Origin of the sequence: Vibrio sp. PID17_43, assembly GCF_002608565.1 — a bacterium.
Taxonomy (GTDB): Bacteria; Pseudomonadota; Gammaproteobacteria; order Enterobacterales; family Vibrionaceae; genus Vibrio.
The window spans coordinates 57,672-115,342 of sequence record NZ_LIXM01000001.1 but is presented as its reverse complement, the minus strand read 5'-3'; the positions used below and the strand labels follow the sequence as shown (position 1 = coordinate 115,342).

The 57,671-nt window shown below is 43.5% G+C and carries 52 protein-coding genes (2 of these 52 cut by a window edge); 27 read left to right on the top strand and 25 right to left on the bottom strand.

Annotated features, from left to right (window positions below):
* Window positions 1-310, bottom strand: the start of a protein-coding gene (locus AK965_RS00540; RefSeq protein ID WP_099077767.1) for a GGDEF domain-containing protein. 935 nt of this gene lie to the left of the window's left edge; only the first 310 of its 1,245 coding nucleotides appear in the window; it begins with the start codon at window positions 308-310; its stop codon lies off the left edge, out of view.
* A gap of 226 nt (window positions 311-536) precedes the next feature.
* On the opposite strand from AK965_RS00540, the gene AK965_RS00535 reads away from it, so the two are divergent.
* From AK965_RS00535 to AK965_RS00490, 10 genes are all read left to right on the top strand, one after another.
* Entirely contained in the window at window positions 537-905 is a 369-nt protein-coding gene (locus AK965_RS00535) for a late competence development ComFB family protein (RefSeq protein ID WP_099077766.1), read from the top strand.
* A 51-nt stretch (window positions 906-956) separates the two neighbouring features.
* Window positions 957-1,238: an HlyU family transcriptional regulator gene (locus AK965_RS00530; protein ID WP_099077765.1), complete on the top strand. Its 282-nt coding sequence runs from the start codon at window positions 957-959 to the stop codon at window positions 1,236-1,238.
* A 424-nt stretch (window positions 1,239-1,662) separates the two neighbouring features.
* Entirely contained in the window at window positions 1,663-3,219 is a 1,557-nt protein-coding gene (locus AK965_RS00525; protein WP_099077764.1) for a Re/Si-specific NAD(P)(+) transhydrogenase subunit alpha, read from the top strand.
* A gap of 12 nt (window positions 3,220-3,231) precedes the next feature.
* A complete protein-coding gene (gene pntB, locus AK965_RS00520; RefSeq protein ID WP_099077763.1) occupies window positions 3,232-4,626 on the top strand; it encodes a Re/Si-specific NAD(P)(+) transhydrogenase subunit beta in 1,395 nt (464 codons plus the stop codon).
* A gap of 184 nt (window positions 4,627-4,810) precedes the next feature.
* Window positions 4,811-6,232, top strand: coding sequence for a sensor histidine kinase VxrA (gene vxrA, locus AK965_RS00515; protein ID WP_301182215.1), 1,422 nt, complete (start codon window positions 4,811-4,813; stop codon window positions 6,230-6,232).
* Window positions 6,207-6,869 carry a response regulator transcription factor VxrB gene (gene vxrB / locus AK965_RS00510; RefSeq protein ID WP_099077761.1) on the top strand — a complete coding sequence of 221 codons (663 nt, stop codon included), beginning with the start codon at window positions 6,207-6,209 and terminating at the stop codon, window positions 6,867-6,869. The genes vxrA and vxrB overlap by 26 nt, the downstream gene beginning before the upstream one ends.
* 7 nt (window positions 6,870-6,876) lie before the next feature.
* Window positions 6,877-7,755 carry a DUF2861 family protein gene (locus AK965_RS00505; protein ID WP_099077760.1) on the top strand — a complete coding sequence of 293 codons (879 nt, stop codon included), beginning with the start codon at window positions 6,877-6,879 and terminating at the stop codon, window positions 7,753-7,755.
* 62 nt (window positions 7,756-7,817) lie between these two features.
* Window positions 7,818-8,948, top strand: coding sequence for a conjugal transfer protein TraF (locus AK965_RS00500; protein ID WP_099077759.1), 1,131 nt, complete (start codon window positions 7,818-7,820; stop codon window positions 8,946-8,948).
* A gap of 43 nt (window positions 8,949-8,991) precedes the next feature.
* The gene (locus AK965_RS00495) at window positions 8,992-9,156 is read left to right on the top strand and encodes a YoaH family protein (RefSeq protein ID WP_099077758.1); all 165 of its coding nucleotides are present in this window, start codon (window positions 8,992-8,994) and stop codon (window positions 9,154-9,156) included.
* 835 nt (window positions 9,157-9,991) lie between these two features.
* Window positions 9,992-10,366 carry an STAS/SEC14 domain-containing protein gene (locus AK965_RS00490; protein WP_099077757.1) on the top strand — a complete coding sequence of 125 codons (375 nt, stop codon included), beginning with the start codon at window positions 9,992-9,994 and terminating at the stop codon, window positions 10,364-10,366.
* A gap of 57 nt (window positions 10,367-10,423) precedes the next feature.
* Here the strand turns inward: AK965_RS00490 and AK965_RS00485 are convergent, their stop codons facing one another.
* The 5 genes from AK965_RS00485 to AK965_RS00465 form a co-directional block, all read right to left on the bottom strand.
* Complete coding sequence (locus AK965_RS00485; RefSeq protein ID WP_099077756.1) at window positions 10,424-10,756, bottom strand: PBPRA1643 family SWIM/SEC-C metal-binding motif protein; 333 nt, start codon at window positions 10,754-10,756, stop codon at window positions 10,424-10,426.
* A 594-nt stretch (window positions 10,757-11,350) separates the two neighbouring features.
* Window positions 11,351-11,662 carry a stress response translation initiation inhibitor YciH gene (gene yciH / locus AK965_RS00480; RefSeq protein WP_099077755.1) on the bottom strand — a complete coding sequence of 104 codons (312 nt, stop codon included), beginning with the start codon at window positions 11,660-11,662 and terminating at the stop codon, window positions 11,351-11,353.
* A gap of 4 nt (window positions 11,663-11,666) precedes the next feature.
* Window positions 11,667-12,050 carry a DUF3319 domain-containing protein gene (locus AK965_RS00475; protein WP_099077754.1) on the bottom strand — a complete coding sequence of 128 codons (384 nt, stop codon included), beginning with the start codon at window positions 12,048-12,050 and terminating at the stop codon, window positions 11,667-11,669.
* A 140-nt stretch (window positions 12,051-12,190) separates the two neighbouring features.
* Window positions 12,191-13,180, bottom strand: a complete 990-nt coding sequence (locus AK965_RS00470; RefSeq protein WP_099077753.1) for a D-alanine--D-alanine ligase — start codon at window positions 13,178-13,180, stop codon at window positions 12,191-12,193.
* Between the two features lie 174 nt (window positions 13,181-13,354).
* A complete protein-coding gene (locus AK965_RS00465; protein ID WP_099077752.1) occupies window positions 13,355-13,924 on the bottom strand; it encodes an SPOR domain-containing protein in 570 nt (189 codons plus the stop codon).
* A 226-nt stretch (window positions 13,925-14,150) separates the two neighbouring features.
* Between AK965_RS00465 and AK965_RS00460 the strand changes: the two genes are divergently transcribed.
* Window positions 14,151-16,784, top strand: a complete 2,634-nt coding sequence (locus AK965_RS00460) for an acetate--CoA ligase family protein (RefSeq protein ID WP_099077751.1) — start codon at window positions 14,151-14,153, stop codon at window positions 16,782-16,784.
* Between the two features lie 65 nt (window positions 16,785-16,849).
* Here AK965_RS00460 and AK965_RS00455 read toward each other — a convergent pair whose 3' ends face one another.
* The 3 genes from AK965_RS00455 to AK965_RS00440 all read right to left on the bottom strand — a co-directional run bounded on the left by AK965_RS00455 (window position 16,850) and on the right by AK965_RS00440 (window position 21,211).
* On the bottom strand, window positions 16,850-17,737 hold the full coding sequence (locus AK965_RS00455) for a LysR family transcriptional regulator (protein WP_099077750.1): 888 nt from the start codon (window positions 17,735-17,737) through the stop codon (window positions 16,850-16,852).
* Window positions 17,738-18,181: 444 nt separating this feature from the next.
* Window positions 18,182-19,198: a UDP-glucose 4-epimerase GalE gene (galE, locus tag AK965_RS00445; protein WP_099077748.1), complete on the bottom strand. Its 1,017-nt coding sequence runs from the start codon at window positions 19,196-19,198 to the stop codon at window positions 18,182-18,184.
* Between the two features lie 66 nt (window positions 19,199-19,264).
* Complete coding sequence (locus AK965_RS00440; protein ID WP_099077747.1) at window positions 19,265-21,211, bottom strand: diguanylate cyclase; 1,947 nt, start codon at window positions 21,209-21,211, stop codon at window positions 19,265-19,267.
* 261 nt (window positions 21,212-21,472) lie between these two features.
* On the opposite strand from AK965_RS00440, the gene AK965_RS00435 reads away from it, so the two are divergent.
* Genes AK965_RS00435 through AK965_RS00425 form a run of 3 tightly spaced genes read left to right on the top strand, consistent with a single transcriptional unit; the run spans window position 21,473 to window position 23,843 of the window.
* Entirely contained in the window at window positions 21,473-22,228 is a 756-nt protein-coding gene (locus AK965_RS00435) for a 5-oxoprolinase subunit PxpA (protein WP_099077746.1), read from the top strand.
* On the top strand, window positions 22,228-22,911 hold the full coding sequence (locus AK965_RS00430) for an allophanate hydrolase subunit 1 (protein ID WP_099077745.1): 684 nt from the start codon (window positions 22,228-22,230) through the stop codon (window positions 22,909-22,911). Before AK965_RS00435 ends, AK965_RS00430 begins: the two co-directional genes overlap by 1 nt.
* Window positions 22,908-23,843 (top strand): biotin-dependent carboxyltransferase family protein, encoded by a 936-nt coding sequence (locus AK965_RS00425; RefSeq protein WP_099077744.1) that lies wholly within the window; start codon window positions 22,908-22,910, stop codon window positions 23,841-23,843. The genes AK965_RS00430 and AK965_RS00425 overlap by 4 nt, the downstream gene beginning before the upstream one ends.
* Before the next feature lie 23 nt (window positions 23,844-23,866).
* Here the strand turns inward: AK965_RS00425 and AK965_RS00420 are convergent, their stop codons facing one another.
* The 3 genes from AK965_RS00420 to AK965_RS00410 all read right to left on the bottom strand — a co-directional run bounded on the left by AK965_RS00420 (window position 23,867) and on the right by AK965_RS00410 (window position 28,847).
* A complete protein-coding gene (locus AK965_RS00420; RefSeq protein WP_099077743.1) occupies window positions 23,867-25,300 on the bottom strand; it encodes an FAD-dependent oxidoreductase in 1,434 nt (477 codons plus the stop codon).
* A 398-nt stretch (window positions 25,301-25,698) separates the two neighbouring features.
* Window positions 25,699-28,155: an ABC transporter permease gene (locus AK965_RS00415; protein ID WP_099077742.1), complete on the bottom strand. Its 2,457-nt coding sequence runs from the start codon at window positions 28,153-28,155 to the stop codon at window positions 25,699-25,701.
* Entirely contained in the window at window positions 28,146-28,847 is a 702-nt protein-coding gene (locus AK965_RS00410) for an ABC transporter ATP-binding protein (RefSeq protein ID WP_099077741.1), read from the bottom strand. Before AK965_RS00410 ends, AK965_RS00415 begins: the two co-directional genes overlap by 10 nt.
* On the opposite strand from AK965_RS00410, the gene AK965_RS00405 reads away from it, so the two are divergent.
* The 4 genes from AK965_RS00405 (at window position 28,846) to AK965_RS00390 (ending at window position 34,566) form a co-directional block, all read left to right on the top strand.
* Complete coding sequence (locus AK965_RS00405) at window positions 28,846-29,448, top strand: arylesterase (protein ID WP_099077740.1); 603 nt, start codon at window positions 28,846-28,848, stop codon at window positions 29,446-29,448. The genes AK965_RS00410 and AK965_RS00405 overlap by 2 nt on opposite strands.
* An 82-nt stretch (window positions 29,449-29,530) precedes the next feature.
* Window positions 29,531-30,730: an enoyl-ACP reductase FabV gene (gene fabV / locus AK965_RS00400; protein ID WP_099077739.1), complete on the top strand. Its 1,200-nt coding sequence runs from the start codon at window positions 29,531-29,533 to the stop codon at window positions 30,728-30,730.
* A 197-nt stretch (window positions 30,731-30,927) separates the two neighbouring features.
* A complete protein-coding gene (locus tag AK965_RS00395) occupies window positions 30,928-32,838 on the top strand; it encodes an EAL domain-containing protein (RefSeq protein ID WP_099077738.1) in 1,911 nt (636 codons plus the stop codon).
* Window positions 32,839-32,910: 72 nt separating this feature from the next.
* Entirely contained in the window at window positions 32,911-34,566 is a 1,656-nt protein-coding gene (locus tag AK965_RS00390) for an ABC-ATPase domain-containing protein (RefSeq protein WP_099077737.1), read from the top strand.
* A 65-nt stretch (window positions 34,567-34,631) separates the two neighbouring features.
* On the opposite strand, the gene AK965_RS00385 is transcribed toward AK965_RS00390, so the two are convergent.
* Complete coding sequence (locus AK965_RS00385) at window positions 34,632-35,252, bottom strand: DNA-J related domain-containing protein (RefSeq protein ID WP_099077923.1); 621 nt, start codon at window positions 35,250-35,252, stop codon at window positions 34,632-34,634.
* Window positions 35,253-35,352: 100 nt separating this feature from the next.
* Window positions 35,353-36,192 carry an isopenicillin N synthase family oxygenase gene (locus AK965_RS00380; RefSeq protein ID WP_099077736.1) on the bottom strand — a complete coding sequence of 280 codons (840 nt, stop codon included), beginning with the start codon at window positions 36,190-36,192 and terminating at the stop codon, window positions 35,353-35,355.
* Between the two features lie 221 nt (window positions 36,193-36,413).
* On the opposite strand from AK965_RS00380, the gene AK965_RS00375 reads away from it, so the two are divergent.
* Window positions 36,414-37,010 (top strand): DUF2238 domain-containing protein, encoded by a 597-nt coding sequence (locus AK965_RS00375; protein WP_099077735.1) that lies wholly within the window; start codon window positions 36,414-36,416, stop codon window positions 37,008-37,010.
* On the opposite strand, the gene cutA is transcribed toward AK965_RS00375, so the two are convergent.
* The 5 genes from cutA to AK965_RS00350 all read right to left on the bottom strand — a co-directional run bounded on the left by cutA (window position 36,972) and on the right by AK965_RS00350 (window position 40,007).
* Window positions 36,972-37,304 (bottom strand): divalent-cation tolerance protein CutA, encoded by a 333-nt coding sequence (cutA, locus tag AK965_RS00370; protein WP_099077734.1) that lies wholly within the window; start codon window positions 37,302-37,304, stop codon window positions 36,972-36,974. The genes AK965_RS00375 and cutA overlap by 39 nt on opposite strands.
* 8 nt (window positions 37,305-37,312) lie before the next feature.
* The gene (locus AK965_RS00365; RefSeq protein ID WP_099077733.1) at window positions 37,313-37,564 is read right to left on the bottom strand and encodes a hypothetical protein; all 252 of its coding nucleotides are present in this window, start codon (window positions 37,562-37,564) and stop codon (window positions 37,313-37,315) included.
* On the bottom strand, window positions 37,548-39,254 hold the full coding sequence (locus AK965_RS00360) for an SgrR family transcriptional regulator (RefSeq protein ID WP_099077732.1): 1,707 nt from the start codon (window positions 39,252-39,254) through the stop codon (window positions 37,548-37,550). The genes AK965_RS00365 and AK965_RS00360 overlap by 17 nt, the downstream gene beginning before the upstream one ends.
* A 78-nt stretch (window positions 39,255-39,332) precedes the next feature.
* A complete protein-coding gene (locus AK965_RS00355; RefSeq protein WP_099077731.1) occupies window positions 39,333-39,566 on the bottom strand; it encodes a DUF3389 domain-containing protein in 234 nt (77 codons plus the stop codon).
* Window positions 39,567-39,572: 6 nt separating this feature from the next.
* Complete coding sequence (locus AK965_RS00350; protein WP_099077730.1) at window positions 39,573-40,007, bottom strand: hotdog fold thioesterase; 435 nt, start codon at window positions 40,005-40,007, stop codon at window positions 39,573-39,575.
* Between the two features lie 193 nt (window positions 40,008-40,200).
* Between AK965_RS00350 and AK965_RS00345 the strand changes: the two genes are divergently transcribed.
* Window positions 40,201-40,989: a M48 family metallopeptidase gene (locus AK965_RS00345; protein WP_099077729.1), complete on the top strand. Its 789-nt coding sequence runs from the start codon at window positions 40,201-40,203 to the stop codon at window positions 40,987-40,989.
* A 78-nt stretch (window positions 40,990-41,067) separates the two neighbouring features.
* Here AK965_RS00345 and AK965_RS00340 read toward each other — a convergent pair whose 3' ends face one another.
* Window positions 41,068-42,096: a site-2 protease family protein gene (locus AK965_RS00340; RefSeq protein WP_172438025.1), complete on the bottom strand. Its 1,029-nt coding sequence runs from the start codon at window positions 42,094-42,096 to the stop codon at window positions 41,068-41,070.
* Between the two features lie 411 nt (window positions 42,097-42,507).
* Between AK965_RS00340 and AK965_RS00335 the strand changes: the two genes are divergently transcribed.
* The 5 genes from AK965_RS00335 to AK965_RS00315 all read left to right on the top strand — a co-directional run bounded on the left by AK965_RS00335 (window position 42,508) and on the right by AK965_RS00315 (window position 48,540).
* The gene (locus AK965_RS00335) at window positions 42,508-43,743 is read left to right on the top strand and encodes an outer membrane protein transport protein (protein WP_099077728.1); all 1,236 of its coding nucleotides are present in this window, start codon (window positions 42,508-42,510) and stop codon (window positions 43,741-43,743) included.
* Window positions 43,744-43,764: 21 nt separating this feature from the next.
* Window positions 43,765-46,245 carry a VolA/Pla-1 family phospholipase gene (locus tag AK965_RS00330; protein WP_099077727.1) on the top strand — a complete coding sequence of 827 codons (2,481 nt, stop codon included), beginning with the start codon at window positions 43,765-43,767 and terminating at the stop codon, window positions 46,243-46,245.
* A 139-nt stretch (window positions 46,246-46,384) separates the two neighbouring features.
* On the top strand, window positions 46,385-46,594 hold the full coding sequence (locus tag AK965_RS00325) for a YgdI/YgdR family lipoprotein (RefSeq protein WP_099077726.1): 210 nt from the start codon (window positions 46,385-46,387) through the stop codon (window positions 46,592-46,594).
* Between the two features lie 316 nt (window positions 46,595-46,910).
* On the top strand, window positions 46,911-47,468 hold the full coding sequence (locus AK965_RS00320; protein WP_099077725.1) for a PhnA domain-containing protein: 558 nt from the start codon (window positions 46,911-46,913) through the stop codon (window positions 47,466-47,468).
* A 166-nt stretch (window positions 47,469-47,634) separates the two neighbouring features.
* Window positions 47,635-48,540, top strand: coding sequence for a homocysteine S-methyltransferase family protein (locus AK965_RS00315; protein ID WP_099077921.1), 906 nt, complete (start codon window positions 47,635-47,637; stop codon window positions 48,538-48,540).
* 100 nt (window positions 48,541-48,640) lie between these two features.
* Here AK965_RS00315 and AK965_RS00310 read toward each other — a convergent pair whose 3' ends face one another.
* The 3 genes from AK965_RS00310 to AK965_RS00300 all read right to left on the bottom strand — a co-directional run bounded on the left by AK965_RS00310 (window position 48,641) and on the right by AK965_RS00300 (window position 52,404).
* Window positions 48,641-48,832: a hypothetical protein gene (locus AK965_RS00310; protein WP_099077724.1), complete on the bottom strand. Its 192-nt coding sequence runs from the start codon at window positions 48,830-48,832 to the stop codon at window positions 48,641-48,643.
* Between the two features lie 277 nt (window positions 48,833-49,109).
* Entirely contained in the window at window positions 49,110-50,129 is a 1,020-nt protein-coding gene (locus tag AK965_RS00305) for a TerC/Alx family metal homeostasis membrane protein (protein WP_099077723.1), read from the bottom strand.
* A 535-nt stretch (window positions 50,130-50,664) separates the two neighbouring features.
* Window positions 50,665-52,404: a bifunctional UDP-sugar hydrolase/5'-nucleotidase gene (locus tag AK965_RS00300; protein ID WP_099077722.1), complete on the bottom strand. Its 1,740-nt coding sequence runs from the start codon at window positions 52,402-52,404 to the stop codon at window positions 50,665-50,667.
* A gap of 508 nt (window positions 52,405-52,912) precedes the next feature.
* On the opposite strand from AK965_RS00300, the gene AK965_RS00295 reads away from it, so the two are divergent.
* Window positions 52,913-54,547 carry an ATP-dependent endonuclease gene (locus AK965_RS00295; protein WP_099077721.1) on the top strand — a complete coding sequence of 545 codons (1,635 nt, stop codon included), beginning with the start codon at window positions 52,913-52,915 and terminating at the stop codon, window positions 54,545-54,547.
* Window positions 54,548-54,660: 113 nt separating this feature from the next.
* Here the strand turns inward: AK965_RS00295 and AK965_RS00290 are convergent, their stop codons facing one another.
* Both AK965_RS00290 and AK965_RS00285 read right to left on the bottom strand, forming a co-directional pair.
* Window positions 54,661-54,927, bottom strand: coding sequence for a DUF1097 domain-containing protein (locus AK965_RS00290; protein ID WP_099077720.1), 267 nt, complete (start codon window positions 54,925-54,927; stop codon window positions 54,661-54,663).
* A gap of 302 nt (window positions 54,928-55,229) precedes the next feature.
* Complete coding sequence (locus AK965_RS00285; RefSeq protein ID WP_099077719.1) at window positions 55,230-56,135, bottom strand: LysR substrate-binding domain-containing protein; 906 nt, start codon at window positions 56,133-56,135, stop codon at window positions 55,230-55,232.
* A gap of 286 nt (window positions 56,136-56,421) precedes the next feature.
* Here AK965_RS00285 and focA point away from each other — a divergent pair, with 286 nt between their 5' ends.
* Window positions 56,422-57,671 carry the 5' portion of a formate transporter FocA gene (gene focA, locus AK965_RS00275; protein WP_099077718.1) on the top strand. 202 nt of this gene lie beyond the right edge of the window, so 1,250 of the gene's 1,452 nt are visible here — the first part of the coding sequence; the start codon lies at window positions 56,422-56,424; its stop codon lies beyond the right edge, outside the window.

The window sequence follows — 57,671 nt, the reverse complement described above, 5'->3', positions numbered from 1 at the left end:
CAGGAAGGAGAGTCGCTAAAATGGCCAGTTCAAGAAGGGTTGTCCCGGTTCTCAGCGGAACTTGAAGCCGATTTTGTATTACGAAGTATGCAAGCAACAATGCGATGCATAGCATTGATTCACGACCTTGCTTAAATGAATAGCACATGATTAATGCACAAATTAGCAAAATATATGGCATATTTGCAGCAATGCCCCAGTTAGATTGAGTCATCAATATGATGCTTTCCATACTAAGGCAGACCACTCCAAGCAATAACAGCGGGAATAGAAATCTAAAGCCTGATGATGTCATTAAAGATGATGCCATCTACTATATTTTACCTAGAAGTCGTGTATGTCTGTATTTTCAAATCATCATTATATCAACTGACACTATGAAAATTAACAACAATACGTGTGTTTGTTCATTTTCCAAGTAATTTGAGGCTTACCACGGGTAAATAAACATAAAGTTGATTAAATTAAGAGCAATCAACAAGTTGTCTCGAGGACCCAGTGCTATACTTAGTTTGTTGAACCATGGAGGACCGTCGATGCAAATCAGTTCTGATGTACACAATTATATGGAAACCTTGGTTGGTCAAGTGCTCAGTTCGAATAAATATGCGGAACATTATGACAATGAACAGTTAGCTGATATTGCCTGTCTCGCATTAATTCAACTAAAACCCGTATATATCCGACACGACATTGATTTTTTATCAGCATTGCCAGAGGTTAAACTTGTGCAGTTCAAGACAAGCGTCGATGTCGCTGTAGAGAATGCCGTTGTGATGATTCAACAAGATAGACGAATGAATCGTAACAATAATATGCCTGTAATTTTCTCGCATACCCGTTATGATGAGGACAAAGAACTGGATTGGTTCGAAAAACCGATCCTCAACGTCAATATAAAATAATCAATGCTTGTTCCTTGTGAAGTCAAGGATAAGTATTCCCAAGGAGGAGTCGTGGGATTTTTTTCGCGCTTGTTTGGTCGCAACGAGAAGGCGGCAGTAGTTAACGAGGTTGAACCAGTCGAATACAAAGGCTTTTTGATTTACCAGCAAAGCATCGCAGAGGGCGGCCAATATCGCATCGCTGGTCGCATTGAAAAGGACATTGAAGGTGAGGTGAAAACTCATCGATTTATTCGGTCCGATGTTCTGGGTTCAGAGCAAGATGCAAACGAATTAATGCTAAAAAAGGCCCAGATGTTTATTGACCAAATGGGTGAAAAAATATTCGATTAAGAACTCACTTCAACTTGATTCGAATCATCTAAAAGAGAGCCATTAGTGTATATGCTAATGGCTCTTTTTCTTTTTAAGCTTTAAGCGGTTGTAAAATATGTATTTAACTCCAGCCTGGTTGGACCTCTAACTAGTCCGTTTGGTTGTGGTTATTTTTCAAAAGCAAATGGAATATTATTGATTACGAGTCGTTATATGTAATGAAATTTTGAATTTTTGTTACAAAATGCTTGAAGTCGTATTGGACGTTAGATACAACAGAATGACAACAGGGCCATTAACCAAGTCATTGCTGTTCAACTTGGTGTTTAGATGTATTTGTTTACCTATATTATTGGCGTGGTAACAATACAGAATTAAAAAGAATAAGTAAGGCTCTGTTTATAGGATTTATTTATAAATATGTATACAAGGAGTATGCGTTTTGCAAATCGGTGTACCTAGAGAAATACTCGCGGGTGAATCGCGAGTAGCTGCATCACCTAAATCGGTTGAGCAGTTAATTAAGCTGGGGTTCGATGTCGTAATCGAGTCTCGTGCAGGGGTGCTAGCAAGTTTCGATGATGCCGCTTATGAAGCTGCAGGGGCGAAAGTTGTATCTAGTGAAGAAGTATGGAAATCAGGTTTGATCCTAAAGGTAAATGCGCCAATCGTAGATGAAGAAAAAGGCATCGACGAAATCGCTTTACTGCCAGATAGCGCGACATTGGTCAGCTTTATCTGGCCAGCTCAAAATTCAGAGTTAATGGAACAACTGTCAAGTAAAAACATCAATGTTCTCGCAATGGACGCGGTTCCTCGTATCTCTCGTGCGCAAGCATTAGACGCACTTTCTTCTATGGCAAACATTGCCGGTTACCGCGCAGTGGTTGAAGCCGCTCATGAATTCGGTCGATTCTTCACAGGTCAAATTACCGCGGCAGGTAAAGTGCCGCCAGCGAAAGTACTGGTTGCGGGTGCAGGTGTAGCAGGTCTTGCTGCAATCGGCGCGGCAGGTAGTCTTGGCGCGATCGTTCGTTCTTTCGATGTACGTCCAGAAGTAAAAGAGCAAGTGGAATCGATGGGCGCAGAGTTCCTAACCGTAGACTTTAAAGAAGACTCAGGTTCAGGTGATGGCTACGCGAAAGAGATGTCTGATGAATTCAACAAGAAAGCGGCTGAGCTATACGCTGAACAAGCGAAAGATGTTGATATCATCATTACGACGGCGTTGATTCCTGGTCGTCCGGCACCGACGTTAATCACCAAAGAGATGGTCGATAGTATGAAAGCGGGCAGCGTGATCGTTGACCTTGCTGCTGCAAACGGTGGTAACTGTGAATACACAGTAAAAGACCAAGTCATCACAACGGAAAATGGCGTAAAAATCGTTGGCTATACCGATATGGTCGGCCGCCTGCCAACACAATCTTCTCAGCTATATGCGACCAACCTTGTAAACCTTCTCAAACTGCTGTGTAAAGAGAAAGATGGCAACATCAATATTGATTTTGAAGATGTTGTACTACGCGGTGTAACTGTCGTTAAAGAAGGCGAAATTACATGGCCTGCACCACCTATTCAGGTCTCAGCGCAGCCTCAAGCAAAACCACAAGACCCAGTTAAACCACAACCAAAAGTTGAAGAACCAACGTCACCAGTGAAGAAATTAGGTGCATTAGCCGTTGGTGTTGGTGCATTTGCATGGGTTGCTTCTGTTGCTCCGGCGGCGTTTCTATCTCACTTCACCGTATTTGTATTGGCATGTGTGGTGGGTTACTACGTGGTTTGGAATGTAACACACGCACTGCACACGCCTTTAATGTCGGTAACCAATGCAATTTCTGGGATTATCGTAGTAGGCGCACTGCTGCAAATTGGTCAAGGCAATGGTGTTGTTACCTTCCTATCAGTCATTGCTGTTCTTATTGCAAGCATAAACATCTTTGGTGGCTTTACCGTGACCAAACGTATGCTTGAAATGTTCCGCAAAGATAAATAATAGGAGTAACCAATGTCTGCAGGATTAGTACAAGCAGCTTATATAATTGCTGCGCTATTTTTCATCTTAAGTCTCGCGGGACTTTCAAAACAAGAATCGGCAAGAAACGGTAACTACTACGGTATTGCGGGTATGGCGATTGCGCTTATTGCGACAATCTTTAGCCCAAATGCGGAAGGGTTCGTGTGGGTCATCATTGCGATGGTTATTGGTGGTAGCATCGGTATCCACTACGCGAAGAAAGTAGAAATGACACAAATGCCAGAACTGGTTGCAATCTTACACAGTTTTGTAGGTATGGCTGCGGTATTGGTAGGTTACAACAGCTACCTAGAGCCACCAGTCGCGGTATCAACTGACCTTGCTGGTATGCACGCTGAGCATGTGATCCACCTTGTGGAAGTATTTCTTGGTGTGTTCATTGGTGCGGTAACCTTCACTGGTTCAGTGGTTGCGTTTGGCAAACTACGCGGCACCATTTCTTCTTCGCCACTGAACTTACCTCATAAACACAAAATGAACCTGGCGGCCATCGTCGTTTCTACGCTTCTTATGATTTACTTCGTAAAAGCGGACGGCAGCATGTTCGCTCTTATCTTAATGACGCTGATAGCTTTTGCATTCGGTTACCACTTGGTCGCGTCCATCGGTGGTGCAGATATGCCAGTTGTAGTTTCAATGCTGAACTCATACTCAGGTTGGGCAGCGGCGGCGGCGGGCTTCATGCTTGCAAACGATCTATTGATCGTAACAGGTGCACTCGTTGGTTCTTCAGGTGCGATCCTTTCTTACATCATGTGTAAAGCAATGAACCGTTCATTCATCAGCGTTATTGCTGGCGGGTTCGGACAAGAAGTTGTGATTTCAAGTGATGAGGAGCACGGCGATTACACTGAGATAAGTACGGAAGAAGTGGCTGAGATTCTGAAGAATTCAAAGTCAGTGATCATCACTCCAGGATACGGTATGGCAGTAGCGCAAGCTCAGTACCCAGTACAGAAAATTACCGAGATACTGCGTTCACAAGGCATTGATGTACGCTTTGGCATTCACCCAGTTGCGGGGCGTCTACCTGGCCACATGAACGTGCTATTGGCAGAAGCGAAAGTACCGTACGATATCGTGCTAGAAATGGACGAGATCAATGACGATTTTCCTCAAACCGATACTGTACTGGTCATTGGTGCAAACGACACAGTAAACCCAGCAGCGCTGGAAGATCCAAACAGCCCAATCGCAGGCATGCCAGTACTGGAAGTTTGGAACGCACAAAACGTTATCGTATTCAAGCGTTCAATGAATACGGGTTACGCAGGGGTTCAGAACCCATTGTTCTTTAAAGAAAACACCTCAATGTTGTTTGGTGATGCAAAAGAAAGTGTTGAAGCTATTTTTAAAGCACTATAAACCAACCGTATAGACCAACCAGGGTCAGCAATCGCTGGCCCTTCTTTGTTCAGCTCATTGTTATAGTATTGCAAATCCTTAGCCCACCTCATGTCTTTTACATATAGATTAATGTATAGTTCCCACTAATTTAAAAAGTAACGGTAACAGTTTGATTAAACAGTTTTTGCTTCGTTCTGTGTTAATGCTGCCACTTATTTCGGCTCCCGCTTTTGCAGATTCATTACCAGAACGGATTGATACATTTACAGAGCTATTTGATTATCAAACGGCCATTAAATCGTATGACATACGCATACTGCAGTCTAATTATCCAACAAAGTTACTTTCTCCAGATTCTATGCTACCGCAGACGGCTGACTACCCACTAAAAGACGTTCAGGAATTATATCGTTTAGCGAATACATGCCGTGGAAAGCTGCCTTTAAGCCCATTAATTACTGAACCTTTAGTGTTTACACGTGCCTTATGTAAAGGGACACAACTTACACCTAGATGGTTTTCCCGCAGTGGACTGATCCACCCGGGAGGCGGTAGTTATGCGGCGCGTTATGTAAACAAATATCCTGAGCTTCATTCCGAGCTTGCGCAGTACATGCACATAAAAGAACGAGAAAATAAAGAAGGGGACGAGTTACTAGCAAGCCTAAAACATATGAACGATGAAGCCATCAACGCACTCATCGCCGGCGCAAGTATGTTTATCGAAGATAAAGAGCTATGGTTACGTCGTGGTGATCATTATTTTGTGTTTTCCCAAGATATATGGCAGGAAAACGTCGAGAAAGCGGGTCTCGCATATAGGTTAGCGTCTGAAAGTCGCAGTTGCTTTGTAAAACGCGGAAACATCTGTTGGGATGTGGAAGATCAATCGCAATTGCTTCAGATCAGTATGATCGTTCTTGTCATTGCCAATATTTTGCTGGTGATTGGTTGGACAGTATATCGATGGAATAGCAAGCGAGAAGAGCTCCGTAGCCGAATGCTTGTGCTTCAGATCTTGACCCATGAGTTGAGAACCCCAATTGCATCGCTGTCATTGACTGTGGAAGGCTTTCGTCGAGAATTTGAACATCTTCCCGAGAGCGTTTACGATGAATTCCGTCGATTGTGCGAAGATACACGTCGATTACGTCAGCTAGCAGAGGCCAGTAAAGATTATTTGCAATCAGATAATCAAATGCTTGCAACAGACTGGGTGCCGTCTGTCGCTGAATGGTTAGAATATAAGATAGAAGAAGAATTTGATAACGCTGTACAGTTCAATCTAAATGAAGACGTTGCAGCAAAACTTAACGTATATTGGCTCGGAACCTGTATCGATAACTTGTTGCGCAATGCGCTCAAATATGGTGTTGCACCAGTTGAACTGAATGTCGTTACCAGTGCAGAAAAAATCGTAATTCAAGTCCAAGATGCCGGCAATTTAACTGCCAAAGACTGGGCAAACCTAAGAAAGCCGTTTGTGAGTAAGAGCGGGTTAGGACTTGGCTTAACAATTGTTGAATCTATGGTAGGCCGCATGGGCGGAAAAATGTCCTTAATAGGCCCCCCTACAACCTTTATATTGGAGATACCTTGTGAAACAGACACTGCTTCTCGTTGAGGATGATAAAAACTTAGCTGATGGCCTGTTAGTGAGCCTAGAACAAGCAGGATACGAGTGTTTACATGTGGAACGTATTTCAGACGTTGAACCACAATGGAAAAAGGCGGATCTCGTCATTTTGGATCGCCAACTTCCAGATGGTGACTCAGTGCAGCATCTTCCTGAATGGAAGAAAACCAAAGATATCCCAGTTATTTTATTAACAGCGCTAGTGACCGTTAAAGATAAAGTGGCAGGGCTGGACTCTGGTGCAAACGACTATTTAACGAAACCTTTTGCTGAAGCGGAACTGTTTGCGCGAATTCGTGCTCAACTACGTGCTCCAGATGCGACAGACCAAGCGAACGAAGATAAAGTGATGGCAAAAGATCTTGAAATTGATCGTGCGACCCGTGAAGTTGTTTTTAGAGGGGAGATGATCACACTCACTCGTACTGAATTTGATTTGCTGCTTTTTTTAGCGTCAAACCTTGGCCGAGTGTTTACTCGAGATGAATTGCTTGATCATGTTTGGGGTTACAACCACTTCCCAACAACGCGTACGGTAGACACGCACGTACTTCAATTGCGTCAGAAATTACCTGGGTTAGAAATCGAAACATTACGTGGCGTTGGCTACAAAATGAAAGCATAAGTTAGTAATGAAATCACTACTTCCTGTAGTTCTATCATTGATGATTACGAAACCAGTTCTTGCTATGGACTGGTTTCAATCAAACACACCGTTAACTCAGGCTCACCAGCATCTACTCGAAGATGATCTTGGTGGACTGTTTAACTCCCTTGTCGAACTTTGGCAAAGTGAGCCTAATAAACAAATTATTCCACACCTTAACGATTTATTAGGGCAGTCTTTAGCTAAAGATTGTGGTAAGTCGTTAACAAGTGTCACTCTCCCTGAATGGATTAGTGGTGTTAACGTCATTCGTCAGACTATTCAGAGCCCTGGACGTGATACCTATCGGTTAGTGGTCAAGCTTAGAGCGACCACCGATATTGAAGATATATCATTTCGACGCTGGGTTGATACCTCGATTTCCGGAGACAGCTCTTTCAGTTATGAAACGCAGAGCCAAGGCATTGAAATTGCGAACGAGCGAAACTACCTTAAGCGCTATAACTTAACCGGTAAAATGGACGCTGGACTGTATCATCTAACAGTACATGCTAAAGATAAGCGCACCTATCGTAGCTGGGTTATTTTGGGGGATTCCGGTTCTTCACAGTATGTACGCTGGACATCAAAAGAGAATTGGAAGGTAGAAAAGAGCGCGTTAAGAAACCCGCATTGCCCCTTACCACAACTGGAAGTTGGCCTATATGATTACGTTGATGGGCAATATAATCAGGTGTGGAACAAAACTTACGAATCAAACTACCCAAATGCGTTAGAGTTAAGTGGCGTTCCTAATGATCGATATGTGTTAGCGGTAAGCATTGATAGTCGTCGTTGGCAGGGCGAAATAATTGTTGAACAAGCGCAAACTATCAGCAGAACCTATGATGTTTCCCTCGAATAATCATTAAAGAAATAACACTTGTGCCGATATAAGATCAGGAAGAACTAAACCACAAGTGTAGTATGAAAACACAATTCAAAATTTTGGCCACGACGGTTCCCGCAGCACTATTTTCAAACGTGGCCTCAGCCGCGACCTATGCAATAGAAGCACGCAGTGACGCAATGGGTGGCGTTGGCACCGTTTCTGCCTCCTACCTTACCGCGCCATTTTTCAACCCAGCGCTTACCGCGATTTACCGCCGCAATGATGATGCAGGTATGATCGTACCAAGCTTTGGTATCAACTATAACGATCAAAACGGGATCATTGATTCGATTGATCGAATCGGAAAAATGGCACCAACTGACCCAAATTTAATATCAGAACTTGACGCTTTGAACAACAAAACGATGGACTTTGATATTGGTGGCGTTGTCGCTGTTGGTATACCAAACCAGTTTTTGTCTGCAACGGCTTACGGTAAGCTATACACAGAATCCTTTGTTCAGCCTGTTGTTGATACCAACGATCCAGTGAACGCATTAAACAACAGTTATGTAAAAGGCGTCTCGATAGGGGTTGCTGAAGCGGGCATTTCCCTTGCTAAGTACACTAATTTCATGAATCAACACATGTCGTTCGGTATTACGCCTAAGCTACAGCGCATTTACACTTATTCTTATGCAACGAGCTTTGCGGCATTCGACACCAAAGATCTGCGTGAGAACGAAACGGCCGACACCATATTCAACTTAGACGCTGGTGCACTTTGGTTCTTTGGCCCGTATCGCTTAGGCATCTCGGCAAAAAACCTAATGGGCAGCGACATTCACACTAAAGCGTTTACGTACAATGGTACAACGCCAATTGCATCAGAAAAATACAGTATGCGTCCGGTCTACACGGTAGGGGCAGGCTTTGTTGCAGACTATTTTTCTGCAAGTATCGATTATGACTTGAATGAAGAGAAAAAGTTTTCAACGTTTGATGACAACACGCAAATGCTCCGTTCTGGTTTTGAAATTGATGTGCTTCGTCAACTTGCGTTACGTGGTGGTTACATGAAGAATTTAGCACGAACAAACGATGAAGGGACAATCACCGCTGGTATTGGTTTATCTCCATTGAATCTCATCGAACTTGATATCGCCGCGCAATACACCAACGAAAACGCAATGGGTGCATCGATTAATTTCCTTGCGACCTACTAAGCGAATCGTTATAGTCAGCTCCTCAATATGAGGAGCTTTTTTTATGTTTGACGATTTACCACCTCTGTCACATCAAGAACAACAACAAGCTGTAGAACGCATTCAAGAGTTAATGACAAAAGGTACCAGTACCGCAGAAGCCATTAAAATTGTTGCTCAGCAAATTCGAGCTGATTACGCAGCAAAACAACAAGACGAAGCAAATTAAAAAGAGCAGGGCACAGACCCTGCTTTTTCATACCTATCACACTTCTACTGGCGACACCAACCATACTCCGCTTCAATTACTGTTACCGCGTCACCTCAGTTCTGATAAAAAACACTGTCACTTGTGCTGGTTGTTAGTAAAATTTTACCAACTTAAGTTAACCACCACTACGTTAACGATAATCAATGCGGGGCACACTGCCACAAATTATTGATAACACCTTAAATTACAATAGCTTACCGAAGTGTTTTTGTCTAAAGCAATCGCTTCACCAGTCTAGTGTTGTAATTTTATTACGGTGGTGGTCTTTTGCTTTTATTAGCCAGCGTTTTATCCTGTAAAAATCAAAATTTGACGTTGTCACTTATTAATTTTCCTCAATCAGGTAATGATGTATGGCGTGATAAAGACAGTGAGCGCTTGCAGACACCTACAGACATGGAAACAATTAATCAGCAGCTTTAGGTTAATGAGTGTATCGGCGGCATATATTGCATGAGCTTATTTGCCCAAGATAGGCGAGCAATGATCAATAATTTTCACTTCTCGCTCGTTAGTGCGTAGGTTTATGTTTACCTAATTCATGACCGCGTAACGTGATTAAGGGATATTGTTTATCTGTCGATTGGCCCCGACAGGTTTGGCGAAATTACTTCGTATTCTTTATGTGTATCTTGATTGTTTATCCATGTTACCCCAAACCTTAAAAGCCGAAACTTAGCGATGGTTTCGGCTTTTTATACCCGTCCTCTCAACTGATTACTTATCTATGCAGCTATGTTTATTTACAACGCTATACTGTAGAAGCAATGTTACTTTTACAAAGGGGGGAGTTATGATCACACACGGTATTACGATTGGCCTTGAACGAACCGACAATGAAGTGTTTGTTTCTATCAAAGCAATAGGAAAACTCACGCACGATGATTACAAGCGACTCGTACCAATGCTCGATTCAGTGCTAGAAAAAGTGGAAGATCCAAAAGTAAGAGTATTGTTTGATGCGACGGATTTCCAGGGCTGGGAACTTCGAGCTGCGTGGGATGATTTAAAAATTGGAATCAGTCATGGCTCAGTGTTTGATAAGGTTGCGCTTCTGGGCTCACACAAATGGCAAGACGTTGCGGCAAAAGTATCGAATTGGTTTATGAATGGCGAAGTGCGCTCTTTTCACGAGCAGGATGAAGCGCTTAAATGGCTGTTGTCTTAAAGCCCAACTTAAAACGAATAAACGCAAAATACCGCCGCTTGACGGCGGTAATTCAGATTAAGCACAGCATTTTTTGTACTTTTTACCACTGCCGCAGCTACATGGGTCATTACGATTTGGTTTTTTATCAAATACCGTTGTCGTTGGTTTGTTTAGCAGCGTATCTAGCTCGATTGTATTTTCGTCTTTCATTGGATCAACGACAATATTGGCAACGATAGCATGCTTTTCAACAATCATCTCAAGTTCTAATTTTCGTTCTTGCGACATTACCGTGATTGAAATTGGTGCTTCGTCCGTGCCAGCTTTAACTTCGCGGTTAACGTTATACCCTGAAAGTACGTGGTTTTGCCTTGTTTCGATTCTGCCTTTGAAAAACAATTTTGACATTTTATGACTCTTAAGTGATTTGTATGAAGCAACAAGAAGAGCGGATTATACTCGTCATTATGAAATGATAAAGAACAATTCACAGCCCTACGTGAGAAACGTTTTGGTGCTTAGAACTCTCTGGCAAAACGGTGTCGATTTGCGCAGTACCTTAAATCATTCTCAGTATTACGAACATAAAGCTCATTTAAAGCTCGTATCAACCAAATAGATACGAATTAAGATAGGTAAAAACGGGTCATTTTAGTTTTGCACAAAAGAGACATTCTAACTTTGGGCCATCACCCAAAGTGCGCATTATGTATATTATGTTAAATATGATATACACGTATGCGTATTTATTACCTGGTTAGGCTCCTATCCCTCTCAGATTTAAAAATTAAGGGGGTTCTGTGTATACCATTAAACATAATCGCTATTTACCATAAAATAGCTAATATGGATCTATCAATCTGCGATTGCTTGCTCTGCTATTAGCTTTTATCAGTTGTTGTGGTTGTCATCATTGTTTGAACGACTTGTTCTGGGTTTAGTGACCGGCATAAAAAAACGCTCACTATGAGCGCTTTTTTCAATTCTGTTGGTGAATGTAATTCAGCCGCCAGCTAACTTAACCGTCATGCCTTTCTTTTCAAGATGAGCTTTGATCTTATCTCGAGCGTCACCTTGGATTTCGATGTTGCCATCTTTCACTGCGCCACCGCAGCCACAAACTTTCTTAAGTTCTGCTGCAAGTAACTTTAAAGGAGCATCATCCAGATCCAAGCCTGATACAATGCAAACGCCTTTGCCTTTACGGCCTTTAGTTTGGCGTTGAATTCGAACAATGCCGTCGCCCTTAGGACGCTCGACTTTATCTTCTTCTGGTTTGATTCGACCAGTTTCTGTTGAATATACGAGAGTCATACTTCTATTTCTTTAGTTGTTGAGCTTGCATTGCTTTTTGCTTTGCAACCAAATAAGCCTCAATATGGCGTTGAATCGCGGTTTTACCACCTTTAATCAACTTGCCATTGAACATACAGTACCAAGCATTGGGTTCTCCTGTATCATTCTTTATTGTATAGCCGTTAAATACATCAGTTTGTGTGTTGCCATTACTTTGCAGGCGCTGACCAAGAGTCGAAAACTCTTTGGGGTCAATAATTGATGCCGTGTCACACCACCAATCAATGCTTTTTTTTACCGCCGTTAAACTACCTTGTAAAACGTGGTTTTTGATTTTGACTTTCCAAATGCTGCCATCAGGGCCTCCAGATTGGAGAGTAAAACCTCTGTAGTTTGAAATTGCCATGACACTGAATTGTCTTTTCTATTTGTTTATCCAATCATAATAACAACTGAACAATATCTAAATAATAACGAATATTTGTTCGGTAGAATAAAGTTCTGTTGCTATTATTTTTAACACAAAACGTATGACGGTAACGTTAGCTAGATTGCACTATTGATACAATCTTCTAAGAATTCATGGAACTTATGGCCATTATTTTGCAGCATTTTGGGGAACATAGAGATCGGCGTCATCCCTGGGAAGGTGTTGACTTCATTAAGGAAAATTTCACCTTCTTCGGTTAAGAAGAAATCAATACGTGATAAATGACGTAAATTCATTTGTTTAAATACCGTCTCCGATGCCTTGCGAATGTTTTCGATCTGTTCGTCGGTTAAGTTTTTCGCTTCCACTTCGGTTAATGAATGGCTAGTACTGCTGTACTTCTCATCATAGGAGTAGAATGCACCATCAGGGGCAATAACCTCTCCCGGTTTGGTAATATTCAATTGGCCATTCATTTCATAAGCTGCGATTTCTAATTCTCGCGGCTTAACTGACTTTTCAACCAGTACTTGATCGGAATATCCAAACGCATCATTCACCGCTTGAGACACTGCCTCTCTTTGGGTGACACTGTAACAACCAACGGATGACCCTTGTCGTGCCGCTTTGACAAATACTTTACCCCATTTATCAAATGCTTGCAGCGCTTGCTCGTGCGCTGCTTCGTCATTACGAGTAAGGAATAAGTAAGGCGTATTTGCAATGCCGATCGCGTCATACCAAAGCTTCGACGTGATTTTATTGAAACTGTTGCTGCTTGCTTCAGGCCCACACCCTAGGTAAGGAATGCCTGCAATTTCAAACATGGATTGAATATCGCCTGTTTCACCAGGGAAGCCATGGATGCAAGGTACAATGAAGTCGACACTTAGGCTTGTATCATTGGAGCACAGTTGTTTGGTATTGAGGTCTAGATATACCAATTCATCTTGGTTGGTAACCCAACCTTCCGTTTTGATTTCTACGCGTGTGACTTTTACGTTTTCAATTAAATTTAACTGCTGCTCAACAAAGTTCGCAGATAATAGTGAAATCTCATGCTCAGATGAGCCGCCGCCGCATAGTAAGAGAATATTTTTAGTCATGAATCAATCTTTCCGTGATCTACAAAAGATACTATCCAATATGATAAACCTTTAAGTAGTTACGTACAGTTATTTTACTGTGAGGAATACTGTTCGAGCAGGATTTGAGCAAAGTAAAAAGGGAGCGATTTGCTCCCTTGTTATACTCAAGTAACCGCGAGATGCTTGGGTGTATTAGTTCAATTTGTTTAGTGTTGGATAAGCCGAATTTTTAATAGAATCGATGGTCTTAACAAAAGGTTTTAGCTGTTTAAACTGGGCTGGTAGTGTCGAAATTGCCTGTTTTGCTTCAGCACTGGTGGCGTAATCACCATAAAGTACCGAGAACCACTTGGTTCCATTTACCACTTTGTAGTTTTCCCAAATTGGTTGTTTACCTTGTGGCAGTTTACTTGCCAATTGGTCCACTTTCGCTTGCCTACCTACAGCACCAACTTGAATTGTATATCCAAAGCGTTGAACTGCCGCTTGTTGTTCGTTCGGTGGAATGATCTTAACCGGCTTTGCCTGCTCTTGAGGGCTAAGCTTTACGACCTTTTTCTCTTCAGGTTTCGCTGTTATTTTATCGACAGTTGGCTCAACGTCTTGTTCTACTACAGCGTTTTCAGATGACATTACTGGTTTAGGTATTGTCTGAGATTGGTAATCTTCTCGGTAGGATTCTGAAGTAACTTCTGTAATATAGGTTTCAGATGCACAAGCAGAAAGTAGTGTTGCCAAACCAATGATTGCGATTTTTTTCATGAAGTAACAAACGCTCTGAATAAATATGACGTCGAATCATGCCGATAGCAGTCTACTTTATCAAGCACCAAACACAATAATCTGCAATTTTGATGTGATGAGTAACACAATCTCTACTAGCCTGGTTTAGATTTGCGCAAATGTAAGGTCGAACCACATTTAAAGCGTAACTTATTCGTTTATGATGAAAAGATGATATGTCATCAGTCACCGCGAAGGAATCGCCATGAACAAATTACAAAAACTCTTTAAACCGAATTCTGTTGCAGTGATTGGCGCTTCCCCAAAGGAGCTACGTGCTGGGCAAATTGTCATGCGTAATCTGTTGCAAAGTGGATTTGCTGGTGCGATTATGCCAGTCACACCAAAGTATAAATCCGTTTCTGGTGTTATCGCCTATCCAGATGTAGCCTCCCTTCCCTACACCCCTGATATTGCAATCCTCTGTACTAACGTGTTACGCAATAAGCAGCTTTTGAAAGAGCTCGACGAGCGCGGTACTGAGTTCGCTATTGTTATCTCTGACGATATCGAACACCTCGATATGACAGGTTTGCGCATTCGAGTTCTTGGCCCAAACAGCTTGGGCATCATTTTGCCATGGCATCGGTTTAATTGTTCGTTCTCGCCTGTTGCTGCTAAACCAGGAAAAATCGCTTTTATTTCTCAATCTTCTGCGGTGTGTACAACCGTTCTTGACTGGGCAAATGATAAGAATATTGGCTTTTCAGCATTTATTTCTATCGGCGAAGGCCAAGACATCGAGTTTGCTGAGTTACTCGATTATTTAAGTATGGATGCCAATACGGAAGCCATTTTGCTCTATGTTGAGACCATTCGAGATGCTCGTCGTTTTATGTCTGCAGCACGAGCCGCCTCGCGTAACCGACGCATTCTGGTATTAAAGGCCGGACATTCTCCACAAGCTCACGCCCTTGGTCTCCAAGGTGCCGATACTTTGGATATCATCTATGACTCAGCGATTAGAAGAACGGGAATGCTGAGAGTAAGCAATACCCACGAGCTGTTTGCCGCTGTAGAGACGCTCACACACTCGGTTCCACTTCGTGGAGAGCGTCTAGCGATCATCACAAATGGAGGCGGCCCTGCAGTTATGGCCGTCGATACACTTTTTGAGCGAGGAGGGAAACTAGCAACATTAGATGACGCAACAGTAGATCAAATAAAATCGGCTCTTCCAGAGAAGTGGCGTGGTGTTAATCCTATCGACCTCTCTGGAGATGCGACCAAAGCCCGCTACATAGAAACGATTACCGCACTAATGAACAACGACTGTGCAGACGCCATTTTGATCATGCATAGCCCTTCCGCCGTTTCTGATGCAACTGAGACCGCAAAAGCAGTAATTGAAGCGATTAAAGCTCACCCAAGACACCGGCACTTCAATATATTGACCAATTGGTCAGGAGAACAAACCTCACGAGAAGCGCGGTTGGCCTTTACTCATGCTGGCATTCCGACATATCGAACGCCTGAAAGTGCAGTGGTCGCTTATATGCACCTTGTGGAGTATCGAAGAAACCAAAAGCAGCTGATGCAAACGCCAACGACGGCAGAACCGTTGCACTCCGGCAGTGTCGATTTAGCAAGACAGTGGGTAGAAGAACAATTACTGGATAAAAATACAGTATCGTTAGACACTCATCAAAATAGTCCTTTATTTGAGCAATTTGGCTTTAACATATTACCGACGTGGATTGCTTCTGAGGTATCTGAAGCTGTTCACATGGCGGAGAACATTGGCTACCCAGTCGCGGTAAAATTACGCTCACCTGATATTCCGCACAAGTCAGATGTGCATGGCGTGGCATTGAACTTACGTAATAGCCAAGAGGTGTCGAGTGCAGCACAAGCGATATTGGATACTGCAAAACTTAGCTATCCGTTAGCTAACGTACAAGGCTTACTGGTTCAAGGGATGGCAAAGCTTGGCAGCTCGGAAGAGCTGAGGGTTAGTATTAAAGTCGATAAGGTGTTTGGCCCCGTTATTTTACTTGGGCAAGGCGGTTCGGATTGGAATATTACCCAGGACGCGGTTGCAGCATTACCGCCACTCAATATGGCGCTTGCGCGTTACTTAATCGTTATTGCCTTAAAGTCCGGTAAAATTCGGCTGCAGAAGCACAAAGATACGCTTGATATTACCGCGCTTTCAAAGTTTCTCGTGCGGTTTTCTCAAATGGCGGTTGAACTACCTGAAATACAATCGCTGGATATTCATCCAGTACTTGTTTCTGGTAGTGAGCTGACCATCATCGATGCCGATGTTACGCTATCAAAATATGAGGGGGATGCTCAACAAAGGCTAGCCATTCGTCCATTCCCTGCTGAATTCGTTGAAACGGTGACTTTGCGTGATGGTCAACCTATCCTATTGCGTCCTATTCTGCCCGAAGACGAACCAACCCATGCGCAGTTTATCAACAGCGTGTCGAAAGAAGATCTATACAACCGCTTTTTCTCTGATGTTGGGGAATTTAATCACGAAGCTTTAGCAAATTTAACTCAAATTGATTACGACCGAGAAATGGCATTTGTTGCAGTGGCATTTGATGAGAGCGGGCCTTTGATTATTGGCGTTGCCCGAGCCCTGATTACACCAGATAACAGTGATGCTGAATTTGCAATCTTGGTTCGATCTGACTTAAAAGGAAAAGGCCTTGGCAAACTGCTTATGCAAAAAATCATCAGCTATTGCAAGATCAAAGGGACTAAGCAAATGTCAGGAATGACAATGCCAACCAACCGAGGAATGTTATCACTGGCACAAAGCTTAGGTTTTGAACTTGATGTTCAGTTTGGTGATGGTACCGCTGATATGGTTCTTACCCTCAACTAAGCGGATTTTACAAAGGATGCGGCTCGGCATCCTTTATTTCTTTTACCACTCAACATGTGACATTGTCACTTTAATTTCCAATTCTTTTTCAAATATTGTACGCACCATGACTTCGCCTCCCCCATGGTGTTCCTCCGCCATGCCAAAATGATGTCCATCGAATGATCTTCAGAGCCCTCTATGCGCTTTAATGCACCTGAATCAATCAAGGGCTGTGAAACTTGACAAGGAACAGTACCGATGCCTAATCCTGAAGTCAGTGCCTCTACCTTAGCTGGGAAGTTAGTGACTGTGAGTCGTGGCTGTTTTTGAGTGATATTTATTGAAAGCGCAGGTTGCTCTCTCGCAGTATCTGCTATGGCGATAATCCGATACTTTTCTCGTGCGTCTGCATTGAATGGACCATTGCGCTTATGTACATAATGATCACTTGCTGCTACCCACTCCATTGTCATTTTGCCAATTTTCTCAGCTTTCACATCGTGAGGGAGTGAGTCGAGCGTAGGACAAATGAGTAAGTCCGCTCGACCAGTATTCAATGACTCCCAACTGCCTGCAAGGATCTCTTCTTGTAACCTTATTCGTGTGGTACTGACCTCTGCTAGCGCATTCACCATAGGAAAGAAGTTTGCAATTGGAATGATACCGTCGAAAGCGATGGTAATGTCCAGTTCCCATCCATTCGCAAGCAATGTCGCATCACCGACCAACTTTTCGCAGGCCTGTAAGATTGCCCTACCTCGCTCAAGAATCAACTGGCCTACTTGTGTAAAATGCGCCTTATGACCAGAGCGATCAAATATCATGATGTCAAGGTCTTGCTCAAGTTTTTGAATTTGATAACTGAGTGATGATGGTGCTCGATCTAGCTCATTCGCCGCAGCAGCAAAACTGCCTCTTCGGTCAATTGCATCAAGTATATGAAGTGCTTCTAAAGTGATGGGGCTTTGCATATTGGTTCACTCCGTGACTTAGTATCCGTCACAGTATAAAGACTCTAGTTTCATGATGTAACGGTGCAATTTAGGCCGTTTTTTAGGCATAGGTACGTATCTTTTGCGCTACAAAACAAAAAAGCCAGCTTAATGCTGACTTTTAACAAAAGTTTTCATTTCAAAAATGTTAAGAAAAGAATGAAAAATGAAAACTTACTGTTTTGCCATCTCTTTTTTCACCATTACTGCCGCAGCAACGATAAAAGCGATGATTAGACCAAGCTCCATGAAAGGCTCCGTTAGATTAAAGCAAATTTACGAACAAAATTAGGACGATAATTATTTTATCATTTATATTCGCACTTGCTACCTTTTAACCAGAAATTCACGAATTTATTCGATTTAGATCAAAAAAGGCGCATCGGAGCGCCTTTTTGTTGCAAATTTGTAGTTCGGGTTATTTTAAGCGTCTGGATAACCTTGCGGGTTATTGGATTGCCAACGCCAAGTATCACTCGTCATTTCGTCTAGCGAACGTTCGGCTTTCCACTCCAGCTCATTCATCGCTTTTGAAGGGTCCGCCCAACATTCTGCGATATCACCAGGTCGACGCGCTACCAGTTGATAAGGGACCTCTTTACCACACGCTTTTTCGAAGGCTTTTACCATTTCCAGTACGCTGTAACCGTTACCAGTACCAAGATTGTAAATATGAAGGCCTGCTTTTTTACCCACTTTGTCTAGAGCCGCGACGTGCCCATCTGACAGATCCATTACGTGGATGTAGTCACGGACCCCTGTTCCATCTACGGTTGGGTAATCACTACCAAATACCGACAGGAACTCACGGCGACCAACGGCCACTTGCGAGATAAATGGCATCAAGTTATTTGGAATGCCTTGTGGGTCTTCACCAAGCTCACCAGTTGGGTGGGAACCAACTGGGTTAAAGTAACGTAATAGCGTAATGCTCCAATCCGGGTTCGCTTTTTGAAAATCGGTAAGACACTCTTCAACCATCAGTTTGCTTCGGCCATATGGGTTTGTTGCGCTGGTTGGGAAGTTTTCTGTGATTGGAACTGATGCAGGATCGCCATAAACCGTTGCAGAAGAACTAAATACTATGGATTTAACGCCCGCTTCGCGCATTGCATCGACAAGAACTAATGTACCGTTTACATTGTTATCATAATACTCTAGTGGTTTCGCCACTGACTCCCCAACGGCTTTTAAACCGGCAAAGTGAATCACCGCTTCAATATTATGCTTTTTTAGTGCGTCTACAAGTGCCGATTTATCACGGATGTCTGCTTGAATAAATTCAGGCTTTGTGCCGCAGACTTTTTCTATACGTTTTAGAACACTCGCTTTGCTGTTGTACAAATTATCGAGAATCACTGGCGTCATGCCAGCTTCAATCATTTGAATACAAGTGTGGCTGCCGATATAGCCCATACCACCCGTAACAAGTACTTTCATTTAATTATTCCTTCTGACGCGAATCTAAATAGTCTAAAGCTTTAACTAATATTTTTAAACTCTCATTTATGATTCTTGTCTCATAAAAATGGCTTGACCTTTTCCTGCTTTTTTCGCTTGGTACATCGCGGTATCCGCACTCTTCAGAATTTGCAGTGCATCTCGCTCTTTAACGCCAACAAGCTTAACGCCAATGCTCACCCCGACTTTCAGCTGCTCGTTTTTATATTCGATGGGTTCACACACCTTGGCGATCAGTTTCTTTGTAACACGAGTTACTACTTTTTGATCTGTAGGATTAACGATCATAGCAAACTCATCACCAGACAGACGGGCAATTAGGTCATTGTGTCGAGTGACAGAAGTCATACGTTCAGCGACTTGTCTAAGTACTTCATCGCCAGCGTCATGTCCATGGGTATCATTAATGCCTTTAAAGCCATCTAAGTCGAGATAAAGTACAGTAAACTCGTCACGTAAATATGACGATTGTTGCAATAACTTATCCAGTTCAATATGAAACTTTGAGCGGTTCGCAAGCCCGGTGAGTTCGTCGTGATGGGCTAAATGTTCTAATCGTTCCATTTCTTTTACGCTAGAGAGATCGGTTAAGATAATGACCATGTCATACACATGAGGGTCTTCTCCTTTTACGATACGATTCACTTTAGCGAACATCGGGATCAAGCGGCCATTATGATCTTTTTCAATCACTTCCCCTTGCCAGGTTCCATAGTTATGAATTGACTCAATAATGCTTGGCATCATGGTGTGAAGCTTACGCCAACGAATGGACTTAAGAAACGGCTGACCAATTAACTGTTCCGCATCAAGTCCGACAAACCGGGTTACGGCCGGATTCACCATTGTGATTATCCCTTGACCGTTAAGAACGACGAGACCATCTTGGCTATTCTCAAACACTCGTCCTGCTACACGCTCACGATTTATTGCCTCTTCAATTTCCGTGATGTCTTGAATAGCAAAAAGCAAATAACCGTGATCGGTTAACCGACGGCTCGTTAAGCTCAATTGCTGTTCTTTTTTCTCACTTTGAATCGGAACGTCATCGTACTCTAAACCGTGTGCCAAAATTTGGTTCAATTTGATCGCCGTTTTAATTTTGATTAAATCGCTGATATTGTATTTGGTTAGATTATGAGCGCTTATCTTAAATATGGTATGTGTGGCGACATTGCAGTGGACGATTCGCCCTTCATTGTCGGTCACAATCAATGCATATTGAACGGCATCAATCACCGCGTCAGAAAATGTTTTCTGTTGTTCTAATGCATCTAATCGTTTTTGAAGTTGCGTTTCTCTCATTTGGCGGCAATTTGTCATGGTATTGAACGACGCAATCAATCGCCCAACTTCATCTTTCGAACCCCGTTCCTTTGGACCACGCATATGATGTCCATCAGCAAAATCTTGCATTGCACGGTCAAGCGCCACAAGTGGGCGTAGGACTTTTCTTTCTATGGTGATGTAAAATAGAACGACGACAACGATCAATATGATCAAAAACAGCTCGCCATTTTGAACAATCGAATCTTTTAGATCTAAGATTGAGTGATCAGACAAAGTGATACGCACGGTCCCTATCCGCTGCCCTTGATACACGATAGGTTCATAAATATTGAGGTAACGAGCTGATAATGCGTTAAGAAGCGTGTCGAAGCGGCTGATGTCACGAATGTTGTGCGCTGGAGGAAATGCCCCGTTGAGATCGAAAATGGCAAAAGGCTGATCATGTTGATCATATAACTTAACGAGCGATACGTTGGGATCATTCAACAGACCGACCAATAGCGAATAGACTTGTTGCTTGTTCTTTTCGGCTAGCGCAGCTTTAATTGAGTGTGAAACATCACTAATGAGTAGTTTCGTCTGCTCAGACATTTCCTTCTTTGCAGACTGGTAAGCGATGTTTAACGTATAAGCGTGTGTTGTAACAAAGATGGCCGCAATGGATATAAGAATTGGCCATATTAGCTTTGCTCGTAATGACATATATATTCCTGTTGCAAAAACAATTAAACCCACATAAGAATTGTTATGCAAACTATCGCACTAATAAGCCAATAGATTAACATGACATGATACGAAATGAAGCTAAAATTCCCAGAAATTAGTGTGTTACCGTATGAATTATTGGATAATTAGGTTGATATCAATGTGCAGACTGAAAATTAGAACCCATCTTCACAAACAGCGAACTTTGTCACGGAATACAAACCATTTTTCCTGCATTTTTAACCAATAATTAAGCGTATGACATTGAATAAACAGCAACTCACACTAAATTGCGATATGGGCGAAAGTTTTGGCAGCTGGACTATGGGAGCTGATGAGAACGTCATGCCTCATGTCGATATGGCCAATATTGCCTGTGGTTTTCATGCCTCTGATCCTAATGTCATGCATAACACGATTGCTTTGGCGAATCAGTTCGACGTCGATATCGGCGCACATCCCGGCTACCCAGATCTGCAAGGTTTTGGGCGACGCAGTCTCAATCTGAATAATGATGAAATTACTAATATGATCATTTACCAAGTTGGGGCTCTACAAGCTTTGTGCCGTGCTCAATACACCGATATTAGTTACATCAAACCTCATGGCGCGCTATACAACGACATGATGGCAAATGATAAAGTGCTCCTCGCGGTCGTTAAGGCTGCGGCACAATTTAAAGTGCCATTGATGATTCTTGCCTCACAAGAAAATGAGAGATACTTAGAGATTGCAGACGATTTTGATGTCCCTCTTCTGTTCGAGGCATTTGCTGACCGCTTGTATCAAGATGATGGAATGCTAACACCACGCACGCACCCAAATGCTGTTCTTAACAGTGAGCATGCGATACTTGAGCAAGTGAAAATGTTAGCTGGTTCAGGAAGAGTTAAAACGACCTCTGGCCGTTATATATTGCTTGAGGCCGATACGATTTGTGTTCATGGGGATAACGAAGAATCCATCGCGTTAATCCAAAAGATTCGCCAGAGTCTCTATACTGGAGGAAGTTAATGAAACAAGGGCTGTTTTTTATCTCACCAATATCGGAATGTAATATATTGATTCGTTTTGATAGCAGTGTATCCGTCGAGCATGTGGGTGAAGTAGCCCACCAAATCGTCGAAAAATTCAGTGCCATTATTATGAATGTGGTCCCTTCGTATCGGACCATATTGATTGACTATCTGCCTTTTAGAATTCAAGAATCCCATCTTTTAAATCAACTCCAGCACATGCTTAATGAGTTCAATGTCCAATCTTTGGATAATAAACAGCCCAATACGATTTCTATACCGGTCTATTATTCTGAACAAACCGCACTGGACCTAAATCGTTTTATAAGTAAAGGCCTATCACTTGAAGCATTGATTGAAGCCCATACAAAGCCCGTTTATACCGTGTCTGCAATTGGTTTTTCACCGGGCTTCGCTTATCTATCCGATGTTATCAACGAACTGCATATGCCAAGGTTAAAAACGCCAAGAACACATTTACCCGCCGGTAGCGTTGGCATCGCGGATTCTAAAACCGCAGTTTATCCGTCAGACAGTCCTGGCGGATGGAACATTATTGGTCGTAGCCCAATGAATCTATTTTCTGATTGCCCGCCATTCATCCCTTTTGAGGTTGGTGACAACGTCACATTTAGGCCAATATCGAGGCAAGAATTTATTCATTTGGGAGGAAAATTATGAGCCAGCCGGCACTATTGGTTGAAAAACCGGGTACATTATCTTTAATCCAAGATTTTGGACGCTTCGGTCTTGCACATATTGGTATAACGCAAGGCGGCCCAGTCGATGACTATGCATACAGTTGGTCTAATCACTTATTAAATAACCCTGTAAACTGCTCGGTCATTGAGATTACTCTAGGTAACGCGAGTTTTAAGGCGCTTGAAGATTGCCATCTCGCCATATGCGGCGGTGATTTGAATGCCACGATAGATGACACCCCTATTCCAAACTGGTCTGATTTTTGTTTGAGACAAGGCCAAACGCTGCGTTTTGGTCTCGCTAAAAATGGCTTGCGCGCCTACCTCGCCGTAAGAGGCGGGTTTCACGTTACAAAGCATTTGGGAAGTACCGCAACGGTTGCACGAGAATCGCTAGGAGGATTAGATCAAAAAGGCAGTGCATTGAAAACAGGTGATGTGTTGCCTTTTGCCTCTCACTCGCTGCCGACAACCAAACCAAGGCAAATGACATTTCGTTTTAAGCCGGATTACAACTTACCAATGAAACTGCGGGTCATTGAAAGTTACCAGTGTGACGATTTTTCTCAAGAGGCTAAGCAGGCGTTTTATGATGGCTCATTTACCATTTCCTCAAACTCGGATCGCATGGGATATCGGCTTAAAGGTCCGTCGGTAGTGCCTCCCTATGAGAGGATGTTATCAGAAGGCATAGCACTTGGTTCAATACAGCTACCTAGTGATGGAAACCCCATCATCTTACTCAATGATCACCAGACTATCGGCGGCTACCCTAAGCTGGGGTGCGTCGCAAGGATCGATTTACCAAGGCTAGCGCAGGCAAAGCCTGGCCAAATGGTAAGCTTTATCAAAGGGGATAGAGAAGGCTTGCAAGACGTGTGGTGCCAATGGGCTCAGTTTTTTGGCTACTGAGCCCCGCCTCTGTAGGTTGAATACTACATTCCGTAGCGTTCAGCCAGCGCCTTCGGGTAACCTCGCTGTTGAGTTAACGTAATCGCGAACTCCTCAACTTCCTTTGCGCTCCAATGAACCGCAATCGGGTGCTGCCTTTCAATATGTACACTAGGTTCAATATCAAACCAACGCTGAGCAATTTTTTGCGCTGCAAGTAGCGTTGAGGACGCTTTCACCACTTCAATACGAGCGTAATGATTGTCTTCAAAGGTCACATCTGCCGCCCTTAACACGGGGTCAGTACCAGGAATTTGTTGTGCGCCAAACAACGCTTTGCCTCCCTTTACGGCCGTTTGATAACCCGGAACAAATTGAGACATATGTTGGATAGCGTTATCGGTTCTTTCTTCCAAGATCTCTTCTCGCCAACCTTGACGGATCTTAGTCAGTAATCGAGTTGGCAAAGCCGGTTGCGCTGACTCACCCGTACTACCGACTAAACCGTCCTCAAACAAAGTAATGCCTTTGGTCATACCATGTAACTGAAAATAACCGTCTCCATAGGGCGTTAGCTGCGCCATCCCTTTATCAGTGCCTCGGGGGCCATGGAAAATTACTTCTGGCCATTGTTGGGTACAATCATGCCATTGGGTGACGTATGCAGCTTTGAATTCGACCAATCGATCTCGTTTTGCACCAATCGAGTTATCAACGGTCCCCGTTTCAAAGCCACAGGCATTCACTAAATAATCACAACAAATTGTTTGTTCAACGCCTTTATTATCAAACATTAATTCCCAGTGTTTGCCTTGCCAATCGGTATGTTTCAGCTCTGCTTCAGTGTATACCTGTACATTTGGTAGTTGCGCTAAAGTCAAATTGGCTATTGCAGCTAAACGAAATACACTCCAACCATACTCCTGAACAACGACAACCGGGTATTTCAACGCGTCCAGATTAGCGTGCTGTGCAAATGGTATGCACCATTCGTCTAAGCTGTTAGGGCTCTCTGGTTGAGTTCGCTTCGCCAACTCCATCAAATCATCTTTCGAGTAAAGCTTATAATATTGCTCTGGCTCACCAAGTACTTGGTTAGCTTTATCTTTTAATACGAGGGCCTGGTAAGCGCTCTTGATACTTTTGAGACGAGGAATCAGTGCTTCAGGATCACCACCATCTGAATGCGGCACCGCAATGACCGTTGGTCGAATGTTTAATGAATGCGGATATAACCGAATCGTATCAATAGATTGATTGAGTAAATCTAAACACTGCTGCTCGGAGATTTCACGATACAAGTTGCCACCAGCATGTAGATGGCAGATGGGAGGACCATTAACTAACGACACGCCTTTTTCGATTACGGATACTTGAAAGCCTAGCTCTGCAAAGTGAATGGCTGCGGTTGCACCTGCAACCCCCCCCCCTACAACGGCGATGTGATTATGTTTACAATTTGGAAACTCAGACTTCATGGCTTCACTGACAATATTTAAGGAGATGGGTCATTCCCTGCTCATCCAAAGAGACGTAATTCTACGGGAATGATCGAGTCATAATCGTGGATTCTACTCGGGATTGGGAGTGATTAAAATCCCAAAAACTTCATGGGTTTGCGTTTGCAATAAATGTACGCATAAAATTGCATTCAAGAGCAAAATAATTCGAAAAAAATACTTGACGAGACGATTGGGAAAACGAATTTTTACTCTAATGTGAATAACAAATTTGCGCCATGCCACATGGAATAAAGCCTCCGGAAACGCACCCCATTTTAGCCATTTTAGTTATCCCAAAAGTTATCCACTGTTTTTGTGGATAACTGGAATAAAATCGTCGTGACGTGCTTGTTGAATTTCTAACCGACGATGAATTAAGTGCTTACCGGCGTTAGCAATCTTTTTATTAAACTCATAACAACCAGAGCCAATACAACGAAGGTAGCCAAAGGCAAAGCTATCCACAATTCAGGGTGAATCTGTGCATTAAGATCAAAGCCATAGTGCATCACTGCAGCCACACAGGTTTCGGCTGCAATCACAGCAACGCCACTTGCAACTAAAGCCATGATACCGTATTCCACCCACAGCGTTGTATTGATACGCTTCTTACTTGCTCCCAATGTTCGGTACAGTCGAATCTCCTGTTGTCGCTGAGATAAGCTCAAATGCAATAAAGTAAAGATGAGCAGGAGGCCTGCAGCCACCCCTAATAAAGCTAAAATGGTAATTGCAGACACAATTTGTTGAATCAAGGCCTGAATTTTTTCCCCCATCGTTCGTATATCTAATATCGACACCGTCGGATGAGATCGAGCCATAGAAGTCAGTAAGGTTTGATTGTCTTCATTAATACGATAACTGATGAGATATGAGCCAGGTAAACTCGCCATCACGTCCTTTGAGAAAATGAAATAGAAGTTCGGCTTCATATCTCGCCACTCTACATGGCGGATCGTATCAACCTTCGCCTCAAAGGTTTGGCTATTAATGACAAACGTTAAGCGATCACCGAGTTCAATGCCTAAATCTTGGGCCACCTCAGCTTCTACAGAGACACTGGCTTGATTTGTCCACGTACCGGAAATCACATCGTTGTACTCTGGGAGTTTATCACCCCAAGTTAGATTCAACTCTCGACGAATCGCGTCAGAGCCTTGACCTCCATAGTCTATCTCTTTCACGTTATCGCCATTTATTTCAGTCAAGCGGCCTCGAATGATTGGATAAGCTTGGGAACGTATTACATTATTTTTGTCTAACGTTTCCAAATAGCTACCAAGCTCGTAATCCCCAATGTTCAGTGCAAACACGTTAGGCGCATCAGCAGGAAGTGTTCTCGACCAGTCGGCCAAAATATCGCTACGAACGAGCCAAATGATGGACAATAACATTAACGAAAGCGCAAGCGCACCAAACTGTAAACCGCTCGTCACAGGAGTACGGTTGATTCGACTAAGCGCAAGGTTTAGTGCTGGGTGATTAGACACTCCAGCAAATAATTTCGTCAATGCGACACTCACTGCAGCCAAAACAACAAAAAGCACGGCAATTCCACCAAGAACTATCCAGACTAACGTGTTGTTAGCATATAGCAACAGTAACGGCACTAAGGGGACGAGTATCAAAAGCATCCGTTTCCAAGAACGTTGGCTCCCCCCCTGCTGAAGGACTTCTATTGCAGGCGTTTTTATCAATCCAAGTAAAGGAATCCCAAGTGCAGGCACGGTAATTAATACCGCAGAGGCGACCGCCACCAAAAGCGGGGTGACGCCGTAACCTGGCAGCGGATTAGGCAGCAAATCTTTAAGTGGAATTCTAAGTAAGAACTCCAAGCCACTGCCAAGCAACAAGCCGGTAAGACTCCCACTTAACAATAATATCGTGACTTGAATGAACAGCCATTTCTCTATCCAGCGCCGGCTTGCACCGAGGCTTTTCAGCATCGCTATCGTTTGAGTACGGCTGCTAACGTAACTTTGACAGGTTAATACCAAGGTTGTTGCCGCCATAATGATGACAATCGCAACGGTCAAAGAAAGGTACTGAATAGTGCGTTCAAAGACTTCATTACTGCGACTGGCGGTATCTTGTGTGCGCCAACGATCACTTGGAGTCAGTTCTATGTTGTCCTGCAATTGGGCCAACGTTGGGTCGTCAACCTTTAAGAACAGCCGATATTGTACTCGACTACCAACTTGGATTGCTCCGGTCTTTTCCACATCACTCTTGTGAATATAAGCCGAAGGCATTTGTTGGAAAGGATTAAAGCTGAGCCCTGGTTCCATCAGTACCGCACCTGACACTGTAAAGTCAGCATCGCCAATCGTGACAGTGTCACCAACGTCTACTTCCAATTGCGCCATAATTCGTTCATCAAGCCACAATTGCTGTGGTTTCACGTGCCCAGCAGTTTCATTGCCTAGAACCAAATCGCCCATCAGTGGGTACGCTTCATCCACTGCTCGAACCGAAATTAGCTGCATACCACTTTCGCTAAATGCCATCGACGCGAAGCGGATCATCAATGAACGCTCTAGTTCAGCAGTAGACTCTAACAAGGGGGCTGGAATCGGATTGGCAGACACAAATACGGCGTCGGCCGTGAGAGCATCCTTCCCCTGCTTAACGATGACTTGCTCCATACGTTCAGCCAGTGCAGAAAGCGCAAAAATGCTAGCGATGACCAAGACCAATGCGATAATGATAGGCCAAAGATTTCCTTGACGGATTTCGCCCCAACTCCAACGAATTAAGCTTTGATTGGGGGAGCACTTTGTTTGGCCCCCACGCTTAGGGGATGTGGATTCGCTCGATGACACTATGGACATACCACTTCCTCCTTAATTTCACCCGCTTCCATTCGATAAATACGATCACAACGGCTTGCTAAATGGCTATCGTGAGTGACGAGAATCAGTGTCGTGCCATGCTGCTCATTAAGCTCAAACAGCAATTCAATCACTTTTTCTGCCGTCTGATGATCTAAATTTCCAGTCGGCTCGTCGGCAAATAGAAGTTCAGGCTGGGTCATAAATGCCCGAGCGAGTGCAACACGTTGTTGTTCTCCACCTGAAAGCTGACTTGGTAAATGGTTAAGACGCTTTGCTAACCCAACGGCATTCAACAATTGTCTTGCTCTTGCGTCATCTTCAGCCTCTCCACGTAAAAGACAAGGTAGAGTGACATTACTCAGCGCGCTGAGACTAGGTATTAATAAAAAGCTCTGAAACACGAAGCCAAGAGAGTCTGCACGAATCTTTGCCCGCGCTTCGTCATCCAGTTTAGACAGTGGGTGACCGAGCAATGTAATTTCACCTTCCGAAGGTGTATCAAGGCCAGATAGCAACGTCATCAACGTTGACTTACCTGCTCCTGATGTCCCTACAATGGCAATCTTTTCTCCCTTTCTAATGTCAACATTTACATTTTTAAGGATTGTTAATTGTTCTTGATTAGTAGAGACTTGTTTAGAAACTAAATTCGCTTGAACAATAGGCGCTTTGAGTACAGGTGTTTGCATGATTCGTATACTTTCCTTAGTTCTCGTTTTTTTTCTTTCCGCTACAGCACAAGCGAGCGAGAAACTTCTTGTATTAGGCGATAGCTTAAGTGCTGGCTATCAAATGTCGATTGAAGAGAGTTGGCCTAGCTTACTCCCAGATGCATTGTTAGAACATGGCCAAGATGTAACCGTTGTTAATGGCAGTATCTCCGGAGATACCACCGGCAATGGCTTAGCGCGTTTACCTCAACTCCTTGAACAGCACTCTCCAGACCTCGTCCTTATTGAGCTAGGAGCCAATGATGGTCTTCGAGGCTTCCCTCCTAAACTTATTACGTCAAACCTGTCGAAAATGATTACGATGATCAAAGATTCCGGTGCGAATGTGATCATGATGCAAATTCGTGTCCCACCTAACTATGGTAAGCGCTACAGCGAGATGTTTTATAACATATACCCTACATTAGCTGAGCATCAGAAAATCACATTAATGCCATTTTTCTTAGAGCAACTTGTCATAAAACCAGAGTGGATGATGCCAGATGGTTTACACCCTAAATCGGAAGCACAACCCTGGATCGCTGATTTTGTTGCGCAAGAACTGATTAAACATCTCTAATTTTAATGGTCTAGCTCAATAAGTTTTACTTAATTTTACGTTAATCTCATCCTATTCCACTCACCAGGGTCAGATAATAAAAATGCAAATAGAACCAATAATTCAAGGTGTTGTCGCTCGTTCAGCGCATCCATATGGTTGCCACGCTGCTATTAAAGAGCAAATTAATTTCGTAAAACAAGCCCCACAAATCAAACAAGGCCCTAAGCGTGTTTTGATCATTGGTGCTTCTTCAGGCTTCGGATTGGCCGCTCGTATCGCCCTTACCTTCGGGGGTGCTGCAGCCGATACTATCGGTGTTTCATTTGAACGTGGCCCCTCAGACAAAGGGGTTGGCAGTGCTGGTTGGTACAATAATATCTACTTCAAAGAAGAAGCGATTCATCACGGCCGCACTGCAATAAATATCGTCGGAGATGCATTCTCAGATTCAGTTCGCAATCAAGTCATTGAAGCGATTGAAACCTACTTTGAAGGTGAAGTCGATTTGGTGATTTATAGTTTGGCGACCGGCGTTCGTCCAAAACCAAATTCAGACACGTTTTGGCGCAGCGTTATCAAACCAATTGGCGAGTCGATTTCAGGTGCTTCTATTATTTTAGAAAATGACCAGTGGGTTGAGTCAACGTTAGAACCTGCAACCGAAGAAGAAGCTGAGGCCACTGTTAAAGTAATGGGTGGTGATGATTGGGAGAGCTGGATCGATACCTTGATTAACTCCGAATCCATTGCTCAAGGTTGTAAGACGATTGCTTTCTCCTATATGGGGCCTGAAGTGACCCATCCAATCTACCTAGACGGTACACTTGGCCGCGCAAAGGTTGACCTACACCAAACAAGCCATGCGTTGAATCTAAAGCTTGCCAACTTTGATGGTGGCGCCTACGCCACTGTATGTAAGGCATTGGTAACTAAAGCGAGTGTGTTTATTCCTGCATTGAGCCCTTATCTACTTGCTCTGTACCGTGTTATGAAGAAAAAAGGCACCCACGAAGGCTGCATTGAACAGATGCAGCGATTGTTTTCCACCAAACTATATGGACAAGAAAAAATCCCAGTTGACAGCGAACGCCTGATACGAATCGATGAGTTAGAACTTGCTAGCGATGTTCAACTAGAAGTAAGCCACCTACTTGATGAAATGAACGAGTGCAATTTTAAACAAATCGGTGACTACGAAGGATTTAAAGACGAATTCATGAAACTGAATGGGTTCAACTTTGAAAACGTTGATTACTCGCAAGAAATATCTTTGAAATCCTTGAAAACGCTTAAGCCATAGTCGAAGACAATCACCGTCTCAGCAAAGAGAAAATGTCTAACATTAAGGAGTCCTGAAAGGTTTTCAGGACTTTTTTTTGTCACATAACCACCTCACCCTATACTTAAGCTAAATGAACGGTTAAATATTAAGTTTTTTCATCACTCAGAATGTGTTTTGTTTTCACTGGAAGTGAATTTTCGGGAAAGGATACCTACATGGGTACATTTCAAACTTTGGATTATAAAATCCCAGAATCGATGCAAAAAAGTTGGCAAAATATCGTTAATCTCATTGCCACGATTGCGGACGTTCCTACGTGTTTGATTATGCGAATTCATAAAAATCACATCGAGGTGAGTACAAGTAGCGAAACGAAAAATAATCCATATACGGTTGGAGATACTGAGGAACTAGGCCACGGTTTATACTGTGAATATGTCATTGAACACAAACAAGAACTCATCGTTACAAATGCTGTATCAGATAAGTTCTGGCTTAATAACCCCGACATTAAGCTCGGTATGATTTCCTACTGCGGCTTACCTCTATACTGGCCAAATGGTGAAACGTTTGGAACCATTTGTATGCTGGACTCAAAAGAGAATCACTATACAGACACTTACCGACAACTTCTCAACACGTTTAAATACTCGATAGAGGCTCAATTAGCCGTAGTTTTTCAGCAGCATAAATTATTGCGGCTAAACAATGAGTTAAAAAATCGTGTTGAAAATCGTACCTCAGACCTTGCTCAAATGAGTTATTCGTTAACCAAAGAGATAGACCGCAGAAAAGCCGCCGAACGGCAGGTCAACTACCAGAAGACACACGACCAAGGGACTGGCTTTTTAAATCGAGCCGCGTTGGAAGCCATACTTGATGAAACTCTCGAATCCTTTGGCAATAACACTCAATCCCTCGTTATTATCAACATTGGCTTTAGTAACGCGCGCACTATTCAGACTAAATATGGCTTTGAAGCATTTGACGATGTCCTTAAAGAGTTCCGATTTCGTCTCGGTCACAGCGAATCAAGCTACTTTGTTACCGGACGTCCAAGTTCTAATGATTTAGTAATATTGATTTGGGGAGAGGAGATCGAATCCAAGGTACAAAATTTATTAGACGACATTACCCATGTCAGTGTCGGCAATTTCTATATAGATAACACTGAAGTTCACTTACATTCGTATATAGGCATTGTACAAACACAAGAATGGAGTTGTGCGAAACAGTTACTACAAAACGCCTGCTACGCAATGCTACTGTGTAAAGAGTCCGGTGAGCCCTACTGTTATTTCAATGAAAACCATACCCACGAGTTACATAACCATAACCAATTAGAAAGCTATCTTCTTCAAGCTGTACGTAATGACGATTTAATGCTGTATTTTCAACCTAAAGTCCTTCCTCATACTCACAAATGGATTGGAGCAGAAGCATTGATCCGCTGGCGTCACCCTGTTCTTGGTGACATTTCTAACGAAGCATTGATCCATATGGCAGAACAAAATGGGTTAATATTCGAAGTTGGATCATTTGTATTACGCAATGCTATCGACAAAGCGAAACAATGGTCCGAGTTGGTGGATAACTTTAAAATGGCTGTAAATATATCACCGATACAATTGCAAAATGTAAACTTCGCTGAGCAGATCGAACACCTGTTAGAAACATTTCACCTTCCGGCAAAATTTCTAGAGTTGGAGGTGACTGAAAGTGCGTTAATAGCGGATGAGATGATTGCTCGCAATACATTGAATAAGCTGCATGAAATCGGAGTGACACTGTCGCTTGATGATTTTGGTACGGGTTATGCCTCGTTTAGTTATTTGAAGAAATACCCTTTTGATGCCATAAAAATCGACAAGAGTTTTGTTCACCAAATGGACAACTCCGATGACGATCGTGCCATTATCTGTTCCATTATTCATATTGCTAAAAAGCTGGACTTACAAGTTGTAGTTGAGGGAATAGAATCCACGCAACAAGAGCAATTTCTAATTAAGGAAGGGTGTGACATTGGGCAAGGATATCTTTATGGGAAACCTATGCCATGCAATGAATTCGAACAAAGTTTGTTTAATCAAAACCTATTAGGTGGTCAATATACTTATTCTCCCTAAGCATTTTCTTTACTCTGCTTGCGGTGGTTCCTATAATCGCCGCCCGCTTCCAATAAAAAGGCCAATATCTTAATGGATCAGTTGACTGCCACGCTAAAAAAAATCGAAAAGCAGAACTATCGCGCTTATCAGCAAATCAAGGGGCAATACGACTTTGATGATTTCAACCTGTACATCGATTATGTGCAAGGTGACCCATACGCTTCTGCTTCTCGCCTGCGTGCGACACGAGCTTGGTCATTGACTGGCCTTGAATGGCTGAAAGACGAATCACCTGCATTCCAACGCGCAGCACGTGATTTCATTACACGTAGCTTCAATCAATTCGCTAAGCAAGAAAACTCGGTGTCTATCGCATTAAGTGGTCAAACCGTTTTAGATAACACATCTGTGCTTTTTACAGAAGAAGGCATAGAGCTTCGTTTTCGTGTTAACCTACCAGCAGATGGCCGCTCTGTTCTTGGGAAAAAAGCCAATAACATTCTAACCTTCCACCTACCTAAGTTTATTCGCCGCGCAACGATTGAACGTGAGCTAGATAAAGAAACACTGATCAAACACTGCCAAGTAATAGAAGATCAAGCGGCGCTACGTGAGCAACTTGAAGTTAATAACCTGGTTGCTTTCGTTGCTAATGGCAGCATTCTTCCACGCATTGCAGGTAACTGTGACCTACCAATGAAAGAAGCGGTAGAATTTATAGCGCCAGAGTCTTTGCAAGTCACGCTACACGCGCCAAATAAAGGCTATGTAACTGGCTTGGGGATTCCAAAAGGCATTACGTTGATCGTTGGTGGCGGTTTCCATGGTAAATCCACGCTATTAAATGCGATTGAGCGTTCTATCTACGACCACATCCCTGGAGATGGTCGCGAGTACATCGTCACTGACGGTGATGCAATGAAGATCCGTGCTGAAGATGGTCGCTGTGTACACCACTTAAATCTCTCAAACTACATTAACCACCTGCCAATGGGCAAAGATACCGCCGATTTCTCTACGCAGGATGCTTCAGGCTCCACGTCTCAAGCGGCATGGTTACAAGAATCAATCGAAGCTGGTGCAAGCTCGCTGCTGATTGACGAAGACACCTCTGCAACCAACTTTATGATTCGTGACGAACGTATGCAGGCATTGGTAGCCAAAGGCGACGAACCAATCACACCACTGGTTGATCGTATTGGTCAACTACGTGATGAGCTAGAAATCTCTACCATTATTGTTATGGGTGGTTCAGGTGATTACCTAGACGTAGCAGACACTGTGATTCAAATGCATGACTACCAAGCGGTAGACGTGACTGAAAAAGCGAAACAGGTGATTGCTCAGCACCCTACTCAACGTCACAACGAGTCAGAGGAAAGCCTACAAACATTCCGTCCTCGAGCACTGAATCGTGTAGCGTTGATGAACATCCTGACTGATGGTAAGTTCCGTGTCAGTGCAAAAGGTAAAGACTCTCTTCGATTCGGTAAAGAGTTTACCGATTTGAGTGCTCTTGAGCAGTTAGAGTCTGCAGATGAAGTCAATGCGATTGGCTGGCTGTGGTTCCAGCTAGCACAGCTTCCTGGTTGGTGTAATAACCCAGCAAAAGAGATCGAAGAAATGCTTGCTGGTGAGTGGCATGCAAGCTTGCCAAAACAAGGTGACTTGGCGAAACCACGAACACTAGATGTAATGGCTGCGTTAAGCCGTATGCGTAAATCTCAATTTAAGCCATCACACTAATTGATGTCGCATTGAAGAGTGAACAGAGGCAGTCCAGAGTGGCTGCCTTTTTTCCACTCGATCCATTAAGTATTTCTCAACACGTTCCATGCTTCACACAACACTCTGAAACGCTCTGCATCGCCATTTTCTCGGTCAGGATGCCAGCGCAGTGCGAGCTTTCGCCATTGTTTACGAATATCACCTGTTGACGCATCTTTGTTAAGTTCAAACAAACCCAGCGCTTTACTACGGTCGATATCGGAAGCAGACTCGCCACCAATAAATCGTTGGTATCGACGCCAAAAATCATTCAGCAACCGACGCACTTCCCCTTGCTCTGCTTCATAGTGTCGCCAGTCAAGATAGTAATCGCGTAGCGGATCCCTTTCATCAATAACATGGTGAGAGGCTTCAGTGGCTCGCATCAACACAATATGCATCGCTTCGACTTGTAACCACCTATCAGGATGCAAAATGCCTTGAAGCTGGTATAACCCATTCATCAACAGAAAATTTCGTTTAAAAAGATCTATGTCTGGCGACTCGTCCAGCGATGTGATGTAGCCTTGCTCACTGAGTTTATGCGCCAAGGTATGCACTTTCCAACCAGATGGTTGTTTGCGTAGAATTTCAAGAATCGGCCACAGTAGTGGATTTTCCAACTCATACTGTTGGCTCAGGCAAACATCATTCCGTTCGTCCATGTGTCCTCGTGCGATGTGTTTTGTATAAAACGAGTTAACCATAAAAACAAAAAGGCCGATAGTCATCAACTATCGGCCTTGCCGGTATGAACACGTTAGGTTAAATGACGCCTAATTCTCTCAGGCGTTCCATTAGATAGCTATCTGCTGTATAGCGTTCTGAAAGCACCGTCTCTGGTTTCGGGTGCAGAAACAACGGAAGTGAGATACGTGAGTTTTCCTGACGTTCACCGGTTGGGTTGATCACACGGTGAGTGGTCGATGGAAAATAGCCACCGGATGCTTCTTGTAACATATCACCGATATTGATGATCAAGTTGCCAAAGTCACAAGGTACATCTAGCCAGTCTCCTTCTTTGCTCATCACTTGAAGGCCCGGCTCATTGGCAGCAGGAAGAACCGTCAGTAAGTTAATGTCTTCATGCGCAGCTGCACGAATTGCACCTGGTTCTTCTTCCCCCGTCATTGGTGGGTAATGAAGTACACGCAGCAACGTTTTATCACTGTTATTGATCATTTCAGACAGCTCAACTGAGAACTTCTCTTGAACCTCTTTTGGTGCGTATTCTTCTACCCAACCAAGTAATTCTTGAGCAAACGCATTGGCACGCTCATAGTATTCCATGATTTCCGCTTTTAGCTGTTCAGGCATTTGTCCCCATGGGTACACATGGAAGTATTCTTTGATGTCTTTTACTGAGTGACCTTTCGCGACTTCAGAAACGGATGGTGGAAAATAACCATCTTGTGTTTCAACATTGAAGTAGAAATCGCTCTTTTGCTCTGAGCAAAAAAACGCGTACCAGTTTTTATAAATAGACTCAACCAGCTCTTGTGGGATTGGGTGGTTCTTAAGAACACCAAAACCCGTTTCGCGCAATGAGGTAACGAACTGTTGAGCAGCATCGTCAGCGAGATAATCGACCGTTTCCAGTTTCATGACTTTACTTCTTTATTGTTAGACTGAGCCGTAAATTCTATGGATGGCCATGTTGTAAATCAAACTTTAATGAAATGTTTACATGCAAACGTTTTATTGTTGCGCAGTTTACCAATGTATCAACATAAAAAGTGAGCATCACATCGATAAAAGAAACAATTCACACTGTACAATTAAGTGTAATCATAACCGCAGCATTCAATTGAAGGATCAATGTTTCTATGGGAAGTACTTCGACTTTATTAGGTTTAACGATCATCTACGCTATCGTGTTTCTATACTCTGCGCTAGAGCCAAGTTCACGCGCGGTTTGGTTTGCTGAGATTGTTCCTGCCATTGGCATTCTAATCGCGATTTGGGTGTTATCTATCCGTTATCATTTCAGTCATACCGCCTACGTGCTGATGTTCATCTGGCTTTGTCTTCATACCATTGGCGCAAAATACACCTTTGCCGAGGTTCCGTTTGATTGGTTTAACAACCTGATTGGCTCTGAGCGTAATAACTTCGACCGTGTCGCACACTTTTCTATTGGTCTGTATGCATACCCTATTGCCGAATACTTAATTAATAAGAAGAAAGTGAGTGCAAGTCTAGCGTGTTGGTTTGCACTGTTCGCGATCATGTCGCTGGCAGCAGGTTATGAGATTATTGAATGGTGGTATGCGGAGCTTGTAGGCGGAGATGAAGGGATTGCCTTTCTGGGAGCGCAAGACGATATTTGGGATGCCCAGAAAGACATGTTGTGTGACACCATAGGGGCGATATTGTCGCTGTTTCTACTGACAACTCAGCGTCGACTGGCGAAGCCATTCTAGATACGGGTTAAAACCTTCTACAAATGGGACCTGCACGATTTGAGCGACTTCATATTCGTGTAGGTCTTTTATTTTGTCTTCGACTAACGCATACAAATCTTTTCGGGTTTTAATAATCAATAGCCATTCGTTATCGCTACAGATCTGCTCTTTCCACACGTAGTGGCTTTCAATCGGCATCGTTTGAATGCAAGCCGCAAGCTGTTCGTCTAGTAAGCCTTTGATGATTTCATCTCGGTTCTGCTGAGTACCCGCGGTACTCAAGACCATGCAGTATTCGTGTTGTTCGCTCATTTCGGACTCTATTTCATCGTAACCTTGCCACCTATCATTTTATAGGCAGGGGTTCCTCTCACTAACGTATCTCGTGCAAACTCTTGTCCACAACTCGGGCAAATGCAAGGCTCTTGGGTGCAATCTTCAACAATGCGTTCTTTGAAGCATTTAACCAGCGCGCCTTTGCCCCCTTTTCGGTACTTAAAAAGCTGCGTTTTACATTTGGCACAGTATACCTCGACCGTTCTCGTCGGCTGTTTGTTATTCGGTTTTGCCATCGTACTCTATTTCGGGCTTCACCCACACATTACTGAAATCAAACCAACCTAGCGCATTGCACTTGGCATTTTGTAGTGCGCCACTGTGGTCCTTGTTCACACCAAGCCAACAATGGAACATGGGTATAACTTGACAGCTCTTCACCAATTGCTTGCCTAACTCACGTGCAGGAAAATCGCTGTGTTTTCCGGCACGCCATTGATCCACCAGCGTCGACCAACGAGAAAAATCGTATTCAGCACTAAATTTGTCAATATCACTATAGTCTAATAGCCATCCTGCCAATGCGTCATTACGATTGGTCGCAATTCCCATGGCTTTGATCCAAATATCGACATCTTCTGGGGATGGCGGTTGGGTATCGTAACGAATAAACGCCACATCAACACCATGAGGTTTGAGTAAAGTCTTAATGGCCTTTGCAATGACAGGAAACATTGGGTGTTTCTTTTGGTATGCCACACAAATGCACTTCTCGCGTTGTGGCGCATCCCCAGCACTCACCGGCCTAAGGTCTATCCAGCCCGGCTTTAATCCGAATGCTTGCAGCACCCCTAACTCAATGACTTTATCTTGAGGAACGAGTGAGTAAACTTGATAACTGTTTAACGCCTGGCTTAAAAACTCTGCCCAGCGAGGATCTTTTGCGATCCCTGTATTTTTATTTAGCAATAAAAATGTACAACCAGGATCCAGTTCTACCTCATCGCTGGATGCTTGCTTATCCATCTGTGGCTTAGATAAGCTCGGATAGACCATAGATGAATAGGCTTCATCGATCACCCAGACTTCCACTTGATCCAGTAACGGACGAAAGCCAAAATAACCATCAAAGGCAGTAAGAATTAAGCGTTTATCGTCGTTCACTTTGACTAAAAACGGCCCTGTGCCAATGGGTTTTCTATCAAATTCTTCTGAACGCAGCGCTGTTGGCAACAACACTTTTGCTTGTGACTCACTCAATGCTAATGGCAGGTATTTATCAGGGCGTACAAGGTGAATATCAATCGTCCAAGGCTCTGGAGTGAGCACTTTTTCGATGTGTGAGAACAGATTTAAACTGCCGAGCGCTGAGAGACTCTCAATGACGCAATCCGTAGTGAGCAATTCACCATTATGAAAACGTACCCCTCGACGTAAATAAAAACGCCAATGGGTATCAGAAAGCGCTTCCCAGGTATGAGCTAAATCTGGCTGAAGTTGCTCGCTATCATCCAATTTGGTTAACCCGCTAAAGACTTGGCGTGCGATGTGCTGTTCAGAGCGACGCATTGGCTTTTGTGGGTTGAGCATCGCAAGCGGACGATAATAAGGCAGACGCACGACTTGTTCACCTTGACTGTGTCGCAAACCAAGATAACCTTGGATAACCTGAGTCAGTTTACCAGCGTCATTATCTAGTGCTTCTAATGCTTGACCAATCTTGCCCTCATCCAGATAACGACGAGCAAGGTTCTCGCTTACATCACTACGATTACGTTTAAAGACAAGCTTGGATAACTTACCTCGACCGGCAGCAGGGTGCCACTCAATCCACCCCTCTTCTTCCAGTTTATTTAGAACGATTCGGGCATTTCGGCGGGTACAGAATAACGCTTCGGTTATATCTTCGAGTTGAACTTCTGTATCATTACCAGAAAATTTTTCAAAAAGTGTTTCGAATTGAACACGTAAACGTGGGCTACTCATAAAGAGGAAATTTAGTTTTCTGAACGATAAACCAAGTTTCCTCATTTTTGGCAAAAAGTGCAAACATCGATAGCTAAATTATTGAATATCGATACCAATTTCTTGTGCTATTTGGCGTAATTGCGCTTCATCATCAAGCTTAATTGACCATTTACTCTCTGCGCCATGCGCTAGCACAACGTTGGCCCCACGCCCTAGTAACTGAATCGCATCCGTTTGCGCTTGCAACGTCACCATGCTATTGCCTGACAACTTGATGACAATTTCTCGTTGTGTTGCAATGATTTTTCCAATTGAGAATTCGATAACCATCTGTCTTTATTCAGCCTTTGTCTTTTGCTGCTTAACGGCAATGGTCAGGCGACTAGTACAAACCAAACGCTCTCGCTCATCCGTGATATTGATTTGCCAAACTTGGGTCGACACCCCTAAATGAACGGGTCTTGCGGTACCGACCACCTTACCGCTTCGCATCGCACGAACGTGGTTAGCGTTAATATCCAATCCCACACAGTAACTGCCCTCACCAACACAGAAATTCGCCGCTAAAGAGCCAAGCGTTTCCGCTAAAACGACGGACGCTCCGCCATGCAGCATGCCAAGTGGTTGATGGGTAAAACTACAAACCGGCATCGTGGCGGTGAGTGAGTCGTTCGTAAAATCGGTATAAACAATTTGTAGATGTTCCATCATTGTATTCTTGGACGTCGCGTTAAGAATGTCCAAGTTTATTGGCTTTTTCCAAATACTCATTTTTGTTTGCTCTTATCAAACTTAGTTGTGGACTGGCGGTTTCACCCTTATCAAGCGTGCTCAGGATAGTCTTTCTTCTAGATAGGCTTCAAGCTAAAGTGATATATTGACCTACTCAATTTAAATACCTTAACATCTCACTTGTTAACGCTATTCTACTGTAACAACACAGAAAATATATAGGGAGCCGATTATGAGGACATGGATTAAAGCCTCGACATTGTTGACCATTGCCGGGCTTACTGCATGCAGTGCTTCACCCACTGGACGTAACCAAATCTTGATGTTTTCCGATCAAGAGATGTCATCACTGGGCGCAAATTCTTTCGAGCAAATGAAGAAAGAAATCCCAATAAACAAAGACAAAAAAGTGAACGCTTATGTTCAATGCGTCGCGAAACGGATCACCAATACCATTCCTCCTCAAGCGGGGTTTAAAGATTGGGAGGTTGTCGTGTTTGACAGTAACCAGGTCAATGCCTTTGCTCTTCCCGGCGGAAAAATCGGTGTTTATACTGGTCTACTAAACGTTGCCAAAAACCAAGATCAACTAGCAACAGTTATCGGCCATGAGGTAGCGCACGTCTTGGCTGATCATAGTAACGAGCGTCTTTCTCAAAGCCAACTGGCGAACGCGGGTCTATCACTAGCAAACGTTGCGTTAGGCGCTTCAGAATACAAAGAGTACCAACAATTGACCATGTCTGCACTTGGCTTAGGTGTCCAATACGGAGTCATCCTGCCATATGGCCGAACGCAAGAGTCAGAAGCGGACATTGTCGGCCTTGAGTTCATGGCAAAAGCGGGCTTCGATCCAAATCAAAGTGTGGACTTATGGAAAAATATGGGTAAAGCCTCTGGTGGCTCACAACCACCTGAATTCTTTTCAACTCACCCATCCCACAACACGCGCATCAAAGATTTGCAAGCAACGATCAAAACATTACCAGCTTACAATGTAAAAGCACCTAAATGCGGTTAGTTTTTGGGGTGATTTTGGTTGATAAACAAAGACCGATTAAGATAAAAAGAAGCGCCATAATGGCGCTTTTCATTTTTCTTAGGTACCAAGAATTTGCAATGGCAAGCTGAGTAAGCTGTCTCCTAAGCCCGCAAAATACCAGATGATGGCAATAAACCCACCCACAGAGAATAGGTACCAAGCAAAAGAGAACAGTTGACCATATCGCGTTAACGGCAGTAAATGACTATGGTGCCGCGTTCGCCACTCCATCACAACTTCTAGCATCCCCATCATCAATAAGAAGCCTAGCAGCGTTAAACCAAAGGTATAACTGATATAGATACCAAGCAGAGCAGCAACAATGCTTCCAGCCAGCCCTACCCATGTATTCATCGAGAACGTGATGCTCTTAAGTACATGACCACCATCCAAAGGCAGGATTGGCAAGAGATTGAAGAGGTTTAGCAAAGCATTAAATACCGCAAGGCCAGCAAAGATCATCTCACCAGTCATCCAGTACAACACGGTAAAGACAATACTTAACACCAAACCAAAAAACGGTCCCATGATGGAGATAACCACATCTTGCCAACGCGTATTTATCTTCTCATCACTCAAGGCTAAACCACCTAAAAACGGAATAAGGTAGATGCCCTTGGTTTTCATGCCAAAATACTTCATCGCCCGAATGTGGCCGTATTCATGAAAGACTAAACACGCCACAAGCGCTAATGCGAACTCAATAGAAAACAGCCATGAGTAGGCGGCTAAGCTAGCAGATGCCAACGCCACCTTTATTACTTTGGCACTTTTTAGCGCCTTCATTCCAAGGGAAACGAGTCCAATTAAGCTGAACCGCTTTTCTGCTGGTGGCGCTTCAACTGGTACTTGGCGTTCGATGTCTTTTTCATTGCGCACCCCTTCTGTTACCGGAACATCGTTGACTGATACTTGATATGAAAAGTCAAAGGGTTGCCAATTTAGTTCACAGTCAAGCTGACAGTGTAAAACCTCTTCGCCTGCTGACAATGTAAACTGATGACGAGTAACACCTGACTCATCGTCACTGGCATCGATTTGGGACACCAGAGTGTTATCCCAAAAAAGTTGTTGCCACCCCGCCATTGAGCCTTCCAGCCTAAGCGATCTTCCTAAAAATTCTATGTGTAGTAGTTCCAACGCGGTTTCCAATGCGACAAACACAAAGTGCGAATTATGCCTGCAATAAAAAAGAACACAAAGCATGTTAACTCGACGTGTTTTAACTTCATTTCTCGTTAAAGTGTCAAAATAAATCTGGTCTAACCAATCTAGATAAAAAATTCACTTAAAAACATAACATTAAAAATCATCACTTGACCTATGCATCATATTTAAAACGTAAAAGGTGTGCAATCTTTGACAAAATAGCACATGGACAATTAACATATCCGTTACATTAGAGTTGTAAGTCTATTCCATAAACGCTGATGTACTCGCCACCCAATAATTACAAAGACTTCGGTCTAGCATAATGACACCCTAGGAGGGTCAAGGATGAACAAGAAGCACTGCTCTCTGCTTACAATTTCAATATTGTTAGCGTGTAAAGCCCATGCTGCAGGTTTTCAGGTTGCTGAGCACTCAGCATCAGGTCTTGGTCGGGCATTTTCCGGTGAAGGTTCGGTCGCCGATAATGCAAGCGTTCTAGCGCGTAACCCTGCTGCAATGACTCTTTTTAAAGAAGCTCAGTTCTCTGGAGCGCTTTCTATCGTCGATCCGGAAGTAAACGTTTATGATACTTTTCATGACGAACACGCTGATGACGTTGCCCCTCTACAAGTTGTCCCTGCTGGCTATTACATCAGCCCAATCAATGACCAGTGGGCTTGGGGTATTGGCATGTTCACCACCTATGGAGTAGCTACCGACTACCCGGATGATATCTCTGCTGGTGACATGGCAGGCGATACCGCCCTACTTTCTGTCAACATCAACCCGAACGTTGCATACCGTATCAACGAGCAATTCAGCATCGGTGGTGGTATTAATCTTGTTTATGCACATGCAGAACTCACTCGTCACAAAGGCGTACTCGCTGGTGTCTTGGGTGGGAAAAAATCAGACAAATTGATTGGCATGGTCGGTGATACATTTGCTTGGGGCTGGAATATTGGTGCTCTCTTCGAGCTCAACGAAAGCAACCGATTCGGGTTTGGTTATCGTTCACAAGTTGACCTTGACTTCGATAACGGTGAGTTCAGTAGCTATGACTCCGGCATTGCTACCGCACCAAAAGTTGATGGACGTTTACAAATCTCTCTCCCATCGATCATCGAATTGTCCGCATTCCACCAACTCAATGAGCAATGGGCTATCCACTACGGTTGGCAACAAACCGATTGGAGCACCTTTAAAGAACTCAAAGCAACGAGTTCAGATTGTGCTGACGGCGTTTGTTTCTACAAGCCTGAAAAATATGAAGACAACAACCGTTACTCATTTGGTGGCACTTACACCCTGAATAGCGAATGGACACTGCGCGCAGGTATCGCTTATGACGAGCAAGCGGGTAAAGCGACATTGAGCATCCCTGACAGCGATCGCTTCTGGTACAGCGCAGGCGTGACTTATGCAATGCGTGAAAACCTCACTTTTGATGCCGGTTTTGCGTTCGTTAAGAGTAAATCAGGGTCATTTACTGAAACAAATGCTCTGGATCAAGAAATTACCTTTAATTCAGAAGGAGCGGCATACATCAGTGCTGTACAGATGAACTACACATTCAAGTAATTGGATTAATGGAGTAAGCCAATGAAACATACATTTAAACTATCACTGCTTTGTTCTGCGATCCTACTTGCTGGTTGTGGTGATAATACCTCTAGCTCTGGGACATCAGATAAACCAGTTTTTGAAGATAGTGTTCAAGAACTCCTAGAGCGTGACGCTTCGATAGACTTTGTACTTCAAGGTGTGAATGCAGCAGTACCTTTGCCTTCTTTCCTACTATTTGACACAACAGATCATACTCTTAATATTCCAGTTCCAAGAGGCGAGTCCACTGAGTTGGATAACCCTGTTGTAGCAATGGGTGAATCTGACGGTTGGAGCACAATGATGCCATTCTCGTTTGATTTAAATTTTAAGGAAGGTGTAACGCTACTAAATGACATCGTCTTAGTAAACGGCTCACCTTTTAGTCAAAACTTAAACAGCGGGGTACGTGTTGCAAAAGTTGATGTAGACCTTTCAACGGGTGCAATCAGCAATTTCCAACCTCTGACTCCCGGCGTTGACTTTCTTGCTATTAGCACAGACTTAAAGAGTATTAATGTTATACCTCTGAAAGGTTTTGATCCTGCCTCCAACTACATTTACGCACTTACTGAGTCAATCAAAGACAGTAACAATGCGGGTCTTGGTACATCTACTTCATACGCGAGTTTGAAAACAGCCACGGCACAAACGGGAACGCTTGCTGCGCCTCAACAAGTAATTTGGAACATAGAAAACACGTTTGCAGACAACGGACAAGTAGAAAGTAAAGACCAAATCATCTATTCATCTTGGTTTACAACCGCTTCTGCTGGTAACGTGATGCAAGGGACTAAAGCAGCTATTGCCACTTCGATTAACCCGGAAGTAAAACCATCCGGGGTATGGAAAGGCACTGCTAACCCTAACAACATTTCAACAGATGACTTGAATAGCCTATACACCATTGATGCCGATGATACTGGCGTTAATTTTGGTGATGCCGTAACAAACGATCCTCTATTTGCAAGTGCGTTTGGAACCGATAGCGCGGCTCTTTTGAAAGCGAATTATGATGCGCTGACTATGGCTCCAACTCTCGACTCTATTGAAGTCTATCGTGGAACCGTAAAACTTCCTTATTTCCTAAGCGATCAAGTTGATGGCGATGCGTGGAAAATGCAGCCATGGCGAAGTGGTATGCCTAGCATTTTCAAGATCCTTAACACTCTAAGTTCAGGCTCCGATGCTGACAAAGCTGCAATTTCTGAACAACTGATTGCGTTAGGCTTTACGTCATTGCCGGATCAGCTTTTGATTCCTCAATATCAGGCCCTACTGGTTGGCTCGGAATTGACGCTAGCTAATGGTAATCAACTAGACGCTGAGCGAATCCTTACACAATATAGTGCGGTTCCTCAAATTAGAGCAGTCAAAGAAGTGCCTTTCATCATGTTCGTACCAAAAGGGTTGGGTACTGACAACGTACCATTACTTCAGTACCAACATGGGATTACAAACCTTAAAGAAAGCACATATGCTTTAGCTCTAAGCCATATCAGCACTGCAGTGCAAACTGGTAAGACTCCGTATGCTTTAATAGCTATTGACCAACCTCTACATGGTCAGCGAGGTCTATCTGAAGAAATCGTTACCACGCCATCCAACCCTACAGTGTTCATGAACCTAGAATATCTGCCTGTAGCGCGCGATAACATTCGTCAAGGTGCGATAGATGGAATGGGATTAAGATATGCAATGAATTATGTGGCGCCATCAGAAGCGGCGTTCTCGACTGTAAATGAGGATAATGTCTCACTCATTGGTCATTCAATTGGCGCTATTACGGGTATCAGTTCATACGCTGTTGCAAATACTTCACTTAACAGCCCGGTTGACCCAATGTTTAGCTATACAACAGCAACATTAGCAAACCCAGGTGGCGGCATTGCGCCATTTCTGCTTGAATCTGGCTCATTCGCTCCTGTAATTAAACACAGCGTCGTCGCATCTTCAGTAGAAGCATATACAAGCTACTACGCTACAACGTGTGTTGCAGAGGGTATCGATCCTGGAACTTGCTACAACAAGTTTTACGATGAAATCGCCGACGCCTCTACAAAAGCTATCATTGATGCAACGCTAACCTCATTCACATACGCTGCACAAACCGTTCTTGATAACGTAGATCCTTTCAACATGGCATCTCAAGTTACTGGTTCAGTTTTAGGCATTCAAGCTAATGGGGACAACACGATCCCAAATAGTGTATCCACAACACCTACTGCAGGTACAGAACCACTATTTAGTAAGCTAGGGCTAGAAAACACCGCTCTGGACTCATCAGGTCCGCGAGTAGCTTCATATTTCGACGAGTCTTCCAATGCACAGCACTCTACAGTCATCACTCCTGGATCGGCTGAAGAAGACCCTGCGCATGCAGAAATGAACTCTCAAATTGTTCAGTTTACTTTAACGAACGGTAATAGTGATGGCAGTTTATCCGTTACGTCTGGCTTGTTGGACGCAAGCAAATAAATACAACTAAACAAAACAAAGCCCAGTTTCGACTGGGCTTTTTGCTTTCTGTATCACCAAAGCCCACTCATACTTCCTCTGCTATAGTTAAATCGTTGTCTTTATATATCTAACTCACTCGTTTAAAAAAGGAAGCGATATGCGCATATTGACCGTTATTGTTACTGCACTACTCCTCGCCGCATGCGGCAGCAGCCAATATCTTATGTCAACAAATGAAGGAAAGGTCATCACCTCTTATGGAAAGCCTGATCTTAATGAAGAGACTGGGATGTATGAGTATGAGGATGTAGACGGTAAAGAAATGAGCATTGCTAAAGACGAAATTGTGCAAATTATAGAACGTTAATGATATGCCTAAATTGCCTTAAGATTTTGGGGGTACCGCATGCCTTCTGCTGATGTGGAAGGTATTCTTAGGCTGCTCGCAAGCCAATGGTTGGCTCATGACTGGAGAAAGTGGCGATGAAATCAATTCGTCATTCAAAGTAATTGGCTGTCTTATTTATATTCTTGGCATTAATTGTTTAGCCAATAATTTACATCTTAAACCTATTCAGGTTGGAATATTGTAAAATCTAGTCTTTAATTCGCTAACACGCTTTTATTTCTCAAGATAAAGTGGATAATACCGCCACGAAATAACATTACTAAGGTGAGTCCTTATGTCTATCGAAGCTACTCTGCTTGCTCGCTGCGAGTCAAAATGTGAACTGTGTTCTTCTGAATCTCCATTAACCGCATACGCGGTACCACCACACGACCACGTCACCGTTGATACCGCTATCATGGTTTGTGACAAGTGCCACGGTGAGATCGAAGAACCTAAAGACATTAACCACTGGCGTTGTCTAAACGACAGCATGTGGAGTCAGGTTCCTGCTGTTCAAGTAACGGCATGGCGCCAATTAACTCGCCTAAACACCGAAAGCTGGGCTCAAGACGCTCTTGACATGATGTACATGGAAGAAGAGCTAATGAACTGGGCGATGAAAGGTATGTCTGCTGACGATAAAACGGTTGACTGCAACGGCACTGAACTGAAAAAAGGTGACGACGTAACAGTAATCAAAGACCTACCAGTTAAAGGGACAAACCAAGTAATTAAGCAAGGTACTGTTATTCGCGGTATCAGCCTTGGTGATGATCCTAAACTTGTTTCAGGTAAGGCAAACGGTGGTCAGTCTATGTACGTGATCGCTGAGTACTGCCGTAAGAAGTAATCTCAACATTATTTTCGATATTAAACGGGGTTCCAATTGGAACCCCGTTTTCGTTTTTGCATCCTCTCTTTTTCTCCTTATCCAATTAATCTACGTAATTCGCCGCTTTCGCTCGTAACCATTTTCGATTAAGGTTCTAAAAGGAAAAAATAAGATGGATTGTAGTATGAAGAAGTTAACTATCCTTGATGGCGGCATGGGACGAGAGCTCAAACGCATGGGCGCCCCATTCTCTCAACCGCTTTGGAGCGCGCAAGCTCTGATTGAATCGCCAGAATTTGTTTACCAAGCACACAACAACTTTATCCAGGCTGGTGCAGAGATCGTTATCGCCAACAGTTACGCTTGTGTACCATTTCATCTAGGACAACTCCTTTACGCTCAACAAGGCAGAGAGCTAGCACGCTTTGCCGCCCAAATCGCACGTGAATGTGCAGATAAGTCGCCGAACCCTGTTCAAGTGGCAGGTTGTATTCCACCAGTATTTGGTAGTTACCGCCCTGACCTCTTCGAACCAGTGGAAGGCGAAGCAATCTTCCGCTCTTTACTTAATGCTCAAGACGAGTTCGTCGACATCTGGATAGCAGAGACCATTTGCAGCATAGAAGAACTAAAATGCTTACAAAAGGTATTCAAAGTTAACAACAAGCCTGTAGCGTACGCCTTCTCTCTTAGTGATGACGCATTGGAGACGGCGCTTCTTCGCTCAGGAGAAACTGTCACACTCGCAATCGAGCATATTGCACAAAGCTTGGCAAATCAGAATACGTTTGGGATTTACTTCAACTGCTCTGTACCAGAAGTGATGGCAAAAGCCGTCAGCGAAACTCAAGCGGTTTTGCAGAAACATGGGAGCGATATAGCGATTGGCGTTTATGCGAATAACTTTACGGCAATCAAATCTGACCACGAAGCCAACAGCGCATTGCAATCGATGCGAGAACTGTCACCAGTGGAATACCTAGCTTTCGCGCAAGAATGGCACCAGCGCGGAGCAAGCGTTGTTGGAGGATGCTGCGGCATTGGTCCAGAACACATCAAAGCTCTGTCTGATTGGAAACGCTCCCTTTAAGAGCAAAGGTAGCGGGCACGACTCCTTAGTGGAAGTGTAAATTGCAGATACAAAAATGCCGGCGATTCAGCCGGCATTTTTAATTCGCTTTTCATTCAGATTAACGGTACATACCGATGTCTTTCTGAATGTGTGCAGATAGGTCTTCTGCGTAGTAACTGCGAGGTGCAGAGTTATCTACGAAAAGAATATCCAGTAAGTGAGCAATCAATCCTTTGAAGTTAACCGCGTAGGTCTTCTTATCCATAGAGGTTGGTAAAGCTACATTTATCATTTGCATTGCTTGTGCCATGATTGCCTCTCTTAAAAGCAGTAATTTGTTTCGTTGGTTGTATATTAGTCATTTTTTCTCTGAGCAAAAAATGACAAATTTTGGTTATTCAGATTAGTTTTTCTAATCAAACAAATCATTTACAAACTGCACGAATACAAAAACAACTTTCATGCATATCCATTCACCAGGGCGAATCTTTAGTTGAATAACTTGGACTTACGTCTATAGAGCCAAGTTAAAAAGCAACATATTTTTAACCACAAACTTTTTTGAGGTTTTTGAATCCACAAAATCATTAAAGATTTTGATTAGTAATTTTAACGCTAGTGGTATTGGTTTCTTTGTTCTTATAGATAGAAGCAATAACTGCGGTTGTCATTACCGTTACCAAGAACGTTAGTGACCAAGCGGTTGGAATTTCGTAATGTGTGCCAACCAACAACATCTTCACCCCAATGAACATCATGATCACTGACAGTGCCGGTTTTAGATACACAAACTTATCCAGCATTGCTTGAAGTACAAAGTACAAAGAACGTAAGCCCAACAGTGCGAACACGTTCGCAGCCAACACGAGGAAAGGTTCACGAGTGACTGCAAAGATTGCAGGAATTGAGTCCAGTGCAAACATCACATCCATTACTGCAATCACACCAACCACGATCAGCATAGGTGTCGCTACCCACTTACCAGCTTGTTTCAAGATCATGTGTTTACCTTGATACTCTTCTGTTACTGGTAAGAATTTGCGGATGAACTGCTCTGGGTATGGGTTCACCTCTTCTTCTTCGCCTTTATCACGTGCCAGTTTGATACCAGTCCAAATTAGAAACACAGCAAATAGGTAAAGTACCCAGTGATATTGGGCTAGCAGTTGAGCGCCAACCGCAATCATGATTGCACGCAATACAAGTGCACCAATCACCCCCCATAGTAGAGCGCGAGGACGCAAATGTTCCGGCACCTTGTATTGAGCAAAGATAATCGCAAATACAAACAAGTTATCAACGCTCAGCGACTTTTCAAGTAAGTAGCCGGTTAAGAAAGAGACCGTTGCTTTTTCGTGAGTGTAACCACTGTGAGGCGCGTAATAATCCCAAAAGAAGTAGATAGAGCCTGCAAAGACAAACGCTAGCAGGAACCAGAATATGCTCCATCCGATGGCCTTTTTCATGGTTACTGTGTCGCCGCGAGTTTGATAGATATCAAGGGCAACCAAAACTAAAGTAAATAGGCCGAATACACCGTACATCGTCAGTGATTCTTGCATTGCAACGGATTGGCTTAATTGGGTGGTATTTTCGATAAGAGACATGCTTCCTCCCAGGCGGAAGGACATATTCAGGTTGACCTTCCGCAGACAATAAAAACTAGCAGTCACATTAGCCATGTGCCCGCTGTTCAATGAATGCGTTGGTCTCGTTGAAGTGATCACCTGACGAATCAAATGACACCTTTACTTACCGGATAAGCTGACGCTTAACGAGATGACGATAAGTAAACTTGCGCTAACTACTCCCCAAACGCCGCCATCATACGCTTGCAAACCTCGATCTCCAACAAAAAATAGTTATCGATACCTAACGTGAATCCCTATCGTGCCGTCAATTATTTCTATGAATTCATTGTTATAAAAAACAAAAAAGGAGCACTTTTGGTGCTCCTCATTTCACAATGACGTTAGCCAATTAAAAACCGTTAATAGGTACTAAATAAACTAACGTAGACCATACAGCAATCCAAGCAACGACCACTGCGGCATCTGCCCAATCTGAATTCCACATGCTCCCTTCCCTTCCATTCACGTTCCGCAACAACAAAGAAAGCAAAAATGGAACCAACTACATTGGTTATTTACTCTTCGAGTACAATTTATGATCTTGATTCAAACAATTTGGCTCATCAGTCAGTAACTCTATAAAGCAATCGGCCATAGAGAGATTGCTAATGACTCCTTCACCTCTCATATCAAGTAGTGCTTCGTAGCCCTCTTTACCTTTCATTGTATAGGCGGAAGATGCACCGCGATACCATTGCTCATCTTGAACATGATCCCAGTGTTGACCATCAAAGATTTGAAGGTTCTTTATACGCTCACCTCGTGGTGCCTCAGCATTATAATCAAAACTCAAATTATGCGTGTATGGGTAACTGCCGGACCCTGTCCCTTCAACACCGTTATTAAGCGCATTGTTGATTGCGCCCTCTAACGCATGTCGAATTGTACCACCTTGCACGTCATAACAACCGATCGGCACGGCAAATGGCAACAATCGACCGGCAACATCTGCCACGGTAATGTTACCTGGGTTCAGTGACGTTCGCACTCCACCTGCGTTATGAATGGCAAATTGCACCTGCTGACCACGTTTATTCAAACTATATAAAAAAGAACGTGCAACCGCTGGTGCTATATCGCTACCACCGAACGCATCTGGCACTCTCACGTGTCGCTTTTTAGCATCAACATGTGCAATCACTTGGGACTGCAATTGACGCACTCTAGGGATATATTTGTCGTTAAGAATTGCTTGGATCTGTGGGTGTTTTTTGCACACGACTACATTGGGTTGACCATGAATAAAATCACAAGCAGTTTCAAACATGCCTCGGTCTAGTTGTTCGCTTAATGTTGAGTCCCAGAATATTCGACGTCCTAATAACAACTCATTTTGGCCGCTTAACATCGTCGCTTTACCATTTTCATCGAACTCCAGGACACAATGTCCGATGGTTAATGCGTGAAAGCCCGATTGCACAACGTAGGTGTCATTTACTCGTCTACCATAAGGGTCATCTTCGCCTAAACCGACCGCTGTAAAGTCACCCTGTAACTTATGGCTATGTCCACCAACAATGATCCCAATACCGTCGACTTGAGCAGCAAGCTCTAAATCTCCTTCGTAGCCCAAATGACTAAGTAGGATAATGTTTTTGATCCCTGCATTGTGAATCTGCTTCACTGTCCACTTTGCCGTTTCAATTGCCGAAACAAATGGCGTGTCGGCATCAGGATTTGCGATATCGCTCATTTTATCAATGGATAGGCCAAAGATAGCCACCTTTTCTCCACTGAACTCTTTCACCAGAAATTGCGCACTTTTCGTTTCCGCTTGATAGCTCAGGACGTTACTACAATTGTTGAGGCGATGGCACTTCTGTTGACATTCATTCGATAGATCCCAGTTACCGGCAAGCAATGGAAATTCAGTGCGTTTACAGAACAGCGCGACAGGCTCATTACCCATGTCAAGTTCGTGATTGCCCAATACCATGGCATCTATCTGTAAAGCATTGAGCAGATCTGCATTTGCGATTCCTTTAAACAATGAAAAGTAAAGCGTCCCCTGAAAACAGTCTCCAGCATGTAAAAACAGCATACCTTGTCCTTGCCGTTGAGCGTCATCTCGCAACTGCTCTACCCGAGTCGCAATACGAGAAAAGCCCCCCGCACTCACATATGGTTCAAGGAAATGATCGCTATTCACGTTTAGCTTTAACTGTAATGACGTTGGCTCAAAGTAGGAATGTGTGTCATTGATGTGTGCCAATTTCAGTCTGATTGGCTTATGATTTTTATTCATTATCATCTTCTCTCTTTTCATTCCTTATAATTATTAGAAGCGAATCATGACAGAATCATGAATTTTATGAAACATAGAAAATTTGATTTCATTTTTAAGTGATCTACCTAAGTGACTTAAGATGCTGGATTCAGATCATAGTTGCTATTTCCAAGTTGTATGACGATGCGATTTAACAAAGAAAGTGCTGTTGTAGTGACACGCTCCCTAATGGTGAGTTGCCTTGGTTTGCATACATCGTTAACACAATTTCAATTTAGAAACATTCGAGCTTCAAATCGCTGCCTGCCTGCCAAGTGATTCTCGCTGCACCAAGCACCTCGAGGTTCTTTGGTTATCATTATTACTTTGCTACACCATGATGAAAGTGACACCCGGATAAAGCAGTCTTTGTTGTTAAATTGAGTGCTAATCATTTTGTGAACTGAACGTAACCCAGCAATATTAAATTCATATATGCTTAGGGAAGACTCAAGAAATCACAATAATTCAAATAATTGCAAGGAGAAGAGTGATGAGGTTAGAACGAGTTGAAATCTCTGGGTTTCGGGGAATTAAGCGCCTCGCACTCTCTTTTGACGAACTGACGACTTTAATTGGTGAAAATACTTGGGGTAAATCTTCACTTCTGGATGCGCTGTCTCTTGTTCTTCCCGCTGATGGCACTCTGTGTCAGTTCCAAATGACCGACTTCCACGTCGATTACTCCATTTCTCACCCACAAACTCAACATTTACAAATCATTTTGTGTTTCAAAGCTCAGGATAAACAAGAAGCAAACGCTGGTCGCTATCGCCGAATCAAGCCCACTTGGTGTATCAATGAAAACAATGAGCATGTGATCTACTATCGCATTAGTGCATCAAGAGAAGGCGCAAGTATAAAAACCAAATACGCATTTCTTGATTGTAACGGTGAGCCTAAATTACTGCATCACACTGAAAAACTGGCGGTAGAGTTGATGACATTGCATCCAGTGATCCGCTTGCGTGATTCTCGCCGCTTTACTCATCCAAAGCATGTCAATGGCGACAGTAAAAATACACGCATCGAGAAGCGCATTAGCAATACATGCCGCCGTTTGCTCGCGATGCCTGGGCACGTCAATAAAGGCGAGATCCGCAGCAGCCTTGACTCAATGCAAACCTTAGTTGAGCACTATTTCTCTTTTCGTTCAAACTATCGAGGCGATCCAAGAAAGCCACGCGATGGTATGTTTTACGCCAACCCCTCTTCAGAAACAGGGTTGCAGCAGTTTTTACAAGCAACGAATAATAAACAGACACGATTATTGTTGATGGGGTTACTCAACGCATTTCTTCAAGCAAAGGGGCCCACTGACTTGCGACGGTGCGCCCGCCCTCTTTTGATCATTGAAGATCCCGAAGGTCGCTTGCACCCCACTCATCTATCACGGGCTTGGGGATTGTTACAGCTCTTACCAATGCAGAAAATCTTAACAACAAACAGTGCACACTTGCTGGGTTCTGTTCCTTTGTCTTCGATACGTCGCCTTGTGCGTTTATCTGACAGAACAAACGCAACGTCGCTCAATCCATCAAGGTTTAGCGTTGATCAACTCCGTCGGATTGGCTTTCATATTCGATTCCATCGGGCTGGAGCGCTCTTCGCTCGCTGTTGGTTACTTGTCGAAGGCGAAACCGAAGTTTGGCTGTTTAACGAACTAGCACGTCAATGTGGCTACGATCTCGCCGCCGAAGGCGTTCAGATCGTCGAGTTTGCGCAATCAGGATTAAAATCTCTAATCAAAGTTGCAAAAGCATTTGATATTGATTGGCATGTGGTTACTGATGGTGACCAGGCAGGTAAAAAATACGCTCATACTGTAAGGTCAATGCTCGCTCATGACCAAGAGCGCCACCGCTTAACAGAGCTACCAGACAAAGACATCGAACATTTCTTGTACAACCATGGGTTCGAAATTTTCTTCAAGGACATCATCAAAGTTCCTCACGATCATCCAATACCGGCAAAGAAAGTTGTCAATCGAGTATTAAAGAAACAAGCAAAGCCTGATCTCGCCTTAGCCATCGTCTCTCATTGTGAAAAACAAGGCAAAGAGTGCATACCCGTCCTGTTACGTTGGACGCTCAAGCGGGTTGTCACAATGGCTAACGGCAACACATAAAAAACACACCATGTGGGTGTGCTCGTATCAAGAATCAGTAATTTTGATTACCAGTATTTAAGCGGGATAAACTCAAACTCCATACACGATAGATACAAATTATATCGGGGGTACTACTGAACTTGCTCGGAAAGCGAAGAAGTAGTCGCTGATTTCGCATGTAGCCAAAGCCCTGCGGCTTTCATGAGATAACCAAACACGCCTGTCATATTAATGATTAAGCTTTCTGCCAACCCTCTCAAACCACTCGTCGGGGATGCAAAGTAGCTAGTACAGCCGAGAAAACCAGCCCAAGGCAGTAGGCCAAAGGTGATAGCAATCCAGCCCCAAACGCCGGACAGAATACCTGTTGTAATTGCAATTGTTAAAAGTATTGTCATGGTATTCTTACCCGCTTGGTCAGTACCGTACCACTATGGTTCGAATACTGCCTTCATACATATAAAATCAGGCAGACAATACTAGGTCTATTATCCCATCAATTTGGTGACACTGCTGACACTGTTCACGCCAAGTGGCAGAATGCTTTATCATTTGCATGGATCATTTGACGCAATCGTTAAAACAACAGATTTTGGAAATAATAAAATCAAAACGAATCGAACCGAACCGAACAGGAAAACAAATGACAAAAAGGCCCTGCAAAAACACAGAGCCTTTAAAAAATCAGGTTGAAAATGACTTAAAACACGGAAGGTTTGCCCTTCATCATGCGTAAACCTTCACGTTTGATGCAATCTACTAGCGGGTTTTCCGCCATATCGGCTCGCCATATGAACGATAAAGTACGATCCATCTTTAGCTCAGGAACCTTTAACGCGACTAATTCACCTGCTTCAATGTAACGTTCTACATCTAAGTACGGTAAGCAAGTCAAATATTGTCCATTCGCAACTAAGCTACGGAGCACGGGTACGTGTTCGTATTCGCGCCATACATCTAAGTCTTCAATAAGATGATGAATAGAGCTATCAAAAATTTTTCGAGTACCAGAGCCATGTTCTCGCAGTACCCATTTCGCATGCTCTAACTGAGCTAGGCTGACAGAATCGTTACGAGCAAAGGGATGGTGAGACGCTGCAACTACAGTAAGGTGGTCACGACACCAAATCTCTTGGTGTAAACGGTTATCGTCACAGCGGCCTTCAATCACGCCCAAATCGTATTTGTAATCCAGTACACCATCAATAACTGCTTGCGTACTTTGCACACCTAACGAAATTCGCATCTCTGGAAAATCGTTATCAATGATACTGATAAGGTCAGGAACGAGGTGTTCTGCTGGTGTTTGACTTGCCCCTAGTCGGATGTGTCCACTGAGCAAATGCTGCTCGTAAAAGCCCATCTCAATTTGCAGCGCGTCTTGCAGCAAACGCTTCGCTTTTGGCCTTAACCACATCCCCCAATGCGTTAACGCCATTTGCTTGCCTTGCCGTTCAAATAAAGGCCTTCCAAGCATTTTTTCTAATTGCGCAAGCGACATACTTGTCGCTGATTGTGTCAGAGCCAGTTTATCCGCGGCCTGGCTTACACTGCCGGTGTCTGCAACTGCGTCAAAAACCGCTAATTGCTTAAGTGAGTAGCGCAAAGTGTCCTCCCTAATCAGCGAGTATTTCCCATACTCCTGTCCCCAAAAAATAACTGCGTTAATACGCAATAAAGTTCATTTTACCTAGCCTGAAAAACATATCAAATAATTTGATGAGGATTCTAAATATTATCAATTTTACCTCTACTGCTCAGCTGCGTAATCTGGATATGCGGTTCGGGAACACCGCAACAAAAACAAATAACACCTTCACTTTCGAGCGCAACAAACACCTCGATTTCATTAACCAAGGAGTTTCTATGAAACCACAAACTAAGGAGTCAACATGACGGTGACCAGCATTCAAAATCATCAATATTTCTCTCCAAAAGAAATGATGGCTGAAGCCGAGAAGTTTGCCCTTAGCAAAGCGAACAAAACCAGCGGCATGACACTGGGTTTAGCCATCATGGCTGGCGCATTCATCGGTCTAGCATTCTTGTTTTACATCACAGTGACAACAGGGAGTGCAGAAGCCAGTTGGGGCCTTAACCGTTTGGCCGGTGGCTTAGCATTCAGTATGGGGTTGATTCTCATCGTTATTTGCGGTGGTGAGTTGTTTACCAGCTCAGTACTTTCCAGTATCTCTTGGGCCAACAAACAAATTTCGTTTGGCAAGATGTTGTCGATTTGGGGCAAAGTTTATGTCGGTAACTTTATCGGGGCCATGTTCTTGCTCGCCCTAGTCAGCGCAGCAGGCTTATACCAAATGGATGCTGGTCAATGGGGTTTAAACGCACTAAATATTGCACAGCACAAATTACACCACACATTGGTACAAGCATTTGCCCTAGGGGTTCTATGTAACCTATTGGTTTGTCTAGCAATCTGGCTTACGTTCAGTTCTGCAAATGCAATGACCAAAGCAGCGATGACCATCATGCCTGTGGCAATGTTCGTCAGCAGTGGCTTTGAGCACTGTGTGGCCAACATGTTCATGGTACCGCTAGGTATCGTTATCGCGAATTTCGCACCGGAATCATTCTGGACTTCCGTTGGCGTGTCGGCTGCTCAGTACGCAGACCTCAATGTAGGACACTTTATCACTGCCAACCTAATTCCAGTGACGCTGGGCAACATTATTGGTGGCGGAGTATTAGTTGGCTTAGCTAACTGGTGTATCTATCGTCGACCAGAACTAAAAGCAGCAAAAATTTCATCCATCACAACCACTACAACACTCACGTCAGTTAAGGAAAGCACTATGAAAAACGCATCAATTGTAAAAGAGATCATGAACCCGAGTCCAGTGACTCTGAGCGTAGAAATGCCAGTATCAACCGCACTAGATACCCTATTGGACCAAAATCTAATCAGCGCACCAGTTATTGACATCGAAAACCGTTTGGTTGGTTTCTTCTCAGCCCACGATGTAATGGTTGAATTGTGGTGCCAAGATTACATCCCTGCTAAAGAGCAAAAAGTGGTGGATTTGATGAGTCGTGACGTTGTCGCAATCGATGCAAGTGACCAATTGGTGGATGTTGTTGAATTCCTATGTATTGATAAAGAGCAACTATACCCAACAACAAGCAT

Coding starts and splice junctions, on each gene's coding strand:
- AK965_RS00535 (WP_099077766.1), top strand. CDS start 537: ATGCAAATCAGTTCTGATGTACACAATTATATGGAAACCTTGGTTGGT.
- pntB (WP_099077763.1), top strand. CDS start 3,232: ATGTCTGCAGGATTAGTACAAGCAGCTTATATAATTGCTGCGCTATTT.
- vxrA (WP_301182215.1), top strand. CDS start 4,811: ATGCTGCCACTTATTTCGGCTCCCGCTTTTGCAGATTCATTACCAGAA.
- AK965_RS00505 (WP_099077760.1), top strand. CDS start 6,877: ATGAAATCACTACTTCCTGTAGTTCTATCATTGATGATTACGAAACCA.
- AK965_RS00500 (WP_099077759.1), top strand. CDS start 7,818: ATGAAAACACAATTCAAAATTTTGGCCACGACGGTTCCCGCAGCACTA.
- AK965_RS00495 (WP_099077758.1), top strand. CDS start 8,992: ATGTTTGACGATTTACCACCTCTGTCACATCAAGAACAACAACAAGCT.
- AK965_RS00490 (WP_099077757.1), top strand. CDS start 9,992: ATGATCACACACGGTATTACGATTGGCCTTGAACGAACCGACAATGAA.
- AK965_RS00485 (WP_099077756.1), bottom strand. CDS start 10,756: ATGTCAAAATTGTTTTTCAAAGGCAGAATCGAAACAAGGCAAAACCAC.
- yciH (WP_099077755.1), bottom strand. CDS start 11,662: ATGACTCTCGTATATTCAACAGAAACTGGTCGAATCAAACCAGAAGAA.
- AK965_RS00475 (WP_099077754.1), bottom strand. CDS start 12,050: ATGGCAATTTCAAACTACAGAGGTTTTACTCTCCAATCTGGAGGCCCT.
- AK965_RS00470 (WP_099077753.1), bottom strand. CDS start 13,180: ATGACTAAAAATATTCTCTTACTATGCGGCGGCGGCTCATCTGAGCAT.
- AK965_RS00465 (WP_099077752.1), bottom strand. CDS start 13,924: ATGAAAAAAATCGCAATCATTGGTTTGGCAACACTACTTTCTGCTTGT.
- AK965_RS00460 (WP_099077751.1), top strand. CDS start 14,151: ATGAACAAATTACAAAAACTCTTTAAACCGAATTCTGTTGCAGTGATT.
- AK965_RS00455 (WP_099077750.1), bottom strand. CDS start 17,737: ATGCAAAGCCCCATCACTTTAGAAGCACTTCATATACTTGATGCAATT.
- galE (WP_099077748.1), bottom strand. CDS start 19,198: ATGAAAGTACTTGTTACGGGTGGTATGGGCTATATCGGCAGCCACACT.
- AK965_RS00440 (WP_099077747.1), bottom strand. CDS start 21,211: ATGTCATTACGAGCAAAGCTAATATGGCCAATTCTTATATCCATTGCG.
- AK965_RS00435 (WP_099077746.1), top strand. CDS start 21,473: ATGACATTGAATAAACAGCAACTCACACTAAATTGCGATATGGGCGAA.
- AK965_RS00430 (WP_099077745.1), top strand. CDS start 22,228: ATGAAACAAGGGCTGTTTTTTATCTCACCAATATCGGAATGTAATATA.
- AK965_RS00425 (WP_099077744.1), top strand. CDS start 22,908: ATGAGCCAGCCGGCACTATTGGTTGAAAAACCGGGTACATTATCTTTA.
- AK965_RS00420 (WP_099077743.1), bottom strand. CDS start 25,300: ATGAAGTCTGAGTTTCCAAATTGTAAACATAATCACATCGCCGTTGTA.
- AK965_RS00415 (WP_099077742.1), bottom strand. CDS start 28,155: ATGTCCATAGTGTCATCGAGCGAATCCACATCCCCTAAGCGTGGGGGC.
- AK965_RS00405 (WP_099077740.1), top strand. CDS start 28,846: ATGATTCGTATACTTTCCTTAGTTCTCGTTTTTTTTCTTTCCGCTACA.
- AK965_RS00410 (WP_099077741.1), bottom strand. CDS start 28,847: ATGCAAACACCTGTACTCAAAGCGCCTATTGTTCAAGCGAATTTAGTT.
- fabV (WP_099077739.1), top strand. CDS start 29,531: ATGCAAATAGAACCAATAATTCAAGGTGTTGTCGCTCGTTCAGCGCAT.
- AK965_RS00395 (WP_099077738.1), top strand. CDS start 30,928: ATGGGTACATTTCAAACTTTGGATTATAAAATCCCAGAATCGATGCAA.
- AK965_RS00390 (WP_099077737.1), top strand. CDS start 32,911: ATGGATCAGTTGACTGCCACGCTAAAAAAAATCGAAAAGCAGAACTAT.
- AK965_RS00385 (WP_099077923.1), bottom strand. CDS start 35,252: ATGGACGAACGGAATGATGTTTGCCTGAGCCAACAGTATGAGTTGGAA.
- AK965_RS00380 (WP_099077736.1), bottom strand. CDS start 36,192: ATGAAACTGGAAACGGTCGATTATCTCGCTGACGATGCTGCTCAACAG.
- AK965_RS00375 (WP_099077735.1), top strand. CDS start 36,414: ATGGGAAGTACTTCGACTTTATTAGGTTTAACGATCATCTACGCTATC.
- cutA (WP_099077734.1), bottom strand. CDS start 37,304: ATGAGCGAACAACACGAATACTGCATGGTCTTGAGTACCGCGGGTACT.
- AK965_RS00365 (WP_099077733.1), bottom strand. CDS start 37,564: ATGGCAAAACCGAATAACAAACAGCCGACGAGAACGGTCGAGGTATAC.
- AK965_RS00360 (WP_099077732.1), bottom strand. CDS start 39,254: ATGAGTAGCCCACGTTTACGTGTTCAATTCGAAACACTTTTTGAAAAA.
- AK965_RS00355 (WP_099077731.1), bottom strand. CDS start 39,566: ATGGTTATCGAATTCTCAATTGGAAAAATCATTGCAACACAACGAGAA.
- AK965_RS00350 (WP_099077730.1), bottom strand. CDS start 40,007: ATGAGTATTTGGAAAAAGCCAATAAACTTGGACATTCTTAACGCGACG.
- AK965_RS00345 (WP_099077729.1), top strand. CDS start 40,201: ATGAGGACATGGATTAAAGCCTCGACATTGTTGACCATTGCCGGGCTT.
- AK965_RS00340 (WP_172438025.1), bottom strand. CDS start 42,096: ATGGCGGGGTGGCAACAACTTTTTTGGGATAACACTCTGGTGTCCCAA.
- AK965_RS00335 (WP_099077728.1), top strand. CDS start 42,508: ATGAACAAGAAGCACTGCTCTCTGCTTACAATTTCAATATTGTTAGCG.
- AK965_RS00330 (WP_099077727.1), top strand. CDS start 43,765: ATGAAACATACATTTAAACTATCACTGCTTTGTTCTGCGATCCTACTT.
- AK965_RS00325 (WP_099077726.1), top strand. CDS start 46,385: ATGCGCATATTGACCGTTATTGTTACTGCACTACTCCTCGCCGCATGC.
- AK965_RS00320 (WP_099077725.1), top strand. CDS start 46,911: ATGTCTATCGAAGCTACTCTGCTTGCTCGCTGCGAGTCAAAATGTGAA.
- AK965_RS00315 (WP_099077921.1), top strand. CDS start 47,635: ATGAAGAAGTTAACTATCCTTGATGGCGGCATGGGACGAGAGCTCAAA.
- AK965_RS00310 (WP_099077724.1), bottom strand. CDS start 48,832: ATGGCACAAGCAATGCAAATGATAAATGTAGCTTTACCAACCTCTATG.
- AK965_RS00305 (WP_099077723.1), bottom strand. CDS start 50,129: ATGTCTCTTATCGAAAATACCACCCAATTAAGCCAATCCGTTGCAATG.
- AK965_RS00300 (WP_099077722.1), bottom strand. CDS start 52,404: ATGATAATGAATAAAAATCATAAGCCAATCAGACTGAAATTGGCACAC.
- AK965_RS00295 (WP_099077721.1), top strand. CDS start 52,913: ATGAGGTTAGAACGAGTTGAAATCTCTGGGTTTCGGGGAATTAAGCGC.
- AK965_RS00290 (WP_099077720.1), bottom strand. CDS start 54,927: ATGACAATACTTTTAACAATTGCAATTACAACAGGTATTCTGTCCGGC.